The organism is Nitritalea halalkaliphila LW7 (genome assembly GCF_000265075.1).
In the GTDB taxonomy this organism is placed as follows: Bacteria; Bacteroidota; Bacteroidia; order Cytophagales; family Cyclobacteriaceae; genus Nitritalea; species Nitritalea halalkaliphila.
This window is the reverse complement of sequence record NZ_AJYA01000016.1, coordinates 115,045-172,715: the sequence shown is the minus strand read 5'-3', so window position 1 is coordinate 172,715 and position 57,671 is coordinate 115,045. Positions and strand designations below refer to the sequence as shown.

Genomic DNA, 57,671 nt, shown 5'->3' with positions numbered 1-57,671 from the left:
TTTCTTGCGCCTGTTCGGCTGAAGCGGTTTTCCCGGTACCTATAGCCCAAATCGGCTCGTAAGCGATCACCACCTGTGCGAATTCCTCTGCACTCAGCTGAAAAACGGTCTCCTCGAGCTGCTTCACCACGAAAGCCACATGCGTATCTGCCTCACGGATTTCTAAGGGCTCACCACAGCAGAAGATAGGGCGGAGGCCTGCGGCCAATGCCTGTTTCGTTTTCGCTAATAGGAAAGCACTATCTTCCCCAAAATAAGCTCTTCGCTCGCTGTGACCGAGGATGACAAAACTGGCACCAAAGCTACGCAGCATGGCAGCCGGCACCTCTCCTGTATAAGCCCCGGAAGCCTTATCGTAGCAGTTTTGAGCACCTAAAAAGACATTGGCAGTGTCTCCTATTAATTTTTTCACTGGGTAAAGGTGCGGAAAAGGAGGGTTGAGTACCAACTTTACCCCCGCAGGGTTTTCGTCCCGGAACATTTGAACGATTTCTGAAGTCAACTTTTGGCCTTCTTCGAAAGTAAGGTTCATTTTCCAGTTTCCTGCCACGATTTTCTCACGCATACGTTAAATAGGTTTAGAAGTGAAGAGAATATAATTTGCTATTTTTAACACCCTAAATTACGCAAAATGTATCAGTCTGGAAAAGAAAGCGAGGAGAGAGCCCCAAAAAGATGGTCCTTTAAGGAAGCTAAGCTGAAAATCGCTGCTTACTGTGCTTATCAGGACCGCTGCCAGCAGGAGGTGCGTACGAAACTCCGCGAACGAGGCGTCTATGGGGACGACGCTGAGGAGTTGATTTCCCTGATGATCACCGAAAAATTCTTAGACGAAGAGCGCTTTGCGAAAGCCTTCGCCAGAGGAAAATTTTCACAAAACCACTGGGGCAAAATAAAAATCACCTTGGAGCTCAAGCGCCGCGACATCAGCCCGCGCCTCATCCAAACGGCTCTAAAAGAGCTGGACGCCGAGGCTTACTGGGAAAAAATGCAGCAACTCGCCGAAAAGAAGTGGGGGAACCGAAAGGGAAAGGATACTTTTAAAGAAAAGCAGGCTGTCCTGCGCTACCTCCTAGGCAAAGGGTACGAGCATGCCCTGGCTACAGAGGTCATCGCAAATTTAGAAGAAGAGAATTAAATCGCCCGACATTTTCGTTTTCGCTTCCTATCAGCTAACTTGCCAAAAATATGAGTATGATAGCGAAGTTGTTTCCTTTAGATAAAAATTATATCCTGCGGCAGGCGCAAAGTGCCATGCTGGAGCAGGGTATAGGGCTTATGAAAGAGGAAATCATTCGTTCTTACGTAGCCTATTTTAATCCGCTCCAATTACCGGAATCTACTTACACCACGATCATTACCAGAGAAGAGGTTCCTGAAGCATCTCTTTCCCTGCTTTATGCGCAGCTTTCAGGCATCTACAGGTTACGTTTTGGCTCTAATCAGCTGGAGTTACTATTCGACGGAAGAAGCCACTTCGAAAAATTCCAAGATGACTGGACCGCGGCCTTACGTCTCTGGATGCGGCAGCTGGGGCAGGATCCTGCATTTATCAAAAGCTGCCTGCGCTTAAGCTTCCTCTACGAGCACGAGCAGCAAGCCATTTGGGCAGAGAATCAAGCGAAGCGCTTGATCAATACTTTTTTCGAGGTAAAAATCATCAAAAGAAAGGGAGAACTCAAACTCCTAAAAGCCTAAGTCCTCCCCTGATCTGGAAATCATTCGGGTAGCGGTATCCCACTACCCTTAAAAATACTTATTCCACCGTCACTGACTTCGCCAGATTTCGTGGCTGATCTACATTACATCCACGCATCACAGCGATGTGATAAGAAAGTAACTGAAGAGGAACGACAGAAATCAAAGGAACGAAAGCCTCCTCCGTAGAAGGAACCTCGATCACGTGATCGGCCATGTTTTTTACCGTAGTATCTCCTTCTGTAACCACAGCGATGATTTTACCCTTACGGGCCTTCACCTCTTGGATATTACTTACCACCTTCTCGTAGCTACTATCTTTCGTCGCGATAAAAACCACAGGCATCTCCTCATCGATAAGTGCGATAGGACCATGCTTCATTTCTGCGGCTGGGTATCCTTCCGCATGGATGTACGAAATCTCCTTTAGCTTTAATGCACCTTCCAGCGCCACAGGGAAATTATACCCCCTTCCTAAGTAAAGGAAGTTACGCGCATCTTTATAAATTTCAGCGATTTTAATTAGCTGCTCATTGAGCTGTAGCGCTCTTTCCACCTTACCGGGTATAGTCTCTAGCTCATGGAGCAGCTCCATATAACGCGTCTCCGCGATCATGCCACGCTGATAACCCAGCTTAAGCGCCATCAGCGTAAGTACAGAGATTTGGGCCGTAAATGCTTTCGTAGAAGCCACACCGATTTCAGGTCCAGCATGGGTATAGGAGCCCGCATGCGTAGCACGCGCGATAGAACTACCCACCACATTACATACACCGAAAATCGTAGCCCCTTTTGACTTCGCTAATTCGATCGCCGCCAGCGTATCGGCCGTCTCTCCAGACTGGGAAATGGCGATCACAAAGTCGTTTTCATTCAATACCGGGTTTCTGTAACGAAACTCGGACGCATACTCCACTTCCACAGGGATTCGAGCAAATTCTTCAAATAAATACTCAGCCACTAAGCCTGCGTGCCAAGAAGTACCACAAGCCGTAATGATGATACGCTGAGCATTTTGGAATTTATTCATATAGTCACGTAGCCCGCCTACTACCAAGCGTCCACTGGAAGCATCTAATCGTCCGCGCATACAATCAGCGATAGAACGTGGCTGCTCATAAATCTCCTTCAGCATGAAGTGATCATACCCTCCCTTTTCGATGGCTTCTAACTCCATCTCTAATTGGTTGATGTAAGGGTGTGTCTCTACATTTTCTATAGTCTTGATCTGTAGCTGATTCTGACGAATGACAGCGATCTCATAATCATCAAGATAAATGACCTTATTCGTGTATTCGATAATAGGTGTCGCATCAGATGCCAAAAAGTATTCATCTTCCCCTACACCGATAACTAGCGGGCTACCCTTACGTGCAGCGATTAAGGTATCCGGCTCTTCGATATTCATGATAACTATCGCATAAGCACCTACCACCTTATGGAGTGCTAAACGCACTGCCTCTTCTAAAGAACAGTCGTTATTTCGATGAATATCCTCGATAAACTTAATGAAAACCTCCGAGTCTGTTTCACTATGAAAAACATAGCCCTTATTCTGAAGATCCGTCTTTAGCACCTCGTAATTCTCGATAATGCCATTATGAATCATAGCGAATTTCTCACTTGCAGAATAATGCGGATGTGCATTTACATCATTCGGTTCACCGTGCGTAGCCCAACGTGTATGCCCGATACCAATCTTCGAGTTTAAAGAGCTGAAAGTATCTAAATGGGCCTCTAACTCACTTACCTTTCCTTTTTTCTTGTAAATACTTAGTCCACTTTCGTTTAGAAGTGCGACTCCCGCACTGTCGTATCCTCTATACTCTAAACGCTTGAGTCCTTTAATAATGACGGGTAGCGCCTCTTTTTGGCCTACATAAGCAACAATTCCGCACATAGTTACAAAAGTTTAATTAAAAATGAATTCTTAGTTTGTTTGGTTTATGGTTGAATAGAAAATCTTCAGGACAAAGCGCTCATCGTCAGCAGTAAACTGCCTAAAAGAAGAACGTAAGTCATCCCGTGTACCTGAAGCACCTTGACGCACCCGTGGAAAAAGTAGCCAATCTGTTCGCTCTAAATTCCCCCTATACACTGCATTCGTATAACTGGTGATACGCTGCGCAAAAACTCCGTTATCGCGGTTATAGGCTAAAAGAGCGGGAGCACTTGTCGCAGGTAAGTCGCCCTCATCGGACTGGTTTACCTGAGACTGCCAAGCTGCCTGAACAGAGATTTCGGCACCGTCTATCGGCCGCCTTAAAATGCGATTCGATTCGTTCGTAAAGTACATCTGTAGAAAATCATGTGGAACGAGATCACCTCCTCCACCATCGATACCCCCGATTTCCATGCGCACGTCATTAAAGGCTACATTCGGTAGTGTATCGAAGAAGGACTGTAAAGGCGAAGTATCTACACGAATAACGAGACCCAAGCTTGACTTGATGCCCACTTTACCATCTAATGGAAATGCGACCAGAGGTCTATTCACGGCCTCTAAAGGCGTGCCTGCCGCATCGTGTTTCACCTGGTTAAAGTGACGTGACTGCCCTAAGTTAATCGAGTAATTACGCGTAACCGTATCTCCCTGATTCCTGAAAAAAACAGAAAAGCCTGTAGCATTCCCAGCTAAAATGTTTACAGAGCCCTCATCCCCTGGATCACCTTTAATAGCAATACCTGGAAGAAAACGTCTAAAGGAGAAAAGATTGTTGAAAGTAGACCCATCACGCATCGCATTAAACAAGCCCTGCGCAAATTCCTCATCTACCGCGACTGTTAAAGTGGTATCTTGTCGTGCCTGGAAATTAAATCGACCAGCAGCAATCGCCTCCTCTGAAAACTTCAACGAGCTAAAATTATAATACATCGTGTCTAGCAAGGGCTCTTCGAGCAAATGCACAGACAATGAACGAGGACGCGATAAGTCCCTAGCGATCACACTTTCCACCCGAAATGTAAAGGTGACAGAGTCTAAGGTTGCCGTGGCATTCGGCAGCACCGCCGTGGGATTAATGGCCATCCGGGTATATCCGACCCCCTCTGTATCACCGAAAAACGCATCAGAGCTACCTCCCACGATTAAGCGACCTTGATTCGTCGTATTCAAAGAGTCTAATAAAACCACAGATGCAGAAAGGGGTACCTCTGCGTAGAAGACCCCTATCTGATTTCCATTTGGATCGACATCTAATCCTATCGTAGAGGGGTCAGCACAGGACTGATACCCCAGCACGCTTAATAGGAAAAGGCTTTTAACCAGCCAGTTCCGTGTAAATATTGTAGTAACTTTCAAAAAGTTTTTCTTCTTCTTCGCTGTTAATCTCACACTTCTTATCTTTAGAACATTCTTCGATTACTTTGCTCAAGTCTTCCGAAATATCCTTATTCTTGATCACCACATCAGCATACTCCATACCGATTTTTAGGAACCCTTCGTAATCTTTCGTGGCTAGAGGCGCTAATACCTTGTCATCGATATCCACCATCTTGACTTTCTCGAACAAATCATCGCCAAATTTATGGTTAAATCCTGTATTATAAATAGCAAATACAGATTTTGTGTCCTTAAATAACGGCTCTTTTTTGTATGTAGTCTTTAGATACAAAGGAATTAAGCTCGTCATCCAGTCATTACAATGTACGATATCAGGAGCCCAACCTAATTTCTTTACCGTTTCTAACACACCCTTACAGAAGAAGATCGCGCGCTCATCATTGTCATCATAAAAACGTTCTTGCTTGTCATGGAAGACACTCTTGCGCTGAAAATAATCATCATTATCTATAAAATACACCTGTAATCTAGCATTTGGAATCGAGGCCACCTTAATAATTAATGGCTTTTCTTCCTCACCCACAGAAATATTTATTCCCGATAATCGAACGACTTCATGTAACCTGTTTCTCCTCTCGTTAATCAACCCAAATCTAGGAACTAAAATTCGGATTTCCATACCCATCTCCTGCATCGCCGCTGGAAGTGCACGAACGAAATTCGCTACTTCAGAAGTTTCAAGGAAAGGGTTAATCTCGTTGGCCACATAAAGAATTCGAAGTTTAGACATAATCTACTTGTTTTTTGTTTAGGGATAAAACGGGACTACAAAGTTACAAAAAAAATAGCAATTTTCCATTGTTTTTAACTGGAATGCCATAGCTTTGCGGCTATTTTAAACCTCTAAACCCGATCATACGTGAAGGTTTTACGCACCCGAAAGGAAGCACTCCACTACGTAAGTATTCTGAAAAAAGAAGGAAAAACCATAGGTTTCGTCCCCACCATGGGTGCTCTACACGATGGACACCTGTCTTTAGTCCAGCATGCCATTAAATCTTCCGACCACACTATCGCGTCTATTTTCATAAATCCCTTACAGTTTAACAACCAAAAGGACTTCGAAAATTATCCGAAAGATTTTGAAAATGACCTACTTTTATTAAAAAATGCCGGCACTCATGCCGTCTACTTACCAGACGTTCAGGATATCTACCCCGAAAAGACAGAGATGCGCATGCACTTTGGTCCCCTGGACCAAATCATGGAAGGCGCCACCCGACCCGGCCACTTCAGTGGGGTGGGCATCATCCTTTCCAAGCTATTTCATACCCTACAGCCTGATCGGGTTATCATGGGCCAAAAAGATCTGCAGCAGTGCGCCATCGTGGATCGACTTATTCGTGACCTCGGCTTCCCGATCGCCCTAGATATCGCCCCTACCGTACGCGAAAAAGATGGTCTGGCCATGTCGTCTCGAAATAGAAGACTCACTTCCGAGCAGCGAACGCAGGCCAGCACCCTTTATCAGGCACTTTCCACCGTGGCAGCGGCACTTAAAAAGGGGGAAAATTGGGCCACGGCCCAAAAAACCGCCTGGGAAAAACTCGAAACCACCCCTGGACTAAAAGTCGTTTACCTGGAATGGGTGGACTTACCTGACCTCCAGCCGACCAGAACCCTCGGTAGCGCAGAAAAACAGGCCCTATGCATCGCCGCCTTCCTGGGAGAAATCAGATTAATAGATAACCTCATCATAAATAACTAACTTGCGCGAAAATTTCTGAACATGTTCATCGAAGTTCTAAAATCAAAAATCCACCGAGTACGCATCACCCAAGCCGAGCTCCACTATGTAGGTAGCATCACCATCGATGAGGACCTCATGGATGCCGCCGACCTGATAGAAAACGAAAAGGTCCAGATCGTAAACATTAATAACGGGGAGCGCCTCGAAACCTATGTTATTAAAGGTGAGCGTGGCTCAGGGATGATCTGCCTAAATGGTCCCGCTGCGCGCAAAGCCCAGGTCGGAGATATCGTAATCATCATCTCGTATGCCAGCATGGAAAAAAGCGCTGCCAAAGTACATAAGCCGATCGTCCTCTTTCCTGACGATCATAACCGACTCATCTAAATGAGCCTCGCACTGCCGAAGCGCCTGAAACAAAGCCTGCAAGTAGCCCTTTCACTGGCCCTTGCAGGCTGGATTTTTTGGTTACTCTATAAAGATCTTGACTTTTCACTCATTACCGCAGCGCTATCAGAGATGCATCGCGGCTGGTTTATCGCCTCCATTCTACTCAGCATTTACGGCTTCTGGCTGCGTGCATACCGCTGGAAACTCCTACTAAACACCGACACGGACACCGAAGCCATCAGCACCCTGAACAGCTTCTGGGCACTGATGATCGGATACGTGACCAACCTACTGCTGCCACGCGCCGGAGAAGTGGCCCGCTGCGCTGCCGTCAACAGGCTCAGCGGAAAGCCCATCAGCCAATCCCTCGGAACGGTGGTGGTGGAGCGCAGCTTGGACCTCCTTTTCCTACTCGCCACCATCGGCATCGCATTTCTAGTGGAAGCGAAATTGTTTTTGCGCCTATTCGGAGAACTGGTGGATCTAGGCGCCCTGGCGCAAAGCTTCCAAAACAACCTTCCTTTCCTCCTCGGGGCACTAGCCATCACGGGCATCGCCATCCGTATCCTAGTAAAAAAGTACGCCGCCAGTGGATGGGTAAATAAATTTCAGCAGTTTGCACGGCAAGTGCTGACAGGAATCCAAAGCATCGGAAAGCTCGACAAGCCTTTTGCCTTCTGGGCAAGCTCGGTACTTATCTGGCTTAGCTATTACCTGACGATGTACTGGGTGGCACTGGCTATTCCCAGCACTGCCAATCTGTCCGCTTCCGCCATCCTCCTTGTGATGGTCATGGGAAGTATTGGCATGGTGGCGCCTGTTCAGGGGGGAATCGGTACCTTTCATGCGCTTGTGGCGTACATTTTAAACGTTCTAGGGCTCGAGCTCACAGAAGGAAAGGTTTTTGCTGTTATCATTCATGGTAGCCAAACCCTCTTGGTAGCGCTCGTCGGACTGCTGGCTTTTGGCGCGAGCCTGAAAATTTTAAACGCCCAAGCAACTAAAAAGCGGGGCGAATCGTTTTAAAAATTACAAACTAAATTTAAGATTATGATTCTGGTCATTTTCATCGTCTTCGCAGCCTTAGGCTGGATCGTTAGTAACCGTCTGAAGTCGAAGTTTAAAGAATATTCGCAAACAGCCCTTCAGGCGAATCTCTCCGGAAAGGAAGTCGCAGAGCTGATGCTTGCCGATAATGGTATCCGCGATGTGCGTGTGCTCTGTGTGGAAGGTCAGCTCACCGACCATTATAATCCCCAGGACCGCACCGTTAACCTGAGCCAAGATGTGTATTATGGCAGAAATGCAGCAGCGGTGGCCGTTTCCGCGCATGAGTGTGGACACGCCGTGCAGCATGCCACCTCTTATGCCTGGTTAGAGATGCGCTCTAAGCTGGTTCCGCTACAGGTGGCCTCCGGTAAGATCTTGAACATCGTCCTCATCGCCTCTCTTTTCGGGGGATTCCTCATCGGCTTAGATTACCAGTTAATCGGCGCGATCGTGGTGGGCTCCTATGGCGTGATGACCTTGTTTTCGCTCGTTACACTGCCGGTGGAATTTGACGCAAGTAACCGCGCGCTGGCATGGGTGAAACAGCGAAATGTCGTTACTCCGTCCGAATACGCTATGTCTAAGGATGCCCTAAAGTGGGCAGCGATGACCTATGTAGTGGCCGCATTAGCTTCATTAGCCACATTAGCCTACTACGTCTATATTTTCTTCGGAAATCGGGATTAAGAAACTATTTATACGAAAACGAGTTTACTAAAGGGACATGTTTATTGTCCCTTTAGTTTTTTGTGCCTATATTCCGAACACGAAAAAAATAAACCCATTAGATATATGCATTTCGAATTTACCGAGGAGCAGCTAGCGGTGCAGATGGCTGCGAGAGAGTTTGCGCAAACTGAGTTATTACCGGGCGTCATCGAGCGCGATACAGAGGCTAAGTTTCCCCATGAACAAATTAAAAAGATGGGAGAACTTGGCTTTATGGGCATGATGGTGGATCCTAAGTATGATGGTGGAGGCATGGATACCGTATCCTATGTGCTAGCTATGGAGGAACTGTCTAAGATCGACGCTTCTGCCTCTGTTTCTATGTCTGTAAATAATTCCTTGGTATGCTGGGGACTCGAAAAATACGGTACTGAAGCACAGAAAGAGAAATATTTAAAACCTTTGGCCAGCGGCCAAATCATCGGCGCCTTCTGTCTTTCAGAGCCCGAAGCCAGGCTCAGATGCCACTTCTCAGCGCACCACTGCCGAGCTGAATGGCGATCATTATATTTTGAATGGAACGAAAAACTGGATCACGAACGGTAATAACGCGAGTGTTTACCTGGTAATCGCCCAGACGAATGCCGCTCTAGGCCATAAAGGCATTTCTGCTTTTATCGTGGAAAAAGAATACGAGGGCTTTACGGTAGGGAAAAAAGAAGATAAGCTGGGTATTCGAGGTTCAGATACCCACTCCATCATGCTGAGTGATGTGAAAGTGCCGGTCGAAAACCGTATCGGTGAAGAAGGCTTCGGCTTCCGTTTCGCCATGGAAACCCTAAATGGAGGAAGAATAGGTATCGCTGCGCAGGCACTCGGTATCGCCTCGGGTGCCTATGAACTGGCCTTAGCCTATTCAAAGGAGCGTAAAGCCTTTGGCAAACCGATTTCAGAACATCAGGCGATCCAGTTTAAACTCGCAGATATGGCTACCCAAATCGAAGCCGCTCGACTTCTTGTGCTGAAATCCGCTTGGCTAAAGGATGCGGGCAAGCCTTACGCAGATGCCAGTGCCATGGCCAAATTATACGCCTCAGAAGTGGCCATGCAGGTGACCGTAGAAGCTGTACAGGTGCATGGTGGCTACGGATATGTAAAGGAATACCACGTAGAGCGCTTGATGCGCGATGCGAAAATCACACAGATTTACGAGGGCACAAGCGAGATTCAGAAGATCGTAATCTCGAGAAGCATCCTCAAGTAATTGCATTTTCAGCCCCTGAAGCCCCATAATCTACCTGATTTGGGGCTTTTTTTTATTGCTATTTAAATTTTTGTTGAATTATATTGCGATCTGTAAGAAAAAAATTATACTTTTATAGCAGACAACCAAGCCTAGTACTCATGGAATACTACAATAAAGTAATCGAATCTGTTGGAGTCAGATTCCTTAAGGGCAATAACTACAAAGTAGAGAAATCTTTTGCCGTCACAAATTTTCACGATGCTGAAAATACTGTTATCCTGCTGCATCAGGGTACTCTCAAGTTTTCTGAAGCCGGCGAAACGGTGAACGAAGGAGAAATCCTGTTTATTCCGGCTGGAAGAACCACCTCCGTCACTTTTGGCACCACGTCTAAGAAAAGTGAAATGGACAATGAGGCTTACTTGGAAAATAAGAGGAAGTACTTGCAGACCCTTAGCTTTAAGGACATCAAAAACGCAGAAGAAGACTGTGTGTCCATTGTGAACTTCGAAGCCAAGGTTTTTGATGTCGTCAACTTCTTTAACTCACTCGGTATTCCACCATTCGTCATTCGCTTTAACGATCGTCTCGCGTCTATTACAGAAGATATCGTTAAAGAATCAGAACAAAGCGTGCCGGGCAAAGAGCGTGTCATCAAGATCCACACTGAGCTACTCGTGATCGAGATCGTACGTCACATCCTGAAAAACCGTCTCTTCATGGAAGAACTCTCCACGAACAGCACCTACTTTAAGGATCCGCGCCTCATCGACATGTTCACCTACATCAAGAAAAACATCGGCGGCGACCTATCTAATAAAGTGCTCGCTAAGGTGGCAAATGTCTCCGAAGACTACGTGGGCCAGTATTTCAAGATGCTCACAGGCATAAACCCGCAGGATTATATCGAATACCAGCGCATGGAAGCGGCTGTGGAGTTACTGCGCACCACTAAGAAAAGTATCCGAGACATCGGAAAAGAAGTGGGCTATAAAGATACCGCTTACTTCTGCCGTCGCTTTAAGATGATGTACGGCTTGCCTGCCGGCAAAATGAGAAGAAGAGAGTCGCTTATTAATGTGCAGTAAACCTGCCTACAACCCGAAGTAATAGGGATCTACACATAAAAAGCAAAGCATATAAAATATAAAAAAGCGCTGTATGTACGTACAGCGCTTTTTTTAGCTACTCCACTCCCGACTCGTTCATTTTCGCTAAATTTTCTGCTAGGCGCAAAGCCGAAATAAAATCCGCTATATCCCCTTCCATTACATCGGGAAGGTTATACACCGTTTTGTTAATCCGGTGATCGGTAACACGACTTTGCGGATAGTTGTAGGTACGGATTTTCTCCGAGCGATCCCCCGTACGCACCATGGACTTGCGCTGCGCCCTACCGCCTCGTTATGCTTAGCGAGCTCCATTTCATAGAGACGTGAGCGAAGAACCTTCAGCGCCTTCTCGAAGTTTTTAATCTGAGACTTTTCATCCTGACAGGTAACGACAATTCCCGTAGGATTATGCGTTAATCGAACAGCAGAATACGTGGTATTCACCGATTGACCACCTGGACCCGATGAACAGTAGGTGTCCTTTCGAATATCATTCATGTTTAGGTCCACTTCCACCTCATCCATTTCGGGCAGGACAGCCACTGTAGCAGCAGAAGTATGCACCCTGCCTTGGGTTTCTGTGGCCGGTACCCGTTGTACCCGGTGCACACCCGACTCGAATTTCATCTTGCCATAGACATCATCTCCGGAAATGGTACTGATAATTTCCTTATACCCACCAGAGGTACCGAAAGTTAAGTCTAATACAGTGAGCTTCCAGTTTTGCTTTTCGCAAAAACGCTGGTACATCCGAAATAAATCTCCAGCGAAAATAGCCGCCTCATCGCCACCAGTGCCCGCACGAACTTCCAAGATGCAGTCCTTACTATCGTTCGGATCCTTCGGCACCAGCTGCTGCTTGATCTCCTCCTCTAACTCGCCCACCTGAGGACGTAACTCCTCTATCTCAGCCTTGGCCATCTCCCGAAAATCAGGGTCTTTCTCTGTCTCTAAAAGCTGCTTGGCGTTACGTAAGTTTTCTGTAACCAACTTATACCGCTCATAAAGCTGCACGATTTTCTCTAACTCCTTATATTCTTTGGTCAGCTTCGTATATCCCTGCATGTCCGCCATCGCCTCCGGCTGAATAATCAGCTGGCCCACATCTTCGAAGCGCTCTTTCAGTGCCTGTAATTTATCAAGCATGTTCTCTCCTTTTGCTTATTTAAGCCACAAAAATAACATAATAAAACCGATTCCACTGCTAATGACCTGTAGGCACATAAAAAAAGTGCCCCTTCACCCAGAACTACAGCCACCTACTCCACCCTTTTTTCATCATCACCTACACACTCCTTCATCCTCAAAACCATCAAATTTATAATAAATCCAATAAAATGTTTAAAATAAAAATAACCTTTACCCCTCAAGGCTGTTAAAAATTAAATCCAACTCAAAACTTATCATGAAAAAATTCTCTATCCTCTCCTTTGTTTTCATGCTGGCCGCCTTTATGGTCGCATGTAACGACGAAGACGATCAGCCGATGATCCTAGATCAAAGCATCGTAGACATCGCATTAGAAACAGACGACGTTAGTATTCTCGTGCAGGCACTTCAGGCAGCTGACCTCGTGGGTGCCTTACAGGGTCCCGGACCATTTACGGTTTTCGCACCTACGAATGCCGCTTTCGAAAACCTACTGGCCAGCAATCCGGACTGGAGTTCCCTATCGGACATTCCTACAGACCTCCTCACTAGCGTACTTACCTTCCACGTGGTAGAAGGTCGCATCGCCGCCGCTACACTTTCTGAAGGCACCATGCTGGAAACACTAAACGGTGAACAGCTGACCATCACCGGAGTAGATCCTGTAATGATTAATAACAGTGCCTCTGTCAGTCTCAGCAGATATCGCAGGATCTAACGGTATCATTCACCTTATCGATGCCGTTCTACTCCCAGACATGGATGCCACCCCTACCTTAGAAACACGCATGAGCGATGATTTCGGAACCGTACTTACCGACCAAGCGGGACGTACGCTCTACTTCTTCGCCCCAGACATTAACGGTGAAAATAATTGCTCCGGCGGCTGCGCCAATAACTGGCCGATCTTCTTTGCCGAAGAAATCAACCTAGACGGAATGGGTGACGAAGCCCTCATCGGCAGCATCGAAACGGAGAATGGCATGCAGACCACCTATAACGGCTGGCCTCTCTACTACTTCGCCGGCGATGAAATGATGCCAAACACCTTTAATGGTGACGGTGTGGGGGATAACTGGTTCGTGGCTAAGCCGGACTACACCCTAATGGTAGCCGTAGGCCAATTAGTAGGCGCCGATGGCAATAATTACGTGGAAGAAGACGGCATGATCGTAGCCGGTGATGGAAACTCCCGCTTCTTCGTAGACTTCGCTTCAGGACGTACCCTTTACCGCTTCATTAATGATGAGCCGAACACCAGTAACTTCGGTGGCAACCCTGAAATTTGGCCACTATTTACGAATGAAGTCGTATGGGCACCTTCTACTGTGAGCACTGAAGACTTCATGGAAATCACAGCAGGCCAGATTTCCTTCCGTGGAAACCCACTTTATAAATTCGGTCAAGATCAAATGCGTGGTGACACTCGCGGTGTATCGGTCCCTAATCCAGGGGTATGGCCAACAGTAAACGAGGGCACTCCTGTCCTAGAGTAAGAAAAAGTTCATATAAAAAAGGCAGCTCTCGTAAAGAAAGCTGCCTTTTTCTTTGGCCCATGGGCCAAAGGACACCGAACATGGCATCCGCACTACTGTGCTTGCGGACCCTGCCCCTGTTCATCTTCATACCAGCGCTCCTCGAACGTATGCTTCACCGGAACCTCCGCCCGAAGAACCTGATACACCATCCAGAGCATGCCTATAGGAGAAAGACTGAATACAAATAAAATCAAAGCAGTACTTAGTTCCATAGTCACCATGGTCACATAGATCAACAGAACGGCGGTCATCACATAGACCGGAAAGAGGTAATTTTTCATGAGGGTCGTTGGTTAAGTTCGAGGTATTCTAAACTACGCAGGCCTGATTATTGTTATAGAGTCATTATGAAAGGATTTCGTTTTACCCAGTATATTCCGCCAAAAGACCAAACAAAAAGCACTTTTGATCAGCTTTTACAGGTTTTTCTACAACTCGTCACCATGACCGGTGGGGATGTGAGCGAGGCCCTGAGCTGGTTGAGTAATTTAGATAAGCGCTATAACCTCACGACTCCCGATTACGGCATCGGAGACTTTATCGAGGAAATGAAAACGAAAGGCTATCTCACAGAAGAGAACCAAAAAGGAGAAATTAAAATCACAGGAAAAGCAGAGCAGTCTATCCGAAAAAGTGCTTTGGAAGAAATTTTTGGCAAGCTGAAAAAGGGGAAAGGCGGCCAGCATAAAACCACCTTTACGGGCCCTGGAGATGAACGCGGCACCGACCGCAGACCTTATGCCTTCGGGGATAACCTAGACCAAATCGCACTCACCGAAAGCCTGCGTAATGCACATATTAATCATGGCTTTTCAGGAGACCATCTGCTTACGGAGGAGGATCTCGAGGTAGTCGATCAGGAGGTCAAAACCCAGACGTCTACCGTGCTGATGATAGATATTTCGCACTCCATGATTTTATATGGGGAAGACCGCATCACGCCAGCGAAAAAAGTGGCCATGGCGCTAGCGGAGCTGATCAAGACCCGCTATCCAAAAGATACGCTGGATGTAATCGTCTTTGGAAACGATGCCTGGCAGATCGAGATTAAAGACCTGCCCTACCTTCAAGTAGGGCCTTACCACACCAATACGGTCGCTGGCTTACAGCTGGCGATGAACCTGCTGAGGCGAAGAAAAAACCCAAACAAGCAGATCTTTATGATCACCGATGGCAAACCTACCTGCCTGAAAGTAGGAATAAAATACTATAAAAACAGTTTTGGCATCGACAGTAAAATCCTGAACGAAACCCTCAACTTGGCCGCGCAGTGCCGCCGCCTTTCGATTCCGGTGACCACTTTTATGATCGCCTCCGACCCCTATCTGAAGGAGTTTGTGAAAGAATTCACTCAGGTAAATAACGGAAACGCCTATTACAGCAGCCTAAAAGGATTAGGCAATCTCATTTTCGAGGATTACAGAAGAAATAGAACTAAACGATTTTAACATGGCAGTAAGCGCTTCTACGCACCCACTTTTACACTTGCGAACTTTAGGAGAATTAAAAGCCTCAGGCTACCGCCCCAAGTCCATCAAAACAGAATTACGCGATAACCTCATCCGCGCCATGATGGCGGGAGAGCAGGTGTTCGAAGGCATCTGGGGATACGAGGACACGGTGATTCCCGCAGTGGAAACCGCTATTCTTTCGAAGCACAACATTAATTTCCTTGGACTTAGAGGTCAGGCGAAAACCAAGATGGCGCGCATGATGACACGCCTGCTGGATGAGTATGTGCCCGTCGTAGAGGGCAGCCCGCTAAACGACGACCCGCTGGCGCCGATTTCCCGCACGGCCATCGACTTGATCGCCGAACATGGAGACGCCACTCCCATCGCTTGGTGGCACCGTGAGGAACGCTACACAGAAAAACTCGCCACACCCGACGTTTCTGTGGCTGATCTCATCGGAGATGTGGACCCTATAAAAGCCGCCACCCTAAAACTTTCCTATGACGATGAGCGTGTGCTGCACTATGGACTTGTTCCACGCTCCCACCGCTCCATTTTCGTCATAAATGAGCTCCCCGATCTACAGGCGCGGATTCAGGTGGCGCTCTTTAATATCCTTCAGGAGGGCGATGTACAGATTCGAGGCTTTAAACTCCACATGCCGCTGGATATTCAGTTTGTGTTCACCGCTAACCCGGAAGATTATACGAATCGAGGGAGCATCGTGACACCGCTTAAAGACCGAATCGAAAGCCAAATCATCACCCACTATCCGAAAACGATAGCGATCGGAAAGGCCATCACGGCGCAGGAAGCCAGCGTGGAAAAAGACATTGCGGCACGCATCCACGTCCCCGAGCTGATGAAAGACCTCATCGAACAGATCGCAGTGGAAGCCAGAAGCAGTGAATATGTAGACGAAAAAAGCGGTGTATCCGCCCGACTGACGATTTCCGCCTACGAAAATCTGCTTTCCGCAGCCGAACGCCGCCTGTACCTAAACCGTGAAGACAGCACCGTAGTGCGCCTGGCAGACCTCATCGGCGTGATCCCTGCCATCACCGGTAAGGTGGAGCTCGTGTACGAAGGAGAGCAGGAAGGAGCCGGACTGGTGGCCTATAACCTGATCGGAAAAGCCATCCGAACACTTTTCGCCCAGCAGCTGCCCGTGCCCGAAAAGAAAAACCTGAAAAACGGCAACCCCTACCTTCAGGTGGTCGGCTGGTTCGGAGAAGGGAAGCACCTCGATATCTTGGCCGCTCAGCCCGACAAAGCCTATAAGGAAGCCCTCCACAGCGTCCCCGGTCTGGAAGAGGTGGTCACCGAAAACATCGAAACCTTACCCGAAAAGGAAAAAGAATTTTACATGGAATTCGTCCTGCATGGCCTCGCCGAATACAGCCAGTTAAGTAAAAAACTGCTCGACACGGGCATGAGTTTCTCCGACCTTTTCAGCTCCATGTTCGATATGGATATGAGCGATGAAGACTTCGAAGACGATAACGACGACAGGTAAGCCCCCCCCCTTACTTCTAAACATGAAAAAGCGCAGCAAGATAGATTTCCTGCTGCGCTTTTTTGGGCCCCGGCCCAAAATAAACGAACCCAAAAGCCACTCATTCCACCGCTAAAGGGAAAACCTAAACCGCTCAACATTTTTCTGCAAGCAGACATTTTTTAAAATTTTATATTGTGAATGGACGATATCTCCAACCTCCAGCATAGAATTATCGGCCTTTAAACCCAGAAACACGAACAAACACAGCACCATGAAGAAAATAACTTGGCTTATCGCCCTAGCCGTACTTTGGGCATGGCCCGCAGATGCCCAGCGCGGGCAGCGAAACAGCGCCGCAGTAACTCCTGCCTTCGAAAGCGATGCCTTTCAAGCCCTTAAATGGCGAAACATCGGTCCTTTCCGTGGGGGCCGTAGCGTGGCAGGGACAGGAGTGCCCGGAGACCCACTCACCTACTACATGGGGAGCACGGGCGGGGGCGTCTGGAAAACCACTGACGCAGGCCTGAGCTGGTATAACATTTCCGACGGCTTTTTCGAAACAGGAACCATAGGTGCCATCAGCGTGGCCGAGTCGGATCCAAACGTGGTCTATGTAGGTACCGGAGAACATGCCGTTCGCGGCGTGATGACCAGCCATGGTGATGGTATGTATAAGTCCACCGACGCGGGTGCCACTTGGCAAAAAATCGGACTGGAGGGCTCTCGCCATATCTCCGCCATCGCCGTGCATCCTACGAATCCAGACATCCTCTTCGTCGGCGTTCAGGGCTCGCTCTATGGGCCCTCCGAAGAAAGAGGGGTGTATAAATCTGTAGACGGAGGTAAAACATGGAAGAATATGTTGTTCACCGGCAACCACAGCGGCATCTCCGCCCTATCCATGGACATGAATAATCCACGCATCCTGTACGCCTCCGCTTGGGAGCACCAGCGCTACCCCTGGGCAGTACGCTCTGGCGGCCCGGATTCTGGTATTTATAAATCGACCGACATGGGAGAAACCTGGGTGCAGCTGAACAAGGGGCTTCCCGAAAAAATGGGAAAATCCGCCGTGGCTGTATCACGGGCGAATAGCCGACGTGTTTATGCCGTCATCGAAGCAGCAGACGGCAAAGGAGGGATCTACCGCTCAGATAATGGCGGCGAGTCCTGGACACAGGTAAATAAGGAGCGCCTGAACATCGCCCGCTCCTGGTACTACATGAAGATTTTTGCTGATCCACAGCGTGAGGACCTCGTCTATGTGCTGAATGCCCCCATGACCAAGTCCATAGATGGCGGCAAAACGTGGACGACCGTGTCCACTCCGCATGGCGATAATCACCACCTTTGGATAAATCCACAAAACCCTCCATCATGCTCAATACAAATGATGGCGGTGCCAATGTCAGCATGAATGGGGGTGCCTCCTGGACCAATCAGGAGCAGCAGCCTACCGCCCAGTTTTACCGCGTAATCGCAGATAATCGCGTTCCTTATAATGTATATACCGGACAGCAGGACAACTCCTCCATCCGGATCGCTAGCCGTACTGCTGGTCGAGGTATCACCTGGAAGGACTGGGTAGCAGTGGCTGGATGTGAAAGCGCCTACCTGGCTTTTGACCCAGATAATCCTGTGGAAGTGTATGGAGGCTGTTACCAGGGGATCATCGACCGCTGGCATGAAGTCACGGGACATGGCCAGTCCATAAAAGCCTATCCCGAGCTCTCCCTCGGAAATGTACCACGGGATTTTGCCTATCGCTTTAACTGGAACGCGCCGATTCTAACCAGCCGTTTTGACCGGCAGGTCATCTTCCATGCCGGAAATAAGGTCCTCAAGTCTACGGACAAGGGCATCACCTGGGAGGAAATCAGCCCTGACTTAACACGTAATGTGTCCGAAACGCAGGGGCCAGGTGGATATCCGATCACAAATGAAGCCGCAGGAGGAGAAAATTACCATACGCTCATGTATCTGGCCGAATCACCACACCGCGAAGGGGAGCTTTGGGCCGGTTCAGACGATGGCCTCGTGCATAAAACCACCGACGGAGGGAAGTCTTGGCAAAACGTAACGCCTCAGGGGCTCCCCGAAGGAATCATTAATGCCATCGAGCTCTCTCCACACAACCCGAACACGGCCTACATCGCTGTGATGCGTTATAAGTTCGACGATAATGCCCCCTACGCCTTTAAAACCACGGATGGAGGCAGCAGCTGGACAGCGATTCACGAAGGAATCCCCACAGAAGCCTTCGTGCGCGTGGTGCGTGAGGACCCTGTCCGCCCAGATCTCCTCTACGCCGGTACTGAGCGCGGCCTCTACCTCTCCACGAACGGCGGACGGCAGTGGACACGCTTTCAGAGTAACCTGCCACTCGTGGCCATCACCGACCTGCTAATTCATGAAAACGACCTCATCGCCTCCACCTCCGGACGCGCACTTTGGATTTTAGATGACTTGAGCGCACTCCAGCAGTCAGGAGGACGCCTACCTGAAGGCTTGGCACTCTACCGACCTAAACCGGCGTATCGCCTCTTTAATGGGAGCAGCAGTCAGTTTGTGCCTGGCCTAGGCCAAAACCCTGAGCAGGGAACCACTTTAATCTATCACCTGCCGAAAAAGCTGCCACTGGAGAACTCAGCCTCCAAATCTTCGATGCCAAAGGCCAGCTGGTACGCAGCCTATATAATGGAGATGCCCCACATAAATCCTGGGCAGGTGGCCCCGCTAAACCCGCTAGCCTTAAAGCTGAAAAAGGCTTGAACCGCTTCACTTGGGACTTCCGCCGTGACGAACTTCCGGCCGTAGAACCGATCTTCGTGTATGGCAACTACAACGGGGCGGCAGTGCCTCCAGGCACCTACACGGCCAAGCTTACCTATAAAGGCCAAAGCCAAGAAACGGAGATTCAAATTTTGGCTGACCCACGCATCGAAGCCAGCCCTGCCGACTATGCCGCGCAGTATGCCCTCATGCTACAAGTGGAAGAGCAGATCAGCGCCCTTCACAGCCATCTAAATGAAATGCGCGCCATAAAAGGCCAGCTGCAGCAGCGTCTCACCGCCATGGAAGCCGCCAAAACGGATGCCACGCTGCTCGAAAAACAAAAAGCAATGCTCACCGCGATCGAGACTTGGGAAAGTACTTTGATCCAGCCTAAGCAGGAAACCTTCCAAGACGTCATAAATTTTCACAACCAGCTTAACAGCGAGTGGATGGCCTTAAAAGCCTATTTGGATGGCCCCTACCCAGCCGTGACCGCAGGGGCGAAAAAACGCTATCAAGACCTGAGCCGCCGCATGAGCACAGCCCTTTCGGAGGAGCTGACTAACCTGAAGCGCCAGCTCGCTGCCCTGGAAGAAGAGCAAAAACAGGCGGGTCTCTCCCTTTTCTTGATGCCTGAAAGCAAATAAACTGCGGAGGCTTTGGCCAAAAGGGCCACTAAAAAAGGCTGGCAGAATACCATCTGCCAGCCTTTTCTCTGTATAAACAGGCTTGTTTTGTAAAAAAACAGCTGTACTTCCTTTTGAAGCGAAGAGAAAACCCTACTCCATATCCTCCCACTCACTGAAGTCGATCGTCTCATCCTCGAGGTAATGCGGATACATCCGTTTATGCTGCTTGCGCACTTCTTCGAGCAGACGTTCCCGAAACTGTTCCACATGGGTAGCATGCTCCGCTGCCATAAAGACCGGCTGAATCCCTGTTTTCTTCTCATAAAGCTCTTCGAGGCCCTGCAAGTCTAAAAACTGCCGCTCCTCCAGCTCCACAGGGCTCATTTCCTGCATCTCCTCCTCCGTAGGCATAGGAGAAATCAAGTCTATCTTATTAAATACCAGCAAAATCGGCTTGTCGCCAGCACCGATTTCCCGCAGGGTCTGCTCCACCACAGCGATATGATCTTCAAAACCCGGATGGGCGATGTCCACCACATGAACGAGCAGGTCTGCCTCGCGGATCTCATCCAGCGTGGATTTAAAAGACTCGATCAGGTGAGTAGGAAGTTTCCGAATGAAACCCACCGTGTCCGAAAGCAGAAAAGGAATTTGCTCCAGCACCACCTTGCGCACCGTCGCATCCACCGTCGCGAAAAGCTTGTTCTCCGCCAGAATATCCGTCTTCGTGATCAGGTTCATGAGCGTGCTCTTGCCCACATTCGTATAGCCCACCAGTGACACGCGGACGATCCCCTTCCGGCCCTTACGCTGCGTTACGCCTTGTTTTTCGATTTCCTTTAGCTTGGCTTTCAGCAAAGAGATTTTGCTGCGGATATCCCGCTTATCGGTCTCGATTTCCTTCTCCCCAGAACCGCCCCGGGTGGTGGTCCCCCCACGCTGCCGCTCCAAGTGTGTCCACATCCGAGTCAGGCGGGGTAGTATATACTGAAATCGCGCCAGCTCCACCTGGGTCTTCGCCTGAGCGGTCTGTGCACGATTTAAAAAGATATCTAATATCAAAAGCGAACGGTCATACACCTTCACTTTCAGCTCATTTTCTAAGTTGCGCAACTGTGAGGGGGTCAGATCGTCATCGAAAATGACCATGTCCACCTGAAAGTGCTCGACGTAGGCTCGAATCTCCTCCAGCTTACCTGAACCCACGAAAGTCCGTACATCCGGATTTTCCATCCGCTGCGTAAACTGATAGACGGTTTTAGCTCCCAGTGTCTCCGTCAGAAACGCCAGCTCCTCCAGGTACTCCTGCACCTGCCGCTCGCTCTGCTGCTGCCGAATGATCGCCACTAGAACAGCCGTCTCCTGTCGCGGTGCCGTATCGTATAATTTTTTTAACTTTCTGGTGTATTTACTCATAGAAGCATATATCCACAAATTACGTGCCTCATCCCTACAGATAGCAGGAACAGGCTTTTAAGCTCGCCTGGCGGCAAAGACAACGACTGCCCAGCTGCCAGAATTTCCGAAAGTTCGGAATTATTGGTAACTTGCGGCAGTCGGAATGAAAAATTTAGGTATTTTTTCTAAATTTTCCTAAAAGCGCTCCGAAAGTATCACCCCGAAATGCACAAACTAGGCAACAGGCAGCTATGGAAATCAAGAAAACCCCTTTAGAAGGTGTATTAGAGCTTTACCCACGCGTCTTCGAAGATGCTAGGGGCTATTTCTTCGAATCCTTCCGAAAAGAGCACCTGCTACATCATGGCATCACCGTAGACTGGGTGCAGGAAAATGAATCCTTCTCCCAAAAAGGAACCCTCCGCGGCCTGCACTTTCAGCATCATCCCTATGCGCAGGCTAAACTGGTCCGCGTCGTCACAGGAAAGGTGCTCGATGTGATCGTAGACCTGAGAAAACACTCCGCTACCTACGGACAGCATCACGCTGTCGTCTTAGATGCGGCCATGCATAACCTGATGTTCATCCCCGCAGGTTTCGCACACGGTTTTTCCGTGCTAGAAGATGCGATTTTCATGTACAAGTGTTCTAACTATTACACGCCGAAAGCAGAGGGAGGCATTCTATGGAATGATCCTGAGCTAGGAATCGACTGGCAGGTGGAAAACCCGATTCTGTCCGAGCGCGATAGGCTTTGGCCTGACTTACATACATTTACAGCGAAAAGTGAAGGAGGTTTATACGTATGACCCTATTAGATTACTTAAGAAGAGTTGGGAAGAAGAAGAAGGAAGTGATTTACCCATTTACGCTTGACTGGATGCATGCCGACATGCACTCCCACCTCATTCCTGGCATTGACGACGGTGCCAAAACCATGGAGGAAAGTATCGCGCTCATCAAGCGCCTACACGGACACGGCTTGAAAAAAATCGTTACCACGCCGCACATCATGTCCGAATACTATAAAAACACCCCCGAAATCATTCGATCCGGCTTGGAACGGGTGCGGGAAACCTTAAAAGAGGAACAGATCGACATCGACATTCATGCCGCAGCAGAATATTACATGGATGAAATCTTCCTCGAAAAGGTAAATAACGGAGAAGAACTCCTCTGCATCCATGACAACTTGGTCCTGGTGGAGACTGGCTTCATCAACAAGCCCCAAATGCTCCTGGAAACTTTTTTTGCCATGGAGCTAAAAGGCTATCGCCCTGTGTTCGCGCATCCCGAACGCTACCACTACCTGATCCAAGATAAAGCACTCCAAAACGAGCTGATGGACAGGCAGATTCTCTTTCAGATTAACCTCCTCTCGCTCACAGGATTCTATTCCAAGCAGGTCAAACAGTTCGCGGAGTTCTTAATCGACCAAGAGAAAGTGGCATTTTGGGGAACAGACTGCCATAATGAGCGTTATTTAGACATGCTGGAAACCTTAAACCGCTCCAGCTACTACGAAAAAATCATGAACGCTCCGGTGCGTAACCGCCTCCTATGAACCTACTAGTGATCGGTGCCACAGGCCTGGTCGGCAGACATCTTTTGCGGACACTTCAGGGCACCTGCACCTTATTTGCCTTAAAAAGGCCTCAGACCCCTATACCGGCTGGCTACGAAAAGCTCGCCACCTGGGTAGAAGGTGACCTCCTGGACAGCTTTAGCCTAGAAAAAGCCTTGGAAAACATGGAGCTGGTGCTGAATGCCTCCGGCAAAGTAAGCTTCTCCGCACAGGATGCACCACTGCTGGAGGAAGTAAACATCCGTGGGGTGGAAATCCTGGTGAACAGCCTCCTGGCCATGGAAAAGCCTGCGAAGTTAATTCACATTAGCTCCGTGGCGGCTTTGGGCGTCAGCCCCGGTCAAGACAGTATCGATGAGACGCAAAAGTGGGACCATACTCAGCCCCATACGGCCTATGCGGACAGCAAATACCGCGGTGAAGTCGAGGTCTGGAGAGGCGGCCAAGAGGGCCTCGATGTACTCGTGCTGAATCCCTCCCTGATCTTAGCTCCTTTCGGAGAGCCCGGCCCCAGCCAGGAAATTTACGAGCTCCCCCTAAAAAGCCCGACCTACTACCCGACCGGCAGTGTGAATATCATCGATATCCGCGATCTGTGCGCCATCATCGCTTATTTTATAGCCGAACCGCAGTGGGGGGAGCGCTTTATCCTGAACGGAGGCCACTATCCCTATAAAGATTTTTTGGCAGCGCTGGCGCGCAAAAGGCAGGTCCCCGCACCGAAAAAACCCCTGAAGGGACTACCCCTACAGGCGGCTTTGGCCACGGCCAAAATCCTGCGCCTATTCCCTTTTATCCGCCTCTCCTGGGATGAAAACACCCTGAAGAGCGCAAAAAGAAGTGTCTGGATGAAAAATGATAAGTTAAAAAAAACCTATCCCCACCCACTCCGAACCTTAGAAGAAACCCTAAACTGGGCCTTCGCAAACGATTCGGTAGGAAAAAACGTTTAGCGCATACGGACAAGGTAAATTCTCCGTTAAATCGCTACAAAAAATGTTTTTGTATCAGGAATTATAGTAAATTAAGAAAAAAAACGCATGACAGGAGATTTTGATAACGATTGGGAAAATGATAAGGCCCTGGTTGCGCGTTTTGAAAGCTCGCTGAAAGCCAATTTGGACTTGTACTTCGAAGAAGAGGAGTTCGAAGATATCATTCGCTTTTATATCGACGAGCAAGTCTTTAAAAAAGCCTTAAAAGCCGCTAAACTCGGTTTAGACCGCTTCCCGTATAGCTTAGAGCTAAAAATTTTATACGCACAGTGCCTCATTTTCACAGAAGATCTGGAAGAGGGACTGGACCTGCTCGAGCAGTTGAATAATATATCGCCCTATAACGAGGATATCATCCTTTCTTTATCGAATGCCTTGCTGCTAAGCGGGCAGATAAAGGAGGCCATTACCCTTTTAGAGGAATTTCTCCCACTGGCAGAAGATCAAGCAGAGGTGCAATACCTGTTAGGGAATTTTTACCGTGCCAATGGAGAGAATGAAAAAGCGCTCGAAGCCTATAAAAACTGTGTAAAACTACGCATCAGCCATGAAGATGCCCTGTTCCAGCTGGCCATGCTCACCGAAGAGGAGGGCAACTTCGAGGAGATCCTCGATTTCTATCGCGAATTCATCGATCAGGACCCGTATAGCTCTGGGGCCTGGTATAATTTAGGCGTAGTGTATAATCGTCTCGGACGCTTCGAAGAAGCCATCCAAGCCTATGAATACGCCCTGCTAATCGATGACAGCTTCGCCTCCGCATACTTTAACCTCGGAAACGCCTACATGAACCTAGAAAAGTTCGAGCTGGCCCGAGAGGCGTATCAGAATACCATCAACTGTGAAGGGGCGAATGCGGAAAATTCCTGCTACCTCGGCGCCGCGTACGAAAAGCTGGGCGACATCGATATGGCTTTTAAGTATTTTAAGAAGTCCGCCAAGCTAGACCCCGAATATGAAGATGCCTTCTTCGGGCTCGGCATGTGCATGCTGAGGCGAGATAAGTACTTCGAGGCCGTGCATTATTTTAAAAAAGCGATAAAACTAGCAGATGACAATGCAAACTTTTATGTGGGCTTAGCAGACGCAGAATATAAACTGGGCAATCTCGCTGCTAGTTCAGAGGCCTACGAGGAGGCGATCAACTTAGAACCGGGGATTTTAGAGACCTATGTAAACTTATCTATTATTTACCTAGACCAAAATCGCTTTGAAGAAGCCATCGATGTGATAAACGAGGGCATAGAAGAGCTTCCAGAAACGGCAGAACTTTATTACCGGCTCGTCGTTTACCTCATTCGTCTGGGGAAATACAAGGAAGCTTTCACAGTCTTGGAAAATGCCTTAACTTTGGATTTTGAAAAGCACCGTCTTTTATACGAGTACATGCCAGAGCTGGAGCATCAGAAAGCCATTTACAAGCTGATAAACCAGTTCAAAGAAGGCAAATAATCATTCATTTTAAGCCCGTTAAACAAATTAAATGAATTACGTATTGAAAAATATACCCATACGTACGGAGAAACCGCGTACGAAAGGGTATACCATGGTCATGGATAAAGGCCTCAGCATCCGTGAAGTTGAGGATTTTGTAGACGCAAATGCAGATTTTGTAGATATCGTAAAGCTCGGCTGGGCGACCTCCTATGTGACGAAGAACCTGGAAGCCAAGATTAAAGTCTACCGAGACGCCGGCATTCCGGTCTATTTCGGAGGTACCCTCTTTGAGGCTTTCGTGGTACGCGATCAGTTCGAAGACTATATCCGCGTTTTAGATAAATATAAGCTGGAATTCGCCGAGGTTTCGGATGGCTCTATCAGCATGCCGCACGACGAGAAGTGCACGTATATCGAGCGCCTCAGCAAGCTGGTCACTGTACTTTCCGAAGTGGGCAGTAAGGACGCCGCTAAAATCATCCCCCCTTACCGCTGGATCGAGCAGATGAGCGCTGAACTCCAAGCCGGATCCTGGAAGGTCATCGGCGAAGCACGTGAAGGAGGAACCGTGGGCCTTTTCCGTGACTCTGGAGAGGTGCGCCAAGGGCTCGTCGAAGAAATTTTGACGAAAATTCCAGAAGATAAAATCATCTGGGAGGCTCCTCAGAAGATGCAGCAGGTGTGGTTTGTGAAGCTTTTAGGAGCAAATGTAAACCTAGGAAATATCGCCCCACATGAGCTCATCCCGCTCGAAACGATACGCCTAGGCCTTCGAGGCGATACCTTTGACCATTTCCTCGGCGTAAAATAAGTACTTGCCGCTGTGCTGCACCTCGCGCACAGCGGCCCATCGCTTTTTCAACCTTATGCAAAATTCCATCCGCCCCGGTTTATTTCACTTTTTAAAAGGTGCCGCCATGGGTGCAGCAGACGTCGTCCCCGGCGTTTCGGGAGCTCCATCGCCTGATTACCGGCATCTACGAACGTCTCCTCGGCGCTATCACCGCACTGAATAAAGAAAGCCTACGCCTTCTGTTTACGGGCTCCTTCGCCGCCTTTTGGAAAGCCATCGATGGCACCTTTCTCCTCACCGTACTAGCAGGAATCGGGCTGAGCATCGTCAGCTTATCCCGGATCATCCCCTCCCTACTGGCCGAGCATCCCATCGTCGTGTGGTCCTTCTTCAGCGGCCTGATCCTGATTTCTGGCATCATCATCCTACGCGATATCCAAAGCTGGAAAATCGGAACCTTTCTGGCTCTGCTCGCAGGAATCGGTATCGCCCTGCTTATCAGCGCCATTCCCCCCGGAGAAGGAAATGAAAACCTCTTTTTCCTCTTTGGCGCGGGCGCATCGCCATCTGCGCCATGATCCTACCCGGCGTAAGTGGTAGCTTCCTGCTCATCGTCATGGGGCAGTATGAGTATGTGCTCCAAGCTGTAAATGAGCGCGACTTCCTGCGCATCACCATCTTCGGAGCAGGCTGTCTGCTGGGCATCCTGAGCTTCAGCCGCCTGATCAAGTGGCTGCTCGAAACCTATTTTAGCCTGACACTCGCCCTGCTGTCCGGCTTTATGCTGGGCTCACTATGGAAAATCTGGCCTTGGAAAAAAATCCTGAGCTACCGCCTCAGCTCCTCCGGCGAACAGAAGCCCTTCCTGACAGAAAATGTATGGCCTACCGCCTATTTCGAAAGCACCGGAATGGAACCTTTAGTGGTCCAAGCTTTGATTGCATTCGCTTTTGGAATAATTTTGGTGCTCGGCATAGAACGTAGCGCCTACTACCTAAAAAGAGCATGAAACAGTACGGACTCATCGGCAAAACCCTCTCCCACTCTTTTTCCAAACGGTACTTCACCGAAAAATTTGAAAGAGAAGGCCTGAGCGCGCATGCCTATGCCCTGTACGAACTGGCCTCGATCGAGGAAGCCCGTAGCCTGCTCCAGCAGCCCCTCGCCGGGCTAAACGTCACCATCCCCTATAAGGAGGCCATCATTCCCTACCTCGATCGCCTGGATCCCGCTTGCGCCAGCATCGGCGCGGTGAATTGCATCGCCTTCGAAAAAGGCCAAATGGTAGGTTATAACACCGATTACCTCGGCTTCAAGCAGTCCCTTCAGCAGTGGCTGTCAGAACATCCGGAGCCAGCATCCACAGCGCCACTTCAGGCCTTGGTACTCGGAAGCGGCGGAGCCGCAAAGGCCGTTTTAAAAGCCCTCGAGGATCTCCACATCCCCGCCCTCACCGTTAGCCGCAGCGCTTCCGGCCCCGCACAAATCAGCTACGAAACCCTCAAGCAGGAGCTCCAGCCTCTACCAGACGCACACCCTGCTCATCCATACTACCCCCCTCGGCATGTATCCGCATACCGAAACCATGCCCCCTATAGACCCCTCCTTCATCAGTGCACGCCATAAGGTGTACGACCTGGTCTATAACCCTGAAAAAACCTTCCTCATGCGCTCCCTAGAAGCGCGTGGTGCCGTCGTCAAAAATGGATTAGAAATGCTCCACCTACAGGCCGAAGCCGCTTGGAGCATCTGGAACCGCTAAATGCACAGCCCTTCACTACCCCATCCGCTACAGAGACCCTGCCCCGAAGCAGGCGAAAAGGAGCGGCATGCAGGGAGTAGAACGGGAACTTTGGGCTACCGCCCAAAAAAACATCCATTTTCCCCTATCCAAAACAACAGACAGCATGTACTGGAAAAAAAAGACACACGAACAGATTAAGCAACATATTTTCAGCGCCTTAGAGGCGAATTTAGACTATCGTGGTGACCGCCCCATCTTGGGAATCCCGGGCACCTACCTCGATACTACCGAATTTTATCCCGACGCACCCTTCCTTAAAGATGCGCCCTACATGTCCGCCATGGTTCGGAACCCCAACCATATCGGCGTGCATACCCTAAGTGAAACTTCCGTGCTACCCGTTTTTGCAGGAACCCAAGACGTAGAAAAGGACCTTATCCGCCTCTGCGCGGAAGAGATCTTTCAGGCAGCACCGAATACCGTAGATGGCTATGTGGCCACAGGCGGTACGGAAGCGAATTTAGAAGCCATGTGGGTGTACCGCAATTATTTTATGCGGGAAAAAGGGGCCAAACTGGAAGAAATCGGCCTGGTTTACTCCTCCGACTCCCATTACTCCATGCCGAAAGGCGCTAATATCCTGCAGCTCCAAAATATCATCGTTCCCGTCACTGAAGACACCCGAGAAGTTACGGAAGAAGCGCTGGAAAAGGCCATCGCCGCTGCTCAAGAACAGGGCGTCCACTACTTTATCGTTATCGCCAACCTCTCCACGACGATGTTCGGATCGGTGGACGACATCGATCGGTATGGAGATTTCTTCAGCAGCCGTGAGCTGCCCTTTATGCTCCATGTGGACGCTGCCTATGGAGGCTTTATCTACCCCTTCACCCATGCGGAAAGCCGTTTTACATTCCAAAACAAGTATATGAATTCCATCACGGCGGATGGGCATAAAATGCTCCAAACGCCCTATGGAACCGGCCTATTCCTGATTCGAAAAGGCTTTTTCGACTATGTGAAAACCGACGAAGCACAGTATATCCCTGGAAAAGATTATACCATCAGCGGCAGCCGCTCGGGCGCAAATGCCATCTCCATGTGGATGATTTTACAGATCCACGGCTCCGAGGGCTGGCGCTACAAGATGGAAATGCTCTGCGACCGCACCGAACGCATCTGTAACAAACTGAAAGACGCCGGTATCCCTTTCTTCCGTAACCCCTACCTAAACATCATCGCCATCCGGGCAGCCTACGTCCCCGCAGCACTGGCTGAAAAATACCAGCTCGTCGCCGATAGCTACGAGCACCAGCCGAAATGGTATAAGATCGTGGTGATGCCCCATGTGCGCCCTGGGGTCCTCGACCAGTTTGTGCTCGAGCTGCTCTCCCCGAAGCAGCAGCCAGTGGCTTAAACGCGATCGAAGGCTTTGGCCCTCGGCCAAAAACGCGACACGCACAGCACCAAGCCTAATAAAAACACAGTAACTGCATGAAAAACAGGCCCCTAGACACACTCTCCGGCCTGTTTTTCCTGTTTCTGAAGGGCTTATAGTTGAATTTTTTAATTATTTCTAAGAAGTTTTTGAGGAATTCATGAGGCGAAACCGCGCTTTTTCAGTTAAATTAAAAGCAAGAAAATGATCCTAAAACCACTACATTACCCTAAAACCGTGCCTTTCGCCTATGCCCAAGTCCGCCAGTAAAAACCAAAAGATTTTTGTCCTCGACACCTCCGTCATCCTGTATGCACATAATGCCATCATGAATTTTGCGGAGCATGATGTCGTCATCCCGATCACTGTTTTAGAAGAGCTCGATCAATTTAAAAAAGGGAATGACACGAAAAATTACGAGGCGCGGGAGTTTATTCGCCTGCTGGATAAGCTCTCCGAGGAGCACATGATCCACGAATGGACGCCGCTAAATGGTAAGACCAAAGGCCATTTTAAGGTGCTCATGAACCCAGATAACCGCCTGAACGCAAACGAAATCTTCGGGGAAGAAAAAAATGACCACAAAATCCTAAACGCCGCCCTCCACCTGAAGCAAAAGGAACAGGACCGGAAAGTAATTTTAGTCAGTAAGGACATCAACCTGCGCCTAAAGGCCAAATCGCTCGACATCCACGCGGAGGATTACGAAACAGGTAAGATTAAAAATATCTCCGAACTTGAAAATACCGGTAAATACCTGCTAGAAGGTTTGGATTCCGAAAAAATCAACCTGCTTTACGATTCTCATGAGGTGGAGGCCAAGCATATTTTAGGCACCCGGAAGCGAAAGGCAAATGCTTTTTACATCCTGAAAAGCAATAAAAACTCTGTCCTAGCGCACTATAATGCAGAAAATAACACGATGGAGCGCGTAGACAAGGCCACCGCCTACCAAGTCAAGCCCCGAAATGCAGAGCAGGCCTTTGCGCTGCACGCCATCCTAAATCCGCGCATCAAGTTGGTAACCATACAGGGAGTGGCAGGCACAGGAAAAACCCTTTTGGCGCTAGCCGGCGCCCTAGAGCAGCGGCAGGACTACAAGCAGATTTTTCTGGCCCGGCCCATCGTACCCCTTTCCAATAAAGATATCGGCTACCTCCCGGGCGATATCAAGTCTAAGCTGAACCCGTACATGGAGCCGCTCTGGGATAATCTGAAATTTATCCAGCATCAGTTTAAGGAGAGCGATAAGGAGTTCCAGCGCATTAACGACATGGTGACGCAGGAGAAGCTTCTCATCCAGCCACTGGCCTACATCCGTGGGCGCTCCCTATCGAACATCTTTTTTATCATCGATGAGGCCCAGAACCTGACCCCTCATGAGATCAAAACCATCATCAGCCGGGCGGGTGAAAACACGAAAATCATTTTCACGGGAGATGTGCATCAGATCGATACGCCCTACCTCGACGCGCAGAGTAATGGCCTTTCCTACCTGATCGACCGCGTGAAGGACCACCCCCTCTATGCCCACATCAAGCTGGAAAAAGGCGAGCGCTCCGAGCTGGCGAACCTGGCGAACGAGCTGCTCTAAGGGTGGCGCAGGGCGCAAAGGGCCCGCTCTTCAAAGCCCTCTAAAAGAAAGGGGCTTCGGCAAATCAGCTCACGAAGGCGGTCCTGCTCAGCGGGGCGGGAATTGGCTAGAAAAGGAGAGTAGAAAGCGGAAGGAATTGCTTATTTTTGCACAGCAAAGCGCCCTCCACCTAGAAAATGTGCAGGGTCAAGGCAAAAAAAGAAGCGATGAAAACAGCGATAGTCATACCCGCCCGTCTCCAGTCGAGCCGGCTACCCGAAAAAGTATTGGCGGACTTGGGCGGAAAACCTCTGATCCAGCGGGTATATGATGCCTGCCTACGTGCCACCGAGGTGGATGAAGTGTGGATCGCTTGCGACCATGAACGCGTGGAGGCCGTCTGTCGCACCTTTACCTCGCACGTCATCCGCACCAGCGAGCAGCATGAAAGTGGCACCGACCGCATCGCCGAAGCCGCCCGTGGCCTACAGGCGGACTACATCATCAATGTGCAGGGCGATGAACCCTTTATAGATGCGGCCACCATCGACGCGGTAGCTGTAGCGCTGCGTGAGGGGCAAGAAAACATGGTAAGTGTCTATGCCCTTGGGGAAGATCCAACAGGCTTAGAAGACCCGAACACCGTAAAAGTCGTGACCGATAACGCCGGCTATGCGCTCTATTTTTCACGCGCGCCGATTCCTTTTCCACGTGATGGCAAGGCAGCGGAAGGACCGCTCTTCCAGAAGCACATCGGCCTCTACGGTTATGCTAGCGCCTTTTTGCAGACCTTTGCAGGCCTGCCTGCCGCCCATCTGGAACAAACCGAAAAACTCGAACAGCTGCGGGCACTGGCCCATGGCTATAAAATAAAAATGCTAGAGGTGTCCCACCCAGAAAAGGGCATCGACACCCTTGAAGACCTGGAACAGGCCCGAAAAAAATTCAACCTATGACCCTTTACGACTCCTTAAAAACTGGCCCTTTTTTCCTTTTAGGCCCCTGCGTGATCGAAAGCCAAGGCCTGCTCGAAGAGGTGGCTGAAAAGCTCGTGCAGCTGCGCGAAAAACTGAAGCGTCCGATCGTCTTCAAGGCTTCTTTCGATAAAGCGAACAGAACGTCTGCGGGCGCTTATCGTGGCCAAGGGATGGAGCGAGGCCTGCAGCTCCTGGACCTCATCAAGACCCGCTATGCCTTACCCATCATCACTGATATCCATGAGAGCTATCAGGCCCAGCCCGTAGCTGAAGTGGCCGATATCCTTCAGATTCCCGCCTTCCTTTGTCGGCAGACCGACCTGCTTACCGCAGCGGCAGAAACAGGAAAAATCGTCAATATCAAAAAGGCGCAGTTTCTCTCTGGCGAGGACATGGCCTACCCCGTGCGCAAGGTAGAAGAAGCCGGCAATACCCAAATTCTGCTGACGGAGCGCGGAAATATGTACGGCTACAACAACTTAGTGGTGGATTTCCGTAACATTCCTGACATGAAGGCTTATGGTTATCCCGTCGTGATGGACTGTACTCATGCCGTGCAGCGCCCAGGGGGTGCAGGCGGAAAAACCGGCGGAAACCGGGAGTTCGTTCCAGCTATGGCCTTGGCGGCCAAAGCCTTCGGCGCTGATGGTTACTTCCTGGAGACGCACCCTAACCCAAATGAGGCGCTGAGCGATGGCCCTAACATGCTCTTCCTAAGCGATCTGGAAGGGCTTCTGGAGCGCCTGACCCATTCTTAATGTGAATTTTGCCTAACCTTATGCATACCATGTCTGTTACTTCCTCCATCATCCAAACCGCGAAAGAAACCCTTCAGAATGAGGCACAGGCTCTCCTAGAGCAGATAGACCTGCTCTCCGATGGCTTCGAGCAGGCGGTGAAGGCCATATTAGCCACTTCAGGAAAAGTAGTGGTCTCTGGCATGGGGAAATCTGGAATCATCGGAAAAAAAATCGCTGCCACCCTAGCCAGCACAGGGACGCCCAGCTTTTTCTTGCACCCCGCAGAGGCTTTCCACGGGGATTTAGGGATGGTAGATCCTCAGGACCTGGTTTTGCTGCTGAGTAACTCCGGCGAAACGGACGAAGTGTTAAAAATCCTCCCCTTCTTTAAAGAAAACGGAAATGTGATTTTGGCCATGAGTGCGCGAACGGACTCTACGCTCGCCCAAAACGCCCATCACCACATTTGGGTGAAAATTCACGAGGAAGCCTGCCCTTTAAAACTAGCGCCTACCACCTCCACCACTGTGATGCTGGCGATGGGAGATGCCATGGCCGTGGCGCTGATGCGAGAAAAAGGATTTATGGAAGAGAACTATGCCCGTTTTCATCCCGGTGGAAGCCTGGGAAGGAAATTGTTAGCTAAAGTTGGCCATAAAATGCGTACGGAAAACCTGCCGCTTATTCAGCCTGACAGCACGTTAATCGAAATCATTCAGGTCATCAGTGAGGGACGCTTGGGGCTGGCACTCGTGAATGAAGGGAACAGAACGACGGGGATCATTACGGATGGCGACCTCAGAAGACTCTTAGAGCGCGAAGGTCCTGCGGCCTGGAACTTAAAAGCGAGCCAGTTTATGACGCCGAACCCGAAAACCATCACCGCCACGCTATCCCTACATGAGGCTGAGGAAGAGCTCCGGAAGAAAAAAATCACCTCCCTCATCGTCGTCGATGCGAAAGGTGATACAGCCGGAATTATTCAAATCTATGATTTGCACTAAGTCGCTAGCAGCTAATCTCTCCTAACTATCGATGATGATATTCAGCCTCGAAAGTAGGATGCTGTAATACTGTCTGCCGATCTGCACGGTCACGCCATTATCCATGAAAATTTCCTTGGTGGTAAAGGCCTCGATGCGCCGAAGGGAGACCATATAGGACTTTTGCACACGTAAAAAGCCATGTGGGCTTAAAATTTCCTCCATTTCACGGAGGGATTTACGTACCACAAATTCTTTTTTATCTGTATGCACCGTTACGATATTGCCACTGGCATTCACGTAGATGATTTCCTCATAGCCCACACGCGTATAGCGAATGCCTGAGCGAATAAAAATCGCATCGGGAAGCGCTTCGGCAGCTTGTGGCACGGCTGTAGGAAGCTCTACCTTTGGCTGGTTTCGCGAGTTAAACATCGCGATCTCCGTAATCGCGTGAATATCGTTCGTCGTAAAAGGCTTCACGATAAATCCTGCAGGATGCACACGCTTGGCACGCTCGATTATGGAAGGGTCACTGTACGAGGTCACGTAAACGAGGGGAGCATCCACCATATTTTTAATCATCTCCCCTAATTCGATTCCATCTTTATCACCCTTCAACTTAATATCCATAAATATTAAATCGGGTTTACTCCTCTTGATCAGCTTGACAGCTTGATTTGCTGAGTTCGCGATATCGATATGCTGATACTCCAAGAGGCCTAAAATCTCTTGGATATTTTCGGCGATATCCAGCTCATCTTCTACAATTAATATGCGGTCCTCTTTCATGGCATTCCTCTGTAGCGGCAGCACAGCAGCAACCTACTTGGGTTAACGTGCCTGCTGCCCAAAACTTATAAACTCATCATCTCTTTAAAACGAGACGCCTGTCGCCTACTTACTTCGATGCGGTCTCCTCCCTTCAGAGTGACCACTAAGCCTCCATTAAACCAAGGCTCTATTCCCTCTACCCAGCTGAGGTTTATGATATGCTTTCTGCTGGCGCGAAAGAAGCTTTTTTCGTCTAAGCGCTCATCTAAGGCATTCAAAGACTTATGAATCATCGGCTTATTCGAGTCGAAGTACACTTTAATATAATTTCCATCGGATTCGAATAAACGGACATTAGCTAGTTTCACAAACCAGCAGCGGTCACCATCTTTCACGAATACCTGATCGTCTAAACCTAATTTTTTTTCAGACTCACGCGAAGCGGCCGCAGCTTGCTCCTGCTTAGAAGAAGCGATGGTCTGCGAAAGTTTGTTGATAGCCTCCTGTAAGCGCGCGGGCTCCACCGGCTTGAGGAGATAATCCAGAGCATTCACCTGAAAGGCTTTAATGGCGTATTCGTCGTAAGCTGTGGTAAAAATGACATGCGGAACTGCCTCTAACTCTTCTAAAAGGTCGAAACCCGTCTTTTCCGGCATCTGGATGTCTAAGAAAACCACATCTGGCGCTAATGCCTCGATTTTCTCCTTCGCATCATCGACGTTATTGGCCTCAGCCAACACCTCCACATGGTCAAATTGGGCTAACAAATTAATCAATTCCTTACGGGCTAAACGCTCGTCGTCAATTACAATCGCTCGCATAATCAGTTTTCTATCTACTTCTATTAAACTTTGATTCCATTTTTAGGGATGTTGATCTGGGTGACTACATCCTGAATCCCTGCATTATATATCTTAAAGGAGGCCTTATTTCCGTAAATCAACTTGAGCCGCTGGATGGTATTATTAATACCATGTCCCTCACCAGACTTCCGCTTGGGAGCGGGTTTAGCCGTGAGCTGTCCCGTGTTCTTCACCATAATGATCAGCTCTGCATCTAAGCCCTCGTAACAGCTTATCTTAATCGTACCGCCTTCTAGCTTCGAGCTGATGCCATGCTTGATCGCATTTTCTACGATGGTCTGCAGCATCATGGGGGGGACACGGTACTCGTACGCCACAGGGTCGATATCATACTCGACACGCAGCCGCTCCTCATACCTTACACTTTCTAAATTTAGATAATCTTTTACAGTATTCAGTTCTTTTTCGAAATCAATTGTCCTTTTTTTGTCCATCATCAGCGAAAACCGCAAAATATTAGAAAGCTGCGTAATCGCTACCTTCGCTTTTCCTGGGTCCTCATCCACTAAGGCACGCACACTGTTCAGCGCATTAAAGATAAAGTGTGGATTCAACTGCGACTTTAAATGATTCAGCTGAATCTCGTTTATCTTGGCTTCATACCGAAGGGTCTGGTTGTAATTGTCTAAAAAATGAAATATAACATACACCATGGTCCACAAGGCATAGAAAATGAAGCTTACGAAAACATTTCCCAGCAGCACCACCTGGCGAAAATCAAACCCCACATCCAGTAGCCCGAAAACCCAATTGATCACGATCTGCCCGATGGTATTCAGGATGGCTAACAGCAAGAGCGATGCGATGGCCCGCACGATCAGCGCACTTATTTTTAACTGGAGCCACTGTCGGTTTTTGATGACTAACCGAAAGGCGTGGGTGGTTAAGAGATACAGCAGCGAGAGACTAAAGAAAGCACCCACCTGCGTCCAGCTAATCGTCCGCTCCAGCGAGACCAAAAACAAATTAATCAAGCCAAAAAGTGTCCAGCCAAGAACCTGTAAGAGCCAATATAAATTTTTTCTATCCATAGTGTAAAACCCAAATATAAAAAAAGCCTTGCATTACAAGGCTCTATATTTTGATTAGTGGGAAAATGGGGGTCCAAGATTACCCCAACTCTTTTTTAAGAAATTTCGCCGTGTGACTTTCCTTTACTTTCACGAGCTGCTCTGGGGTTCCGGTGGCCACCACGGTACCTCCACCGCGCCCCCCTTCAGGACCGATATCGATCAGGTAATCACATACTTTAATGATATCCAGATCATGCTCGATAATAAGCACTGTATTGCCCTTATCGACCAACTTATTCAAAACTGCCAACAGGTGCTCGATATCCTTAAAATGCAGCCCTGTCGTGGGCTCATCCAAGATATAAAAGGTCTTTCCCGTATCCTTCTTGGATAGCTCCGTGGCCAGCTTCACCCGCTGCGCCTCACCGCCAGAAAGTGTCGTGGCGTGCTGCCCCAGGGTGATATACCCCAAGCCTACCTCCAGCAGGGTCTGAATTTTACGTAGAATTTTCGGCTGGTTTTCGAAAAACTCCACCGCTTGCTCCACCGTCATATCCAATACATCGGCGATGGATTTCCCCTTAAAACGCACCTCCAGCGTCTCCCTGTTGTAGCGCTTCCCTTTACAGGTCTCGCAGGGAATGTGCACATCGGGCAGAAAGTCCATTTCCACCAGCTTCATGCCCGCACCTTCGCAGTCCTCACAGCGGCCCCCTTTCACATTAAAGCTGAAACGGCCCGGCTTGTAGCCCCTGATTTTTGCCTCCGGCAAATCCGTAAACAGCGCACGGATATCCGTAAAAACACCCGTATACGTCGCTGGATTCGAACGCGGTGTCCGGCCGATAGGAGACTGATCTACCTCAATTACCTTATCTAAATGCTCCAGCCCACTCACGGACTTATAGGGCAGTGGACTTTTCTTGCTCTTATAAAAATACTGGTTTAACAGCGGATACAGCGTCTCATGGATAAGCGTACTCTTCCCACTTCCCGAGACACCCGTCACACAGATCATCGTTCCTAGCGGGAAATCCACATTGACCTTTTTCAGGTTATGACCACTGGCTCCTTTTATGCGTACGAACTCACCCGAGCCCTTTCGTCGCTTCTCCGGAACAGGAATGCTTCGCTTGCCACTCAGAAAGGAAGCCGTGACACTTCCCTGTGCTAAAACCTCCTGAGGAGTACCGATGGCCACGATTTGCCCCCCGTGGCGCCCTGCCCCTGGACCGATGTCCACCAGAAAATCAGAGGAAAGCATCATGTCTTTATCATGCTCTACCACCAAGACCGAATTCCCTAAATCACGTAAATCCTGCAGGGCGCGAATTAATTTCGCATTATCCCGCTGGTGCAGCCCGATGCTGGGCTCATCTAAAATATACAATACCCCGACGAGCTGCGTGCCGATCTGAGTAGCCAGCCGTATTCGCTGGGCCTCACCCCCGGAAAGGGTCCGCAAGGGTCGGTTTAAGGATAAATAATCCAGGCCGATGGCCAAAAGGAAGCCGATACGCTTGCGAATCTCCTTTAGCACCTCCCTGGCGATGGCGTTTTGGCGCTCGTCCAAACGCTCCTCTAAGTCTGCGAACCACTCCCCTAAACTGGTAATATCCAGCATGGCCAGCTGCCCGATATGCTTGTCGGCGATGCGAAAATGCAGGGACTCTTTCTTCAGGCGATACCCCTCACAGTCTGGACACACACGCGTGGTGGTAAACTCACTCACCCACTTCTGAATTTTATCAGACCCCCCCTCCTGCTGCTTTTGTAGGAATGGATAATGCCCTCAAAACTGGTCGTCCACTTGGTGCCCGGATACTTCACCGAGTCCACCGCGATTTCCTCTCCGTCGCCATAGAGCAGCACCTGGAGGACATCCTCGCTTAGCTTGCCGACAGGCGTGGACATACTCGCCTTAAAACGCTTAAGAATCGCTTCGATCTTTTTAAAGATCCAAATATCCCGGTATTCTCCCAGAGGCGCGATGCCCCCCATCGTAATCGATAGGCTCGGATCCGGAAAGAGCGACTCCCGCGTGATTTCTTCGATAACACCCAGCCCATTACAAGTTGGGCAGGCCCCATAAGGGCTATTAAAAGAAAAGTTATTCGGCGCTGGCTCATCATAGGCTAGCCCCGTAGTAGGGTCCATCAGAAACTTAGAAAAGTGGTGAATTTCACCTTTCTCATCCCGCAGCATCAGCACCCCTTTCCCGTGCTGCAAGGCCGTCTTCAGCGACTGCGTAATGCGGTAGCGGTCTTCCTCCTCCGCCACCACTCGGTCCACCACGATCTCGATATCGTGGATTTTATAGCGGTCCACCTGCATTTTCGGCTGCACCTCTAAGACCACGCCATCTACGCGCACCTTCGCAAAACCCATCTTGCGGATCTGCTCGAAAAGCTCTCGGTAATGCCCTTTACGCCCCTTCACCACGGGCGCCAAGATGTATAACTTCTGCCCCTTAAAATGGGTAAACAGCTGCTCGATGATCTGGTCTTCGGTCTGTCGAATCATCGGCTGTCCGCTGAGGTAAGAGTACGCTTTGCCCGCACGGGCAAAAAGCAGCCGCATAAAATCGTAAATCTCCGTCACCGTGCCCACCGTGGAACGCGGATTTTTAGACGTCGTCTTCTGCTCGATCGCAATAACCGGCGATAGCCCATTTATTTTATCCACCTCCGGACGCTCCATCCCACCTAAAAAGGAACGCGCATAGGCCGAAAAGGACTCCATGTAACGGCGCTGCCCTTCCGCATAAATCGTGTCGAAAGCCAGCGAACTCTTCCCACTCCCACTGAGGCCCGTAATGACCACCAACTTATTCCTCGGAATCCGTAAATCGACGTTTTTTAAGTTGTGCTCACGGGCGCCAAATATCTCTAAATGCTCTTCCGGCTCTTGTATCGTATCCATAAATCCATTCTTGGTAAGCGTGCCCGGCCCCCTCACTGCGGAAGGTACCTGCACGTATCATCCCCCTAACCCCTGAAAGGCAGGCAGGGTTTAGGCACTCCCCACAGGGAGCTTGATTTCATAGGTTTTGCCCCGGGCAGGGGCTAATTTTCTGCTCCGCAACCAAGGATTAAGCCATTTTAGATCCCGGTAGGTGCTGCCCTGGGCTTGTGCCCAAACAGCTAAATCCGGAATAGCCGTGTCCACGCGAAGGGTACGCGTCTCCGGATAACGGTAGCGCTCAGCCTCAGGCACAAAGTACCCGTACGTTTCGGGCTGCTCAAAAAGCAGTTTAAACGCCAAAACCCGGAACAGGTATCGGCTCGTTTCATCGTTCAAGTACAGGTCGAAATACGTGTTGACGCGCTGCTCCTGCATGCGATTCGCCAGCCCCGCCTGCCCCATATTATAACTTGCCGCCACTGCTGCCCAAGTTCCAAAGCGGGCATGGGCCTTTTTTAAGTACCGTGCTGCCGCCAGCGTGGCCTTCTCCAGGTGATAACGCTCGTCTACATCGCTGCTCACCTCCAAACCGTATTCCTTCGCCGTCTTGGGCATAAACTGCCAAAAGCCCCGAGCACCCGCAGGAGAGGTGACATGCAGCAGGGCCGACTCGGCTATGGCCACATATTTAAAATCATCCGGCACACCTGCCGCCGCGAGCAGCCGCTCGATCTCCGGTAGATACTTAGCCGATCGCTTTTTCAGCAGGATCAAGTTGGACTCCCAGTATGCATTTACGTAAAGTTCCCGCTCCATCCGCTCCCGCACATGCAGATCCTCCAGTGGCACGCGCTCCCCCGCAAAATCCAGCTCCTCCGGAAGCGGCAGCAGCGCAAAAGGCGCCCGCAAACCACCCGAAGCCGCCACCTCCGCCCCCGCTGCCACGGCATAAGGCGCATAGTCTTCGGGAAGTGGAGAGTCTACAGGCCCTCGGCCGGGCCAAAACTGGAGTACCAGCAGCCCGCCTACGGCCAAATAAAGGAAAATAAGATGAAAATTAAATCGCATTAATAGTTGGGAGACAGCAGGTACTTGCTGTAAAATTCATCGATTACTTTTACCGCGTCTGTTGGCTCGTCTACCACAGAGAATAGATCTAAATCGCCTTCACTGATGTAGCCGTGCTGCTCCAGCATCGTAGCTTTTAGCCAGTCGAGCAGCCCCTCCCAGTAGGCCTTGCCCACGAGGACGATCGGAAAACGGCCGATTTTATTCGTCTGAATAAGCGTAAGCGCCTCGAATAGCTCGTCCAAAGTCCCAAAACCCCCCGGAAGCACCACGAAACCCTGTGCATACTTGGTAAACATCACCTTGCGGACGAAGAAATAGTCGAAGTTGATGATCTTATCCGGGTCGATGTAAATATTATTAAACTGCTCGAAAGGCAGCTCGATGTTAAGACCTACCGACTTGCCATTTTGAGAATGCGCCCCTTTATTTCCTGCCTCCATGATGCCCGGTCCACCACCCGTGATAACACCATAACCATGACGCACCAGCTTGGCTGCGATTTCTTCCGCACACTTGTAATGGGGGTGATCCTGCGGCGTTCTAGCCGAGCCAAAAATGGAAACACAAGGGCCGATTTTGGCTAACTTCTCGAAGCCCTGCACAAATTCAGACATCACCTTAAAAATTACCCAGCTGTCCGCACTTTTAATCTCACTCCAATCGCGCTCCTTAAACGCTTTGCGGATCTTTTCTTCCTGTTTTTGGTCTAAATGGTTGGTTTTCTCTTCCATATCTTAATTCGTTTAGGCTAAAAGGACGGCTTTCCGCCCGGTTTTGTGCTTGCCTGCGGCAAACTAACAAAAATAGGCAGCTTCTATGAATTAACCTAACTAGAAGTAGGAAGTTAGGGCAGCCCAACTTTTTATTCTACCATAACATTTTCTTATTGTACCATTCGAAAACTCTTTCTACCTTCGCAAACTTTTATTTGACAACCTATGAATCTAAAGGAGAAGTCCCTTGCGGTCAGTGAATTATATAAGGAGCTGGACGCTGAAATGCAGGCTTTCATCGGGCAGAGCGGCCTAGGCTGCTTGCCAGGCTGTGGTTTTTGCTGTAGCAAGCCCACCGTGCAGGCTTCCATCCTTGAATTTTTACCTTTTGCCTTCCATATCGTCGAGCAGGGAAAAGGCGAAGAAGCCTTACTTCGGCTAGAGGAAGCCGGCAGCACGAAACCCTGCATCCTATACAAGAGCTTCAGCGAAGATGGCGAGTCGGGTTTTTGTTCTGCCTATGCACAGCGCGGACTGATCTGCAGGGTCTTTGGCGCGAGCGCCAGAAAAAACAAACAGGGGCAGCGCGAAATTATCACCTGTAAAAAAATCAAAACCCAGAAAGCAGACGCCTTCCAAGTGGCCCAGCAGGCGGTCCAGGAAGGCAGCCTGGAGGTCAGCAGCAGCAGCGGCGCATACTCCTACCTGTATGGCATCGATTTTGAGCTCGCCGCTAAAACATTCCCCGTAAACGAAGCCCTACGCCTGGCTGTAGAGCATGTGCTGACCTACCGCTACTACAGCGGCAGCGAGGAAGCGGCACCCGAAAGTAGTTTTTAATTTCGGATAGAAGCGCGTATATTGGGAGTTTACATCCTCGAAAACTGAAAATCTGCGCTATGTTTAACATCGCTGAAATCGTCCAGACCGTCAAGCAGCTGATCGAAGTTCGCCTGCAACTTCTTAAAAACGAAGTCGAAGATCAGGTCAGCAGCTTGATTGCCCGCATATTTATCTTGGTAACCATGGGCCTCGCTGGCCTAATGGTACTTTTATTTATGAGCCTTTGGCTGGCTTTTTTCATCGGAGAGAAGTTGTACTCTCCGTCTATGGGCTTCCTCTATGTGGGGCTAATCTACACCCTGCTCTTCATCCTGCTGTATATCATCCGCGATTCCGAAGGGTTTATCCAGTCGTTTAAGGACTTCTTCAGAAGATTTTTATTCCTCTTTCAAAAGAAAAAGCCATGAACGAAGAGCTGAAAAAACAAGCCGAGGCCTTAGAGCAGACCCTGCGCATGCAGCTCTCCGTGGCCAAAAACGAGCAGGGAGATATCCTAAAACTCGGAGCCGCTGTGCTGGGTGGAGGCATTTTAGCTTTCTCCCTAGTGCGCCTATTTAAAGGTAAAAAAAAGAAAAAAAATGCAGCGGGTCATGGAAACCCTCGAGCGAGAGGGCCTCTTGGACGACGACATCCGCAGCCGCCTACGCAGTTCCCGATCACCAGGGCTGCTCCAGCGCGCAGGCATGCTCCTGCTTCCTATTCTGATAAAAAAAAGGCCGGGAGCGCTTTTTAGAACAAAACGAGGCGAGCGAATAGCTGCCGACGGAACAGCCCATACCCCGAACACTTTAGCCAGCACGCTGTTTTCTTCTTAAACCACACCACTTTATGGAAAAAACACCGAAGCCTAAGCTGCCCCAAGAGGTCTATGACCTGTACGATTACTACGTCCATGGTCAGCTGAACCGCAGGCAGTTTATGGACAAGCTCTCCCGCTACACCGTAGGTGGCCTTAGCATCGCCGCGCTAAGTAGCTACTTGATGCCCGACTACATAGGCACGAAGCGCTTTCAGGAGGACGACCCCCGCATCGAAAGCCAGCGCATCACCTACACTTCCCCAGACGGAGGAGGGGAGATCCAGGCGCTGCTCGTGCTACCGAAAGAACGGAGCGGCCCACTTCCTACCCTGCTGGTCGTACATGAAAACCGTGGCCTTAATCCCTACATCGAAGATACCGCTAAGCAGGCAGCACTGGATGGCTTTATCGCCCTAGCACCCGATATGCTCAGCCCTTTCGGCGGCTACCCCGGGAATGATGATGAGGGACGGCGCCTGCAGGCGCAAAGAAATCGCGATGAAATGCTGAGCGACTTTATCGCTGGCCACCAGCTCCTCGCCGACCACGAAGCCGGAAATGGAAAAGTAGGCGTCATCGGGTTTTGCTTCGGAGCATGGATCGCAAATAACATGGCGGTAAAACTACCAAACCTCGCCGCAGCAGTGCCTTTTTACGGTGGACAGCCCGAGGAGCAAGATGTAGCCGCCATTCAAGCGCCCCTACAGTTGCACTACGCTGAACTCGATACCCGCGTAAATGCGGGATGGCCGGCATACGAAACCGCCCTCAAACGAGAAAGTAAAACTTACGAAGTGCATTTTTACCCAGAGGCCAACCATGGCTTTCATAACCACTCCACCCCGCGCTACGACGAACCATCGGCTAAATTAGCTTGGGAGCGCAGTGTGGCCTTTTTGAAAAAACACGTCGGATAAACAGCGAAAAGCAACGCAGAAAAAGAGGAGGAGTCTTCAGGTTCACGCCATAACGGCATGTACGTGAAGACTCCTTTTTGTGTTTTGGCGCTGCGCGCCAAAATAATATAAACTAAAGCAATAGACACTACAGCACCCTGCAGAAGCTGCAAGGTAAGAGGGGGCAGGATTACGCCTTTTCTAAGGCCTGCTGTATATCCCAGATGATATCTTCGGCATGCTCCACACCAACAGAAATCCGCACGAGGGAAGGAGAAATCCCCAGACGCTCGCGGTCCTCCGCGCTCACATCGCTGTGTGTCATCGTAGCGGGATGCTCCGCCAGGGACTCCGTGCTGCCCAGGGAAACGGCCAGCTTAATCAGCTTCAGCGCATTTAAAAACCGGAAAGCCTCAGCCTCGCCACCCACGATGTCGAAAGAAAGCATGGCCCCAGCGGTGCTGCACTGCCTGTTGAAAATTTCTTTTTGGGCGGAGTGCTCTGCCAAATGACCGAGGTAATAGGTCTTGGCGACCTTCGGATGTGCCGCTAGAAAATCTGCCACCGAACGGGCATTTAGCGCCTGCTGATCCATACGCACTTTTAGGGTTTCTAAGCTCCGCATCAGCAGCCAGCCCGTCCAGGGGCCCGCCATGTTACCCAAAAACGTACGCAGAGCTCGGATCCGGCCCATGTAGGCTTGGCTACCCAGCACCGCACCAGCGATCAGGTCAGAATGTCCGCCGATGTATTTAGTGGCCGAGTACACCACCAAGTCCGCACCGTGCGCGATGGGGCTTTGCCAAAGTGGCCCCATGTAGGTGTTATCCACACAGAAAACGGCTCGCTCAGCACCGCCGCACTGCTCAGCCACCGCACGACAAAGCGCCAAATCGAAAAGGGCGTTCGTCGGATTCGCGGGCGTCTCCACATAGACGAGTTTCACGCGCTCCCGACTGCCGCCCGCATCGATGCGCGCTAAAATCTCTTCTTGGGTATCCTGCTCGGTGAAGCCGATGCTCGGATGCCATACTGAGGCAGCACCTTGTTGATGAAGTGGTCCGTTCCGCCATATACAGGCTTACTGTAAAGCAAAAAGTCTCCTGGCCGCAAAAATTCCAGCATCACCGTAGAAATCGCCGACATACCGCTCTCGAAAACGGCACAGGCATCCGCCTTATCCCAGAGGCATAGGCGCTCCTCTAAAATCTGTAAGTCAGGATTATTCAGGCGACTATAAATGAGGCCGAGCTCCTCATTCGGGTCCTGCTCCCGCTGCCCATACGCCACCTGAAAAAAGGCCTTGCCCTCCTCAGCAGACTTAAAGACAAAAGTCGAGGTTTGGAAAATCGGGCATTTAATCGCCCCTTCCGAAAGTTCTGGTTTATAGCCGTGGCTCATCATCAAGCTCTCCGGCCGCATGAAGGTATGCATATCCTTGCTGTTTGGGTTTATACTCGGTCTCAAAATTGAGTAAAATCTTTGCTATTTAAAAGCGTCGATTCCAAATAATATTTCATCGATCTCTTCAACTAAAAAGAAACTTTTATAAAGTCAAAATAAAATTTTACAATACGCGCTAACAAGTGCTTTTATTTCGTAGGCACTGTTTTTTATCTCCTTCGGAGCAATTTTCATTTGCGGGCCGCAATAATCCTTCTGAAATGAACAGCACACCGCCGAAAAGCGTTTGAAAACTAGTATCTTTACCATTTAAAGACCCCTACGACATGAGACGCATTCTTTTCTTAAGTTGCACACTACTTTTAAGTTGGACCTGGATCGCTTGTAGCACGAATGAACGTGTAGACCGCGAAGTGTTCGAGCAGGTGAACCGAAGCATGCAGGCGAAAAAGCTTTCGGAAGCCACCATTTTAAAGGGTGCCCTAGAGTGGGGCGAGGAGCTGGCAGATGAAGCCCAAGCACAGCTGATCACGGCGCTGCGTGAGGCCATCGAGCGCGAAGGGGTCGTAGGCGCCATCGACTTCTGCCAGGTAAATGCCATCAGCCTGATCGAGGAGGTGGCCCCGAAAGGCATCGAAATCCGACGGGTGTCCTATGACTACCGAAACCCAGCAGATGCACCGCGCGAGGAGGAAAAGCCTTTCTTGGATATGTATGCCTATAATGTGGAAAATGAATTGAAATCGGAGCCGAACGTGCAGAAAATAGAAGGGGGTGAAGTGCTCCTGTTCACCCGTGCCATCACCATTCCTGGAGAGTTTTGCCTCGCCTGCCATGGAAAAGAAGGTAGCGAGATCGCTGCTGAGACGCTGGCCAAGCTCACCGAACGCTATCCTGAGGACAAGGCGCGCAACCATGCAGTGGGAGACCTGCGTGGCATGTGGAGCATTCGCTTGCCGAAGCGGGAAGTAGTGCAGAAACTATGAGCCAGCGCCAGAAAACCCTTCGCCCGGCACTTCTGACCGCCTGCCTGTGCCTGTTCACGCAGCTGCTGCTCGCACAGGAGGTGCTTATTCTCTCTGGCCACCCGAGTGCCAAAAGCCTGAATGCACACCTGGAAAGCGTTTTATTTACTGCGCTGGAGGAAAGGGGAGTTGCCGTACAGCTGCGCGCCCTCCGCGAGATCGAAAGCATCGGTCATTTAGATGCACAGCGCTGGTCAGATCGAGCTGGGGTGTCACAGGAAGCACAGATCGCCGCGGAGCAGGAATTTTGGCGTCGTGCCGAGCACATCATCCTGCTCCATCCAGTCTGGTGGTGGAGTATGCCTGCCCCGATGAAAGCCTACCTCGACGTGGTCCTCAGTCCCGGATTCGCCTATCCTGAGGGAGATGCTTCAGGGCCCTTTGCCCTAAAGGGCAAAAGCCTAAGCCTTATCCAAACCGCCGGGGCGCCTGATACCTATATCGAAGCGGAGGGCTTAAAGGAAGCTTATGAACGACTGATCCGTGTGGGACTCTGTGATTTCACACAGATGGAATTTCATAGTTACCTCCTTTTCGGTGGTGTGATGGAAAAAAGTCCCGCCGAGATAGCGGCCTTGGAGGAAGAGATCCGCGCTTGGGTGAAAGAGCATTTTTAGGGCATCAGAGGGAAGGCGAGCAGGTGTTCGGAAGAAATTTTTTCAAAGATTTTTCAATTTTACGTAAAAAAGTCAACCATTTTTTTTATATTTAGTACAATTAGGACCCGTACGCCTGAAATAAGTATTACACCGTTAAAATCAGAATCACTATGTTTGAGATCATCCCTTCCATTTGGCTCATCGAGGGCAAATGCGTCCGTCTAAAAAGGGGCGACTTTGCAAATCAAGAAATCATTTCCCATAACCCCTTGGAAATCGCCCAAGCTTTCGAGGATCATGGGATCAAGCGCCTGCACCTCGTCGATTTAGATGGGGCACGTAAAGGAGAGCCCCAAAATTACCATATTCTGGAAACCATCGCCGGCTATACCAATCTAAAAGTGGACTTCACGGGAGGTATTACCACAGACGGTGATGTCATGAAATGTTTTGAATATGGCGCTAAAACGATTACCGCTGCCTCCGTGACCGTGGCCTATCCCGAGCGTTTTGCGAACATGATCATGTCTTATGGACGTGAAAAAATCAACCTTGCCATCGACGTGAACCCTGAGGATATGCTGATTAAGGTTAGAGGCCGTCTGAAAAAGACAGCCACCAACCTATACGATCACCTGGACTATTTTTACGAGCGAGGCCTGAAATATGTAAAAATTTCGGATATCACCCGTGATGGGGTGATGGAAGGACCGAACTACGCCTTGTACCAAGACCTGATCGCCCGCTTTCCGAATCTGGCACTAGCGGCCTCAGGTGGTGTTCGTGATATCGACGACTTCCGACAGCTTCGCGATATGGGACTAAATGCAGTGGTCTTTGGCAGAGCCTATTACGAAGGCAAGCTAAGCCTGAAAGACATCGATCTGCTGCTCAGCGAAACCGTTTAAAACGATACGGATTTAAAGACCCTGGTGATTCTAGGAAAAAGGCGTCAACTTAAGAGATGACGCCTTTTTTGCTTTTGTAGCTTTTTTGGACCTACGACCTAATAACCTCATATAGGCCTGGCTAAAAGCTGGCTCATACTGGAATGGGCACTACTTTTTCTTCAGCGCCTGCTCCCAAGGCGATGTTCCCAGCCGCTGATAGGGAGTGAAGGTACCTGTTTCCTGACGGCGTACAAAATGCTGGTACACATACTCCCCTAATTCTGCGAAAAATGGAAATCCAACTTCGTCGTATTCATAGGAATTATCATTTAAGGTCTCGTTTTCATTCACATAAATGACCGCAGCGATAAAATAGGAGATTCCCTTCTCCTCATCCACGAAATAGCCCCCATCTAACAGGTGTCCATACGCCATGCCCGTCTTGTTATAAAGACGAAACTGATCCGGAATCGGCTCCTTAGATGTGCCGAACTTGAAAAACTTACTGTAGCTCGGGTAAAATTCCTTCGGGTCATAGGCGGGAAACTGACTTTCATGGGGCAGCATGCCCATATACGTAAGAAGAAAATCCCGATCCTCAGCGGCTACTGCAAACTGCTGCTCACTGGAAAAGGCCTCCGGAAAAACCAAGCGCTCCAAAGTTGCCATAAAATCACCCAAAGCGTATTTGTTCTTCGTCGTGAAGTCCATAGGAGCAGACACCAAACTGTCCCCGATATAATACTGCTTGGCTAACATGGGAGCATCTTGGTTAACATAAACGCCTGAAGCCTCCCGTGCAGGCAGCTCAAATAAGGTGCTTCCATCAGCCTGTAAAAAACGTATCGGGTTAACATGACGGTTTTCTTCCGCAGGCAGTGGAATGCTTAACCGATGATTGATTACCGTATGTGCTAACCCTTTTTGGCGCAATTTCTCATTGATATAGTCTTGCCCTAAAAGCTCATAGAGGCGATTATACGCATCATTATCACTCACTAACAAAATTTTCTTTGCATAATGTGCAATACTTGGCAGCAAGTTAGCACTTGTACTATCGAAACGGGCTTCTGTTTGTGCCTCCCGAGCCGTCAAGTTAAGCATCGGCGTCTCCCGGTTTAGGCCAGGCACCTCTTGTTCGGCCAGCCACTCGTGGGCTAGGATCGCGATAGGGAGCTTTACCGTGCTCGCCGGATAGTAATAGCGCGTATCGTCTAAACCAAAGCTACTGCGTGCGAAACCCTTCACCTGTCCCGCTTCATCTTGCTCGATTTCAGAGACGATGATTTGCACCTGATACTTCTCCGGATCCGCTAAAACTTGTTGTAAAACCGGATAACTATCAGGAATTTTTTCAAAGAGTACATCGCGCCGGGATTAGACTGACAGGCAAAAAAACTGCCCACAATAAGTGCGAGGGCACCGAAAGAATACGAAATATGCTTCATGCTGCTGCTAGTTAATAAGATTCTAAGATAGGACTTTCTATCCAAAGAAAAAATCGCCTGCCTGCTCTCAGCTATGTAGCCGTCTACTCAGGACCTCCACCAGACGATCGATATCCTCTTTTTGATGCCAAGCAGCCAGCACAATCCGATTTAAGGCAGGCGAGTCAGCCGCCGGATAGGGAAAAGAGGAAATCAATATGCGCTCTTTTTCGAGTAAGTGCTTCGCGATGGAGCCTTCTGGCAAGCGCCAAATCGGCAGCTGTGGGTGCTGCAGCAAGAAATCCGAAAGCTCTGCTGCCATACAGCGCATTCGCATGTAGGCCAGCAACTCCTGCAGGCGCGCTTGCGCCTCTCTGTACAGCTCCTGAGCCTGTAAAAATGCATGGGCATAGCTGGCGGCATAGGCGAAGCACCACGGAATGCCGCTGTCGCCTGTAGCTCCGCTAAAAGGGACTCCGCGCCTAAAAGAATCCCCCCAGGAAGGCTTAGCCCTTTCGCGAGCGAGCCACTCACCAGCACCTGACAAGCCTCCTTTGGTAAGCTAGAATAGGTGCCGAAAAGCCCTGCGCCTAATAACCCGAAAGCATGGCTATCATCCACCAAAAGGTACACCCGATGCTCCCGGGCGAGCTCCTCGAGCCAGTCGAAGGCATAGACGGCTAAGCCTAATGGATCGCAGGCATTCGCCGCCACTAAGCAGGTGCTGCCTTTCGGCAAAGTAGCCATACTGGATTTGATCTCTTGCTGCCAAGCTTGAAAATTTTTCGCCGCACTAGGGGCCGCCGTGGCCGGCAAAACGGCAGGGTGAATGTCTGGCGCATAAAAAGCCCGCTGCACCTTCGGGATCAGCAGCTCCAAAGCAAGTCGTCCTGCTAAAAAGCCACTGCTGAAAAGAAGGGCCTTTTCCGCACTAGCACCTTTGGCAAAAGCCGACTCGAAGTCCGCATACACAGACAGCTGCACATTATTCGCCCGACTTAGCCCATGCACTAGCCCAAACTGCGTAAAGCCTTCCTCTACACAGCGGATAAAATCCGGATGAGCACTCATCCCCAAATAGGAGGTGCCGCTAAAAAAAAAGAATCGGCCCCGCACTGCTGGGAATGAGCCGATCCAGTTTAGCATGAAGTTGAAGTGTGGCGCTGCTGCTCATGTCAGCAGCAAGTTACGGGTTTACGAGATGTCCCACAAATAAGATTGCACCACTATGTGCTTCGGAGATCACAAATAAAAAGGGGTTATCGATGCGCAGCTCGGGAGGAGCGGCAGGAAGGGACGTCATCACCACGCCTACAGCCGTAGCGGCAGCGGCCTCAGTCCCCTTCTCATCTACCTGAATAAAGGCTTCGTGGATAATATCACTGATCGCAGTAGGGCCCGTAGGTCCTTCGAACATGCGACTAAAATTCCCCGGATGGGAAGAAAAAGCTGCTTCTAACCCCATCTTCGCCATGTACTTCACCAGGTCTTCCTCTCTATAACGCATCTCAAACTTGGGGAACAGCAGTCGAAATCCCTGAGGATTCGCACGTTCGGCAGCCGCTTGGAGCGTTTCTAAATGCAACAACTCCTCGGCACGGCTGGGGTCATTTACCATGAGCACCTCCATCTGAAACTGTCCACTACTGTAAGGAAGGGCGACATAGGTGTACTCCTCCGTAGCGGAAAACGGGAAATCGGCAGCTTCTGCCAGCTCCATCATCTGCACCTGCCGAACTCCCTGAATTCCGCGAAAAGGTGCAGGCTTGGTGAGGGCAGCGTCAAAGCGCGCTTTCCAGTCTGCCTTAAAGTACACCGCATTCACCAGCATCATGATGGTCGCAGGATCGATAGCCTCTAAAAGTTCTGGAATCAGGCCATTGGTCTCTGCCTTTACCCAGCCATTAATCTCGCGCACCACGGCAGGATTACCGAAATCAGCGGCCTCTAGTCTGGCCTGAAAGTGCCGCTTCATGGCCTCCTGAAAAGGCGTATACAAGGTGCCCCCTTCCCGATACCAAATGCCGTTTGCGGTCGAAAAAGTTACCCGGCTATCCAGCTTCCTCAAAAAGCTTACCAGGGTCTCCGCGGCCTCATTCGCCGCATCGACTGCTAGTGCATCGTAGCGCAGAACACGCAGAAAGTCTTCGCGCAACTCATCACCAGCAGCATTCATCACCATGGATAAGGCCAGCTGCACACTGAGCGGGCTATAAAACTGATTGACGCTGACATCCCGAAGAGTCGCACTGAAGTCCTCTGCAAAGGCCCTGTTCGAAAGCGCCAACAGCTCTTCTGATGCACTCAGCGGCCGAAGATTCGGAACCACTTCTCCATCTACATCTGGACCGGGGTTTTCCTGACAGGAAAGGCCAGGAGCGCTACGCTACCTAGGCACATAAAACGTTTTTCCACTTTTTCATAAACAAGCTGTTTCTTCCCCTACGGATTTACCCTTTAAAACGCGACAGGTTTACCAAACAAACCTGCAGCGATTAGGACTCCTGCATGGCATCTTGCTGCAGATAGGCCTTAAAAGCCGCAAAATCTTTGCCAAGAGGGGCCACCTTTTTCTCCCCTGAAAGAAATGCTGCCAAGCGCGCCGGCAGCTCCAGCTCCAAGCCTAAGGTTTCTTCCACCACATCCCGAAATTTCCCCGGATGGGCCGTCTCTAAAAAGACACCTTGGCAGGGAGCCGATAGGGTTTTGATGAAGTTTTTCACCCCCATATAGCCTACTGCACCATGTGGATCCAGCATATAGCCCCGCTCCCGATGCACCTGCTGCATGGAACGGCGCAGTCTCAGGGTCATCGAAATAAAACCCTTTCACCTGTGCGCGCAGTGCCTTTTCATCCCCACCATAAAGTGCCAGCAGGCGAGAGAAATTACTGGGATTACCCACGTCCATGCTGTTCGAAATCGTCTGCACCGAAGGCACCTGCTGAAAGTCCGCCCCATTTAAGAAATCAGGCACCACCTTATTCACATTGGTGGCCGCGACAAAGTAGCGAATGGGAAGCCCCATGCGCGCCGCTAAAATACCCGCTGCTAAATTTCCGAAATTTCCGCTGGGTACAGAGAAAGCCACATCACCGACAGGCTGCGGGAGCTGCGCAAAGGCCCTAAAATAGTACAAGGCCTGCGGTATCCAGCGGGCTACATTAATGGAATTCGCCGAGGTGAGCAGCATCTGCTCCCGAAGCTCCGCGTCTAAAAAGGCCTCCTTTACCAGGCGCTGGCAGTCATCGAAAACACCATCCACCTCGAGCGCCACGATGTTTTCCCCTAAGGTAGTAAACTGCTTTTCCTGCAAGACAGAAACCTTGCCCCTCGGATACAGCACCACCACCTCCACGCCCGGCGTTCGGTAGAAGCCATTAGCTACAGCACTTCCAGTATCGCCCGAAGTAGCCACCAGCACCCGCACTTTTCGCGACTCCCCGGCTAAGAGCAATGCCATCAATTTCGAGCAGAAGCGCGCCCCAAAGTCCTTAAAAGCTAAGGTCGGCCCATGAAAGAGCTCCAGACTGTAGATCCCTGGCTCCACCTCCACCAGCGGAGCATCGAACTGCAAGGTATGTTCCACCAGCTCGCGAATTTCTGCCTCACTTAGGCTATCGCCAAAGAGCGCTCCGATCACTTCCTGCCCGATTTCCGCAAAAGATAAGCTGGGAAGGCGCTGAAAGAAATCAGCAGGTAAGGTCGGAATTTCCACCGGCATGTATAAACCCTGGTCGGGAGCCAATCCTTGGATGACGGCCTCCTTCAGCCCCACCCGATGCGCCGGATTTTGTGTACTATAAAACTGCATGGTATCGATTAATGGTTAAAGTTAAAGAAAGCATCTCCGCCCACGGGCGCCAGGCTAGGCCGTTTCCAGCACATGCGCCCCTTGCCTGTTGATGGCCGAATAATAAACATCCAAGCCCAATCCGAGCTCCTGATACAGGGCCTCCGCCACAGCACCTACCCGCCGGGCCTGTTCCTCACTCGGGCTCATCACGAAAATCGTAGGCCCGGAGCCAGAAATCCCCGACCCCAGCGCTCCCTCCTGCATGACCGCCGTCCGCAAGGCATAAAAGCCAGGGATCAAGAGCGCCCGGGAAGGCTCCGCAATCACATCTTTTAGGGAGCGAGAAACCAGCGCCAGGTCATTTTGATATAAGCCCGCCACCAGCCCCGCGATATTTCCCGACTGCACCGTGGCATCTTTTAAGGAAACCTGCTGCTTCAAAACACTACGCGCATCTTCGGTCCGCAACTCTAAATGGGGATGCAGCAGGGTGCAGTACAAGCCCTCCGGCACGGGAAGTGGCACCAGATCCAGCGGATGATAGTCGCGAATCAGCACGAAGCCACCAAGAATAGCCGGCGCCACATTATCTGCATGCGCGGCACCACAGGCCACACGCTCCGCCTCCATCGCGAAAGGCACCAGCTGGGCCTTCGTAAAGGGCTCTCCGAGCAAAACATTCGCCGCCACCAAGGCAGCAGCTGCACTCGCAGCAGAGGAGCCCATCCCGGAACCTAAGGGCAAGCCCTTTTCTAAAATAATATCCATCCCCTGCCGCGAACCGAGGTGGAGCAGCATCGCATGTATCGCCACCGCACAAGTATTTTTATCCGCCTCTAAGGGCAGCTTGCCACCATCCCCCTCGATGCGCAGCACGCGCAGGCGCGCCTCATCATTAAAAGACACCGTCACCTGATCGCCCAGCGCCTCAATCGCAAAACCCAATATATCAAAACCACAAGACACATTCGCGACCGTGGCCGGCGCAAAGGCCTTTACCCTTCGCAGCGCCCTCATAAGCGGGTATAATTTCCGATACGAATCACATCAGCAAAAACCCTGCCGCCGTCACATCCGCGCCCGCTCCCGGACCACGGACGATCATCGGAAAATCATGGTAGCGCTCAGTAGTAAATAAAATCATGTTATCACTCCCCTTTAAGCTGTAAAAAGGATGCGTAGCCGGCAGTGCCTGAAGGCCCACCTGTGCCTTTCCATGCTCCAAGGTCGCCATAAACCGAAGCTTCTTGCCCTCGGCCTCCGCCGCCTCTAAGCGCTCACGGAAGCGCGCATCATGCTGCTCCAGCTGACGCAAGAAGGCCTCCACATCGACGATATCCACACAGTCTTCCGGCACCATACTTTCGATGCTGACATCCGAAAACTCTAGGTCCTGCTCTGCCTCGCGACCTAAAATCAAAATTTTTCGCCCCACATCCATGCCACTCAAGTCATCCCGTGGATCCGGCTCCGTGTAGCCCAGCGCCTTCGCCTGACGCACCACCTCCGAAAAAGGCGCCCCACGCTCTAGCTCACTGAAAATATAATTCATAGAACCGCTCAGCACCGCCTCGATCTTCAGCACACGATCCCCGCTGAGCATCAGGTCCTGCAGCGTATTGATGACCGGAAGGCCCGCCGCCACATTCGTCTCGTATAAAAACTTCACCCCACGCTTCTTGGCCAGCCGCTTGAGCTCGCGGTACGCGTCTAATGAAGCGGAATTCGCCTTTTTATTTGGCGTCACGATGCCCACCTTAGCCTCCAGCACACGCGTGTACACATCAGCCACCTCCTGAGACTCGCCACAGTCCACAAACACCGCATTCGAGAAATTCATCTCCTCCATCTGCCGTATAAATGCCTCTAAATCCATCGGAACAGCACCCTCCGCCTCTTCAGGTAGGGGACAGTGATGCAGGTCGAAGCCATCCTCATGAAACGCCATGTAGCGACTATTCGCGATCCCATGAATCTGAATGTCTAGCGCATGGTCTCTGCCCAGCTTCTCCCGCTGCGCCGCGATCATCTTCACCAGCGCCTTGCCGATCAGCCCCATCCCCACTAAAAACACGTGCAGAACCTTCTGATCCGAAAGGAAAAAGGCCTCATGAAGCGCATTCAGTGCTTTCTGCAAGTCCGACTTGGCCACCACCGCAGAAATATTCAGCTCCGAACTCCCTTGTGCGATGGCATAAATATTGACATTATTTCGCCCCAGCGCCTGGAACATCCTGCCCGCAGCACCGGGATTTTGCTTCATATTCTCCCCTACGGCCGCCAGCACGGACATATTCGACAGGATCTGCACAGGATCCATCTCGCCATTTTGGATCTCATACAGAAACTCATGCTCGATCACCTGCTTGGCCATATTCACCTCTGGCTCCCGCACCGCGATGCAGATACTATGCTCCGAAGAGGCCTGAGAAATCAGGATAATATTGATTTTGGCATCCGCCAAAGCCCCAAAGACCCGCCGACTAACGCCCACCACATGAATCAGGCCCGAGCCCTGCACATTCAGGAGGGACACATTCGAGATAGAGGAAATCCCCTTGAGGATCTTGCCATTCACGGGCTCCCCTCCGATTAAGGTGCCAGGGTGCGCAGGCGCAAAGGTATTCTTGATGTAAATCGGAATCCCCTTTTTCATGGCCGGCTGCATGGTACTCGGAAAAATGACCTTGGCACCGAAATGCGAGAGCTCCATGGCCTCTAAATAGGTCAGCTGAGGGATCGTAAAGGCAGAATATACCAACTTCGGATCGGCGGTCAACACGCCAGAAACATCTGTCCAGATCTGCAGCTCCTCCGCCTGCAACGCAGAAGCAAAAATCGCTGCCGTATAATCTGATCCCGAGCGCCCCAGCGTACTCGTAGCGCCCTGTGCTGTCGAGGCGATGAAGCCCGTGATGACCTTTAGCCCCGGATGCTGATCGTAATACGCTAGGATCAAATCGTTGGTCTGTGGAAAATCTACTTTGGCATTCCCGAAATTCGCATCTGTGCGGATAAGTTCACGCGCATCCACATAATGTGTGTCCAGACCACGGACACGGAGGGCCTCCGCTAAAATAAAGGCTGATAGACGCTCCCCGAAGCTGAGGATGTAGTCAAGGGTTTTCGGAGAACACTCCCGAATGAGGTACACACCATGACAGAGGTCTTCCAGCTCATTAAAGCGCACCTTTACATAGGTCAGCACAGCGGACTGCTGCTGGATCGGAATAAGCGCATGAACCAGCGCATAATGCCGCTCCTCTACTCCTTTTAAATATTCTGCATAGGCCGCCTGACCATTCGTGGCCATGGTAGCACAAGAAAGTAAAATTTCCGTGACGCCTCCAAGGGCCGAAAACACCACCGTGATTTCGGCTTCTTGCTCTGCTTGTCGAATGATCTCGAAGACTTTTTCGATGTTTTCCAGATTCGCTACTGAGGAACCTCCAAACTTTAATACTTTCATACTGGCTGTAGGATTAAGTCATGCACGTGTACAGGAAATTCCTGTACAGCATGGGGATGGGATAATATGGTTTTCGTTAATGGGCTTAGCCCGTAATAAGTGTAAGCGTGAAACAGGTGCAGGTGCACATGAAAAAAGTAGACATCGATCCGGTAAACCGGAAGGCCAATGTAAAAAAACGACGATATGGTCTTGCGTCTAAAAACATGAATTTTTAATTGCTCAACAATCTTACGGACTATTTTCTAAAAAACGAAGTTATTTCTTTCTTAATATTCAAAAAAAAGGGAATCTACTGCGAACTCCCTCTTGTACCACTACGTGTAAAGCCATTCAAACCTAGTGCCTCCCTAAAAAAATGCACGGCGATGACTGCCTGAAATACATCCAATCCACATCTAAAAAATCAATCCCCCATAGACAAAATCTATCTATTCTTAAAAATGCGCGCCCACTGGCTCTGGAGGTCTATCATTATGAACACATCCTCTTCATAAAAGATAATTCTCAGCGGAAAGGGTGACTTGCATCACCTCCTTAGTCTGTCCTTCTGCTGATCTTTGTACACGTAATCGTTCAGCACAGTACTATGAAAAACAACCTCCTTCTCGTCGGAAGCACCATGCTAATTGGATTTTTATTGTCCGGCATCGTGCGGGTAGAAAATACCACTGAAAAAGCAGCCACTACCTATGAAGCGGCAGACGCGCTCCTTTGGGCCGAGGCCCGAAAAACCTTACGCGGCATCCATGAATGGGATTACCCGGAAGTGAATGAGGCACAGGCGGAGCTGGGACAACTTCTATATTTCGACACTCGGCTGAGTATTAATGGGGAGCAAAGCTGTAATACCTGCCATGACCTGGGCCGCTACGGGGTGGATAAATTACCCACCTCACCGGGGGCGCTACCTGGGATGCTCGGCGACCGAAACTCTCCTACCGTATTAAATGCAGTACTGCATGACACGCAGTTCTGGGATGGTCGGGCCGCCGATCTCACCGAGCAGGCGAAAGGGCCTATCCTGAACCCCGTGGAGATGGCCATCCCGCATGAAGGAATCTTACTAGAGCGCCTAAAAGAGGTGCCTGCCTATGTGGAGCGCTTTCGCCAAGCTTTCCCTCAGGCTGAAGAGCCTATCACCTATCAGCATGTGGCCGAGGCGATAGCGGCTTTTGAGTCCCAACTCCTCACCCCATCACGCTTCGATGCCTTTATGGAAAAGGACTTTGCAGCGCTCAGCGCGCAAGAAAAAAAGGGCCTAAAAGTATTCTTAGATGCT

The 57,671-nt window shown here is 50.1% G+C and carries 49 protein-coding genes and 7 pseudogenes (2 of these 56 only partly in view); 36 read left to right on the top strand and 20 right to left on the bottom strand.

Annotated features, from left to right (window positions below; genetic code table 11):
* Nucleotides 1-565, bottom strand: partial view of a triose-phosphate isomerase gene (gene tpiA / locus A3SI_RS06360; protein ID WP_009054470.1) — the 5' portion only. The gene continues 197 nt to the left of window position 1, outside the view; the window shows 565 of its 762 coding nt (coding positions 1-565); the start codon lies at nucleotides 563-565; the stop codon falls past the left edge of the window.
* A 66-nt stretch (nucleotides 566-631) separates the two neighbouring features.
* On the opposite strand from tpiA, the gene A3SI_RS06355 reads away from it, so the two are divergent.
* Both A3SI_RS06355 and A3SI_RS06350 read left to right on the top strand, forming a co-directional pair.
* Nucleotides 632-1,138 carry a regulatory protein RecX gene (locus tag A3SI_RS06355; RefSeq protein ID WP_009054469.1) on the top strand — a complete coding sequence of 169 codons (507 nt, stop codon included), beginning with the start codon at nucleotides 632-634 and terminating at the stop codon, nucleotides 1,136-1,138.
* 50 nt (nucleotides 1,139-1,188) lie between these two features.
* Entirely contained in the window at nucleotides 1,189-1,698 is a 510-nt protein-coding gene (locus tag A3SI_RS06350; protein WP_316929093.1) for a hypothetical protein, read from the top strand.
* Between the two features lie 58 nt (nucleotides 1,699-1,756).
* Here A3SI_RS06350 and glmS read toward each other — a convergent pair whose 3' ends face one another.
* The 3 genes from glmS to A3SI_RS06335 are packed head-to-tail and all read right to left on the bottom strand — an operon-like array spanning nucleotide 1,757 to nucleotide 5,771.
* Nucleotides 1,757-3,598, bottom strand: coding sequence for a glutamine--fructose-6-phosphate transaminase (isomerizing) (gene glmS / locus A3SI_RS06345; protein ID WP_009054467.1), 1,842 nt, complete (start codon nucleotides 3,596-3,598; stop codon nucleotides 1,757-1,759).
* A 30-nt stretch (nucleotides 3,599-3,628) separates the two neighbouring features.
* Complete coding sequence (locus A3SI_RS06340; RefSeq protein WP_009054466.1) at nucleotides 3,629-4,939, bottom strand: DUF4270 family protein; 1,311 nt, start codon at nucleotides 4,937-4,939, stop codon at nucleotides 3,629-3,631.
* A gap of 19 nt (nucleotides 4,940-4,958) precedes the next feature.
* Complete coding sequence (locus tag A3SI_RS06335) at nucleotides 4,959-5,771, bottom strand: glycogen/starch synthase (RefSeq protein WP_009054465.1); 813 nt, start codon at nucleotides 5,769-5,771, stop codon at nucleotides 4,959-4,961.
* A 129-nt stretch (nucleotides 5,772-5,900) separates the two neighbouring features.
* On the opposite strand from A3SI_RS06335, the gene panC reads away from it, so the two are divergent.
* From panC to A3SI_RS06305, 6 genes and pseudogenes are all read left to right on the top strand, one after another.
* On the top strand, nucleotides 5,901-6,749 hold the full coding sequence (panC, locus tag A3SI_RS06330) for a pantoate--beta-alanine ligase (protein ID WP_009054463.1): 849 nt from the start codon (nucleotides 5,901-5,903) through the stop codon (nucleotides 6,747-6,749).
* A 21-nt stretch (nucleotides 6,750-6,770) separates the two neighbouring features.
* Nucleotides 6,771-7,118: an aspartate 1-decarboxylase gene (gene panD / locus A3SI_RS06325; RefSeq protein ID WP_009054461.1), complete on the top strand. Its 348-nt coding sequence runs from the start codon at nucleotides 6,771-6,773 to the stop codon at nucleotides 7,116-7,118.
* Nucleotides 7,119-8,147, top strand: coding sequence for a lysylphosphatidylglycerol synthase transmembrane domain-containing protein (locus tag A3SI_RS06320; RefSeq protein WP_009054460.1), 1,029 nt, complete (start codon nucleotides 7,119-7,121; stop codon nucleotides 8,145-8,147).
* 24 nt (nucleotides 8,148-8,171) lie between these two features.
* The gene (locus A3SI_RS06315; protein ID WP_009054459.1) at nucleotides 8,172-8,858 is read left to right on the top strand and encodes a zinc metallopeptidase; all 687 of its coding nucleotides are present in this window, start codon (nucleotides 8,172-8,174) and stop codon (nucleotides 8,856-8,858) included.
* 105 nt (nucleotides 8,859-8,963) lie between these two features.
* Nucleotides 8,964-10,104 (top strand): annotated as a pseudogene (locus A3SI_RS06310) (acyl-CoA dehydrogenase).
* A 140-nt stretch (nucleotides 10,105-10,244) separates the two neighbouring features.
* Nucleotides 10,245-11,174 (top strand): AraC family transcriptional regulator, encoded by a 930-nt coding sequence (locus tag A3SI_RS06305; RefSeq protein WP_009054456.1) that lies wholly within the window; start codon nucleotides 10,245-10,247, stop codon nucleotides 11,172-11,174.
* Nucleotides 11,175-11,271: 97 nt separating this feature from the next.
* Here A3SI_RS06305 and prfA read toward each other — a convergent pair.
* Nucleotides 11,272-12,344: pseudogene (gene prfA, locus A3SI_RS06300) on the bottom strand (peptide chain release factor 1).
* Between the two features lie 259 nt (nucleotides 12,345-12,603).
* Here prfA and A3SI_RS06295 point away from each other — a divergent pair.
* Both A3SI_RS06295 and A3SI_RS06290 read left to right on the top strand, forming a co-directional pair.
* Nucleotides 12,604-13,065 (top strand): fasciclin domain-containing protein, encoded by a 462-nt coding sequence (locus A3SI_RS06295; protein ID WP_009054454.1) that lies wholly within the window; start codon nucleotides 12,604-12,606, stop codon nucleotides 13,063-13,065.
* Nucleotides 13,028-13,843, top strand: coding sequence for a hypothetical protein (locus A3SI_RS06290; RefSeq protein ID WP_156810194.1), 816 nt, complete (start codon nucleotides 13,028-13,030; stop codon nucleotides 13,841-13,843). Before A3SI_RS06295 ends, A3SI_RS06290 begins: the two co-directional genes overlap by 38 nt.
* Before the next feature lie 92 nt (nucleotides 13,844-13,935).
* Here A3SI_RS06290 and A3SI_RS06285 read toward each other — a convergent pair whose 3' ends face one another.
* Complete coding sequence (locus tag A3SI_RS06285; RefSeq protein WP_009054452.1) at nucleotides 13,936-14,166, bottom strand: hypothetical protein; 231 nt, start codon at nucleotides 14,164-14,166, stop codon at nucleotides 13,936-13,938.
* Between the two features lie 66 nt (nucleotides 14,167-14,232).
* Between A3SI_RS06285 and A3SI_RS06280 the strand changes: the two genes are divergently transcribed.
* The 5 genes from A3SI_RS06280 (at nucleotide 14,233) to A3SI_RS19655 (ending at nucleotide 20,259) form a co-directional block, all read left to right on the top strand.
* Entirely contained in the window at nucleotides 14,233-15,333 is a 1,101-nt protein-coding gene (locus A3SI_RS06280) for a vWA domain-containing protein (RefSeq protein ID WP_009054451.1), read from the top strand.
* Nucleotide 15,334: 1 nt separating this feature from the next.
* Nucleotides 15,335-16,855 (top strand): hypothetical protein, encoded by a 1,521-nt coding sequence (locus A3SI_RS06275; protein WP_009054450.1) that lies wholly within the window; start codon nucleotides 15,335-15,337, stop codon nucleotides 16,853-16,855.
* Nucleotides 16,856-17,108: 253 nt separating this feature from the next.
* Nucleotides 17,109-18,254, top strand: a complete 1,146-nt coding sequence (locus A3SI_RS19665) for a WD40/YVTN/BNR-like repeat-containing protein (protein ID WP_050977414.1) — start codon at nucleotides 17,109-17,111, stop codon at nucleotides 18,252-18,254.
* Nucleotides 18,215-19,609, top strand: coding sequence for a WD40/YVTN/BNR-like repeat-containing protein (locus A3SI_RS19660; protein WP_050977413.1), 1,395 nt, complete (start codon nucleotides 18,215-18,217; stop codon nucleotides 19,607-19,609). The genes A3SI_RS19665 and A3SI_RS19660 overlap by 40 nt, the downstream gene beginning before the upstream one ends.
* On the top strand, nucleotides 19,606-20,259 hold the full coding sequence (locus A3SI_RS19655; RefSeq protein WP_050977412.1) for a hypothetical protein: 654 nt from the start codon (nucleotides 19,606-19,608) through the stop codon (nucleotides 20,257-20,259). Before A3SI_RS19660 ends, A3SI_RS19655 begins: the two co-directional genes overlap by 4 nt.
* 132 nt (nucleotides 20,260-20,391) lie before the next feature.
* On the opposite strand, the gene hflX is transcribed toward A3SI_RS19655, so the two are convergent.
* Nucleotides 20,392-21,657: a GTPase HflX gene (hflX, locus tag A3SI_RS06265; RefSeq protein ID WP_009054448.1), complete on the bottom strand. Its 1,266-nt coding sequence runs from the start codon at nucleotides 21,655-21,657 to the stop codon at nucleotides 20,392-20,394.
* A 233-nt stretch (nucleotides 21,658-21,890) separates the two neighbouring features.
* Between hflX and rfbC the strand changes: the two genes are divergently transcribed.
* The 13 genes and pseudogenes from rfbC (at nucleotide 21,891) to A3SI_RS06205 (ending at nucleotide 33,925) form a co-directional block, all read left to right on the top strand.
* Nucleotides 21,891-22,448 carry a dTDP-4-dehydrorhamnose 3,5-epimerase gene (gene rfbC, locus A3SI_RS06260; RefSeq protein WP_009054447.1) on the top strand — a complete coding sequence of 186 codons (558 nt, stop codon included), beginning with the start codon at nucleotides 21,891-21,893 and terminating at the stop codon, nucleotides 22,446-22,448.
* Nucleotides 22,445-23,203 (top strand): tyrosine-protein phosphatase, encoded by a 759-nt coding sequence (locus A3SI_RS06255; protein WP_009054445.1) that lies wholly within the window; start codon nucleotides 22,445-22,447, stop codon nucleotides 23,201-23,203. The genes rfbC and A3SI_RS06255 overlap by 4 nt, the downstream gene beginning before the upstream one ends.
* Nucleotides 23,200-24,177 (top strand): NAD-dependent epimerase/dehydratase family protein, encoded by a 978-nt coding sequence (locus tag A3SI_RS06250; RefSeq protein WP_009054444.1) that lies wholly within the window; start codon nucleotides 23,200-23,202, stop codon nucleotides 24,175-24,177. Before A3SI_RS06255 ends, A3SI_RS06250 begins: the two co-directional genes overlap by 4 nt.
* 87 nt (nucleotides 24,178-24,264) lie before the next feature.
* On the top strand, nucleotides 24,265-25,671 hold the full coding sequence (locus tag A3SI_RS06245; RefSeq protein WP_009054436.1) for a tetratricopeptide repeat protein: 1,407 nt from the start codon (nucleotides 24,265-24,267) through the stop codon (nucleotides 25,669-25,671).
* A gap of 31 nt (nucleotides 25,672-25,702) precedes the next feature.
* Nucleotides 25,703-26,467: a phosphosulfolactate synthase gene (locus tag A3SI_RS06240; RefSeq protein ID WP_009054434.1), complete on the top strand. Its 765-nt coding sequence runs from the start codon at nucleotides 25,703-25,705 to the stop codon at nucleotides 26,465-26,467.
* A 98-nt stretch (nucleotides 26,468-26,565) separates the two neighbouring features.
* Nucleotides 26,566-27,458: pseudogene (locus A3SI_RS23185) on the top strand (DUF368 domain-containing protein).
* The gene (locus A3SI_RS06230; RefSeq protein ID WP_009054429.1) at nucleotides 27,455-28,075 is read left to right on the top strand and encodes a shikimate dehydrogenase family protein; all 621 of its coding nucleotides are present in this window, start codon (nucleotides 27,455-27,457) and stop codon (nucleotides 28,073-28,075) included. The pseudogene A3SI_RS23185 and the gene A3SI_RS06230 overlap by 4 nt, the downstream one beginning before the upstream one ends.
* Nucleotides 28,035-28,211 carry a hypothetical protein gene (locus tag A3SI_RS22290; protein ID WP_316929092.1) on the top strand — a complete coding sequence of 59 codons (177 nt, stop codon included), beginning with the start codon at nucleotides 28,035-28,037 and terminating at the stop codon, nucleotides 28,209-28,211. The genes A3SI_RS06230 and A3SI_RS22290 overlap by 41 nt, the downstream gene beginning before the upstream one ends.
* A 145-nt stretch (nucleotides 28,212-28,356) precedes the next feature.
* On the top strand, nucleotides 28,357-29,610 hold the full coding sequence (locus tag A3SI_RS06225; protein ID WP_040670289.1) for an aminotransferase class I/II-fold pyridoxal phosphate-dependent enzyme: 1,254 nt from the start codon (nucleotides 28,357-28,359) through the stop codon (nucleotides 29,608-29,610).
* A gap of 271 nt (nucleotides 29,611-29,881) precedes the next feature.
* The gene (locus A3SI_RS06220) at nucleotides 29,882-31,225 is read left to right on the top strand and encodes a PhoH family protein (RefSeq protein ID WP_009054423.1); all 1,344 of its coding nucleotides are present in this window, start codon (nucleotides 29,882-29,884) and stop codon (nucleotides 31,223-31,225) included.
* Nucleotides 31,226-31,431: 206 nt separating this feature from the next.
* Entirely contained in the window at nucleotides 31,432-32,160 is a 729-nt protein-coding gene (gene kdsB, locus A3SI_RS06215; RefSeq protein WP_009054422.1) for a 3-deoxy-manno-octulosonate cytidylyltransferase, read from the top strand.
* Nucleotides 32,157-32,939 (top strand): 3-deoxy-8-phosphooctulonate synthase, encoded by a 783-nt coding sequence (gene kdsA / locus A3SI_RS06210; RefSeq protein ID WP_009054421.1) that lies wholly within the window; start codon nucleotides 32,157-32,159, stop codon nucleotides 32,937-32,939. The genes kdsB and kdsA overlap by 4 nt, the downstream gene beginning before the upstream one ends.
* 29 nt (nucleotides 32,940-32,968) lie before the next feature.
* A complete protein-coding gene (locus A3SI_RS06205) occupies nucleotides 32,969-33,925 on the top strand; it encodes a KpsF/GutQ family sugar-phosphate isomerase (protein WP_009054420.1) in 957 nt (318 codons plus the stop codon).
* A 21-nt stretch (nucleotides 33,926-33,946) separates the two neighbouring features.
* Here A3SI_RS06205 and A3SI_RS06200 read toward each other — a convergent pair whose 3' ends face one another.
* From A3SI_RS06200 to A3SI_RS06175, 6 genes and pseudogenes are all read right to left on the bottom strand, one after another.
* Nucleotides 33,947-34,696, bottom strand: coding sequence for a LytR/AlgR family response regulator transcription factor (locus A3SI_RS06200; RefSeq protein WP_009054419.1), 750 nt, complete (start codon nucleotides 34,694-34,696; stop codon nucleotides 33,947-33,949).
* A 65-nt stretch (nucleotides 34,697-34,761) separates the two neighbouring features.
* Complete coding sequence (locus tag A3SI_RS06195) at nucleotides 34,762-35,499, bottom strand: LytR/AlgR family response regulator transcription factor (protein WP_009054418.1); 738 nt, start codon at nucleotides 35,497-35,499, stop codon at nucleotides 34,762-34,764.
* A gap of 23 nt (nucleotides 35,500-35,522) precedes the next feature.
* Entirely contained in the window at nucleotides 35,523-36,572 is a 1,050-nt protein-coding gene (locus A3SI_RS06190) for a sensor histidine kinase (protein WP_009054417.1), read from the bottom strand.
* Between the two features lie 79 nt (nucleotides 36,573-36,651).
* Nucleotides 36,652-39,476, bottom strand: a pseudogene (gene uvrA / locus A3SI_RS06185) (excinuclease ABC subunit UvrA).
* Nucleotides 39,477-39,566: 90 nt separating this feature from the next.
* Nucleotides 39,567-40,526 (bottom strand): lytic transglycosylase domain-containing protein, encoded by a 960-nt coding sequence (locus tag A3SI_RS06180; protein ID WP_009054416.1) that lies wholly within the window; start codon nucleotides 40,524-40,526, stop codon nucleotides 39,567-39,569.
* On the bottom strand, nucleotides 40,526-41,260 hold the full coding sequence (locus tag A3SI_RS06175) for an LOG family protein (RefSeq protein WP_009054415.1): 735 nt from the start codon (nucleotides 41,258-41,260) through the stop codon (nucleotides 40,526-40,528). The genes A3SI_RS06180 and A3SI_RS06175 overlap by 1 nt, the downstream gene beginning before the upstream one ends.
* Nucleotides 41,261-41,467: 207 nt before the next feature.
* Between A3SI_RS06175 and A3SI_RS06170 the strand changes: the two genes are divergently transcribed.
* The 4 genes from A3SI_RS06170 to A3SI_RS06155 all read left to right on the top strand — a co-directional run bounded on the left by A3SI_RS06170 (nucleotide 41,468) and on the right by A3SI_RS06155 (nucleotide 43,801).
* Nucleotides 41,468-42,082, top strand: coding sequence for a YkgJ family cysteine cluster protein (locus tag A3SI_RS06170; protein ID WP_009054414.1), 615 nt, complete (start codon nucleotides 41,468-41,470; stop codon nucleotides 42,080-42,082).
* A 59-nt stretch (nucleotides 42,083-42,141) separates the two neighbouring features.
* Entirely contained in the window at nucleotides 42,142-42,492 is a 351-nt protein-coding gene (locus A3SI_RS06165; RefSeq protein WP_009054413.1) for a phage holin family protein, read from the top strand.
* Nucleotides 42,489-42,818 carry a hypothetical protein gene (locus A3SI_RS06160; protein WP_009054411.1) on the top strand — a complete coding sequence of 110 codons (330 nt, stop codon included), beginning with the start codon at nucleotides 42,489-42,491 and terminating at the stop codon, nucleotides 42,816-42,818. The genes A3SI_RS06165 and A3SI_RS06160 overlap by 4 nt, the downstream gene beginning before the upstream one ends.
* Nucleotides 42,819-42,913: 95 nt before the next feature.
* Complete coding sequence (locus A3SI_RS06155) at nucleotides 42,914-43,801, top strand: dienelactone hydrolase family protein (protein ID WP_009054410.1); 888 nt, start codon at nucleotides 42,914-42,916, stop codon at nucleotides 43,799-43,801.
* Nucleotides 43,802-43,970: 169 nt separating this feature from the next.
* Here A3SI_RS06155 and A3SI_RS06150 read toward each other — a convergent pair.
* A pseudogene (locus A3SI_RS06150) lies at nucleotides 43,971-45,214 on the bottom strand (cystathionine gamma-synthase family protein).
* Between the two features lie 296 nt (nucleotides 45,215-45,510).
* On the opposite strand from A3SI_RS06150, the gene A3SI_RS06145 reads away from it, so the two are divergent.
* From A3SI_RS06145 to A3SI_RS06135, 3 genes are all read left to right on the top strand, one after another.
* Nucleotides 45,511-46,170 (top strand): Tll0287-like domain-containing protein, encoded by a 660-nt coding sequence (locus A3SI_RS06145; protein WP_009054408.1) that lies wholly within the window; start codon nucleotides 45,511-45,513, stop codon nucleotides 46,168-46,170.
* Entirely contained in the window at nucleotides 46,125-46,826 is a 702-nt protein-coding gene (locus tag A3SI_RS17220; RefSeq protein ID WP_238531626.1) for an NAD(P)H-dependent oxidoreductase, read from the top strand. The genes A3SI_RS06145 and A3SI_RS17220 overlap by 46 nt, the downstream gene beginning before the upstream one ends.
* 152 nt (nucleotides 46,827-46,978) lie before the next feature.
* Entirely contained in the window at nucleotides 46,979-47,716 is a 738-nt protein-coding gene (locus tag A3SI_RS06135) for a 1-(5-phosphoribosyl)-5-[(5-phosphoribosylamino)methylideneamino]imidazole-4-carboxamide isomerase (RefSeq protein WP_009054404.1), read from the top strand.
* Nucleotides 47,717-47,866: 150 nt separating this feature from the next.
* Here A3SI_RS06135 and A3SI_RS06130 read toward each other — a convergent pair whose 3' ends face one another.
* The 6 genes and pseudogenes from A3SI_RS06130 to thrA all read right to left on the bottom strand — a co-directional run bounded on the left by A3SI_RS06130 (nucleotide 47,867) and on the right by thrA (nucleotide 56,389).
* On the bottom strand, nucleotides 47,867-48,991 hold the full coding sequence (locus A3SI_RS06130) for a serine hydrolase (RefSeq protein WP_009054402.1): 1,125 nt from the start codon (nucleotides 48,989-48,991) through the stop codon (nucleotides 47,867-47,869).
* A gap of 347 nt (nucleotides 48,992-49,338) precedes the next feature.
* Nucleotides 49,339-50,196 carry an aminotransferase class I/II-fold pyridoxal phosphate-dependent enzyme gene (locus A3SI_RS06125; RefSeq protein WP_050977410.1) on the bottom strand — a complete coding sequence of 286 codons (858 nt, stop codon included), beginning with the start codon at nucleotides 50,194-50,196 and terminating at the stop codon, nucleotides 49,339-49,341.
* A 115-nt stretch (nucleotides 50,197-50,311) separates the two neighbouring features.
* Complete coding sequence (locus A3SI_RS06120; protein ID WP_040670287.1) at nucleotides 50,312-51,454, bottom strand: serpin family protein; 1,143 nt, start codon at nucleotides 51,452-51,454, stop codon at nucleotides 50,312-50,314.
* A 166-nt stretch (nucleotides 51,455-51,620) separates the two neighbouring features.
* A pseudogene (gene thrC, locus A3SI_RS06115) lies at nucleotides 51,621-52,938 on the bottom strand (threonine synthase).
* A gap of 54 nt (nucleotides 52,939-52,992) precedes the next feature.
* Nucleotides 52,993-53,937: a homoserine kinase gene (locus A3SI_RS06110; protein WP_009054393.1), complete on the bottom strand. Its 945-nt coding sequence runs from the start codon at nucleotides 53,935-53,937 to the stop codon at nucleotides 52,993-52,995.
* Nucleotides 53,934-56,389: pseudogene (thrA, locus tag A3SI_RS06105) on the bottom strand (bifunctional aspartate kinase/homoserine dehydrogenase I). Before thrA ends, A3SI_RS06110 begins: the two are co-directional and overlap by 4 nt.
* Nucleotides 56,390-56,978: 589 nt before the next feature.
* On the opposite strand from thrA, the gene A3SI_RS06100 reads away from it, so the two are divergent.
* Nucleotides 56,979-57,671: the 5' portion of a cytochrome-c peroxidase gene (locus A3SI_RS06100; protein ID WP_009054391.1), read on the top strand. Its footprint extends 363 nt past the window's final position; only the first 693 of its 1,056 coding nucleotides appear in the window; it begins with the start codon at nucleotides 56,979-56,981; its stop codon lies beyond the right edge, outside the window.

Coding starts and splice junctions, on each gene's coding strand:
- A3SI_RS06355 (WP_009054469.1), top strand. CDS start 632: ATGTATCAGTCTGGAAAAGAAAGCGAGGAGAGAGCCCCAAAAAGATGG.
- A3SI_RS06350 (WP_316929093.1), top strand. CDS start 1,189: ATGAGTATGATAGCGAAGTTGTTTCCTTTAGATAAAAATTATATCCTG.
- glmS (WP_009054467.1), bottom strand. CDS start 3,598: ATGTGCGGAATTGTTGCTTATGTAGGCCAAAAAGAGGCGCTACCCGTC.
- A3SI_RS06335 (WP_009054465.1), bottom strand. CDS start 5,771: ATGTCTAAACTTCGAATTCTTTATGTGGCCAACGAGATTAACCCTTTC.
- panD (WP_009054461.1), top strand. CDS start 6,771: ATGTTCATCGAAGTTCTAAAATCAAAAATCCACCGAGTACGCATCACC.
- A3SI_RS06320 (WP_009054460.1), top strand. CDS start 7,119: ATGAGCCTCGCACTGCCGAAGCGCCTGAAACAAAGCCTGCAAGTAGCC.
- A3SI_RS06315 (WP_009054459.1), top strand. CDS start 8,172: ATGATTCTGGTCATTTTCATCGTCTTCGCAGCCTTAGGCTGGATCGTT.
- A3SI_RS06305 (WP_009054456.1), top strand. CDS start 10,245: ATGGAATACTACAATAAAGTAATCGAATCTGTTGGAGTCAGATTCCTT.
- A3SI_RS06295 (WP_009054454.1), top strand. CDS start 12,604: ATGAAAAAATTCTCTATCCTCTCCTTTGTTTTCATGCTGGCCGCCTTT.
- A3SI_RS06285 (WP_009054452.1), bottom strand. CDS start 14,166: ATGAAAAATTACCTCTTTCCGGTCTATGTGATGACCGCCGTTCTGTTG.
- A3SI_RS06280 (WP_009054451.1), top strand. CDS start 14,233: ATGAAAGGATTTCGTTTTACCCAGTATATTCCGCCAAAAGACCAAACA.
- A3SI_RS06275 (WP_009054450.1), top strand. CDS start 15,335: ATGGCAGTAAGCGCTTCTACGCACCCACTTTTACACTTGCGAACTTTA.
- A3SI_RS19665 (WP_050977414.1), top strand. CDS start 17,109: ATGAAGAAAATAACTTGGCTTATCGCCCTAGCCGTACTTTGGGCATGG.
- A3SI_RS19660 (WP_050977413.1), top strand. CDS start 18,215: ATGCTCAATACAAATGATGGCGGTGCCAATGTCAGCATGAATGGGGGT.
- hflX (WP_009054448.1), bottom strand. CDS start 21,657: ATGAGTAAATACACCAGAAAGTTAAAAAAATTATACGATACGGCACCG.
- rfbC (WP_009054447.1), top strand. CDS start 21,891: ATGGAAATCAAGAAAACCCCTTTAGAAGGTGTATTAGAGCTTTACCCA.
- A3SI_RS06255 (WP_009054445.1), top strand. CDS start 22,445: ATGACCCTATTAGATTACTTAAGAAGAGTTGGGAAGAAGAAGAAGGAA.
- A3SI_RS06250 (WP_009054444.1), top strand. CDS start 23,200: ATGAACCTACTAGTGATCGGTGCCACAGGCCTGGTCGGCAGACATCTT.
- A3SI_RS06245 (WP_009054436.1), top strand. CDS start 24,265: ATGACAGGAGATTTTGATAACGATTGGGAAAATGATAAGGCCCTGGTT.
- A3SI_RS06240 (WP_009054434.1), top strand. CDS start 25,703: ATGAATTACGTATTGAAAAATATACCCATACGTACGGAGAAACCGCGT.
- A3SI_RS06230 (WP_009054429.1), top strand. CDS start 27,455: ATGAAACAGTACGGACTCATCGGCAAAACCCTCTCCCACTCTTTTTCC.
- A3SI_RS22290 (WP_316929092.1), top strand. CDS start 28,035: ATGCCCCCTATAGACCCCTCCTTCATCAGTGCACGCCATAAGGTGTAC.
- A3SI_RS06225 (WP_040670289.1), top strand. CDS start 28,357: ATGTACTGGAAAAAAAAGACACACGAACAGATTAAGCAACATATTTTC.
- A3SI_RS06220 (WP_009054423.1), top strand. CDS start 29,882: ATGCCCAAGTCCGCCAGTAAAAACCAAAAGATTTTTGTCCTCGACACC.
- kdsB (WP_009054422.1), top strand. CDS start 31,432: ATGAAAACAGCGATAGTCATACCCGCCCGTCTCCAGTCGAGCCGGCTA.
- kdsA (WP_009054421.1), top strand. CDS start 32,157: ATGACCCTTTACGACTCCTTAAAAACTGGCCCTTTTTTCCTTTTAGGC.
- A3SI_RS06205 (WP_009054420.1), top strand. CDS start 32,969: ATGTCTGTTACTTCCTCCATCATCCAAACCGCGAAAGAAACCCTTCAG.
- A3SI_RS06200 (WP_009054419.1), bottom strand. CDS start 34,696: ATGAAAGAGGACCGCATATTAATTGTAGAAGATGAGCTGGATATCGCC.
- A3SI_RS06195 (WP_009054418.1), bottom strand. CDS start 35,499: ATGCGAGCGATTGTAATTGACGACGAGCGTTTAGCCCGTAAGGAATTG.
- A3SI_RS06190 (WP_009054417.1), bottom strand. CDS start 36,572: ATGGATAGAAAAAATTTATATTGGCTCTTACAGGTTCTTGGCTGGACA.
- A3SI_RS06180 (WP_009054416.1), bottom strand. CDS start 40,526: ATGCGATTTAATTTTCATCTTATTTTCCTTTATTTGGCCGTAGGCGGG.
- A3SI_RS06175 (WP_009054415.1), bottom strand. CDS start 41,260: ATGGAAGAGAAAACCAACCATTTAGACCAAAAACAGGAAGAAAAGATC.
- A3SI_RS06170 (WP_009054414.1), top strand. CDS start 41,468: ATGAATCTAAAGGAGAAGTCCCTTGCGGTCAGTGAATTATATAAGGAG.
- A3SI_RS06165 (WP_009054413.1), top strand. CDS start 42,142: ATGTTTAACATCGCTGAAATCGTCCAGACCGTCAAGCAGCTGATCGAA.
- A3SI_RS06160 (WP_009054411.1), top strand. CDS start 42,489: ATGAACGAAGAGCTGAAAAAACAAGCCGAGGCCTTAGAGCAGACCCTG.
- A3SI_RS06155 (WP_009054410.1), top strand. CDS start 42,914: ATGGAAAAAACACCGAAGCCTAAGCTGCCCCAAGAGGTCTATGACCTG.
- A3SI_RS06145 (WP_009054408.1), top strand. CDS start 45,511: ATGAGACGCATTCTTTTCTTAAGTTGCACACTACTTTTAAGTTGGACC.
- A3SI_RS06135 (WP_009054404.1), top strand. CDS start 46,979: ATGTTTGAGATCATCCCTTCCATTTGGCTCATCGAGGGCAAATGCGTC.
- A3SI_RS06125 (WP_050977410.1), bottom strand. CDS start 50,196: ATGAGTGCTCATCCGGATTTTATCCGCTGTGTAGAGGAAGGCTTTACG.
- A3SI_RS06110 (WP_009054393.1), bottom strand. CDS start 53,937: ATGAGGGCGCTGCGAAGGGTAAAGGCCTTTGCGCCGGCCACGGTCGCG.